The sequence below is a fragment of the Streptosporangium sp. NPDC050855 genome (assembly GCF_044456585.1).
GTDB classification, from domain to species: domain Bacteria; phylum Actinomycetota; class Actinomycetes; order Streptosporangiales; family Streptosporangiaceae; genus Streptosporangium; species Streptosporangium longisporum.
On record NZ_JBITFY010000001.1, the window covers coordinates 731,793 to 789,463 of the forward strand.

The following is a 57,671-nucleotide window of genomic DNA, read 5'->3' on the forward strand; positions in this document are numbered from 1 at the left end:
GAGCAGAGCACTTCGCGTCCTTCGTCGCCGTCGCGGCGGCTCTCATCTGTTACCACCGCCTCACCGAACCAGTCACGATCTTTAAGAGTCCCTCGGCCGGTGTCTGAAGGGCCCTTGCGCCTTCTGGTCACGTCAGAAGTCGAACTCGCCCTTCTTGGCTCCGTCGACGAACGCGTCCCAGATACCGGCGCTCACCACGAAGGGGGCCTTCTCCGGGGCCTCGGTGTCGCGCAGGCCGACCCTTCCACCGGACAGCGGAGCCACCTCAAGGCAGTCGTCTTGGTTGGACGCGCTCTTCGTGGCCTTATGCCGGACCGCGTTCTCCAGCTCCTTGGTCAGGTCCACAGTTTCTCCGCCTCTCCGACCAACTCGATGGAGACGTGCTGAGGATGTGCATGGACTCGAATCATGTCGTACCCGATTCCCTGCATCCATGAGACACGGACATGCCGACCGATCACGGGCCGGGGCGGCCCCGGCACCTTCGTCTCGACACCGGCGCCCTGCACGGCCCTGGCCTGACCATCGTCGAGGCCCTCTCCCACGGTTCCGGCGTCGTCCCGCTGCCCGACCACCCCGGCAAGACCGTCTGGGCCCGCTGGAGGCTTCCTCCTGAAGCGACGCGTACGACGTCCCGGCCGTCGGCCTGAGACGCGGGTCAGCCGGTGGGCCGCTGGACGGGCTGGGTCTCGGTCCGGTAGATGAGGGTCGTCTCGACGTGCACGATCTCCGGGCGGATCAGGAACCTCTCCAGCAGCAGCCGGTGCAGGCGGTCGGCGTCGGCGACCGCCACGTGGACCAGGAAGTCCTGCGGCCCGGCCACGTGGAACAGGGCGATGGTCTCGGGCAGGCCCAGGACGAAGGCCCGCAGCGGGTCGACGAGCTGGCTGGTGTGCGGGCGTACCCGCAGGGCGAGCAGCGCCTGCAGGGGACGGCCCAGTGTGGCCGGGTCGACCTCCGCGCGGAAGGCGCCGATCACCCCGCGCCTGCGCAGGGAGCGCACCCGCTCCAGCGCGGTGGACGGGGCGACGCCCACGCGCTCGGCCAGGTCCTTGTTGGGCAGCCGCGCATCCTTCTGCAACTCGACCAGAATCCGCCGGTCCACCGAATCCAGTTCGACGCCCATCGTCTTACGTCCTCCGCGATTCGGACAGCATGGCGAGCCACCGTGAATTCCACCAGTATCCCCGTGTGATGTGGAATGTCGAAGAATTCGTGAACGCGGCGAACGCGACCGTCGGTGAGCTGGCCGCCTACGTCGACGAGAGCCAGCGGGGCGTGCCGCCCGTCATCCGCCGCAGGCCCCCGCGCGAGCTGGCCGAACGGCTCGGCCTCGCCCGGTGGATCCGCGAGGGCGGGATGACCGCCGACGACCACGCGGAGTTCCTGCGGGTCTACCTCGCCGAGGGCACCCGGCTGCACCACCCCGCCTACCTCGGCCACCAGGTCGCCGTGCCCGACTTCCCGGCCGCGCTGGCCGACCTCGTCCACGGGGTGAGCAACAACCCGATGGCGATCTACGAGATGGGCGCCTCGGCCGCGACCGTGGAGTTCGAGGTGTTGCGCTGGATGCTCGCCACGGTGGGGTTCGGCGAGGCGGGCGGCGGGGTGCTGACCCACGGGGGGTCGCTGGCCAACCTCACCGCGCTGCTGGCCGCGCGGGCCTCGGTGGCCCCGGACGCGTGGACCGACGGCGTACCGGGCGATCTGGCCCTGCTCGCCCCGGCCTCGACGCACTACTCGCTCACCCGCGCCGCCGCGATCCTCGGCCTGGGGGAGCGGGCCGTGATGCCGCTGGACGTGGACGGGCTCGGCAGGATCGACGTCGCGCGCCTGCCCGAGGCGTTGGCGCGGGTACGCCGGGCCGGGCGGCGGCCGATGGCCCTGGTGGCGAACGCCTGCGCGACCGGGACCGGCCTGTACGACGACCTGCGCGGCGTCGGCGGGTTCTGCGCGGCCAACGGGATCTGGTTCCACGTGGACGGTGCCCACGGCGCCTCGGCGCTGCTGTCGGAGGGGCACCGCCACCTGCTGGACGGGATCGAGCTCGCCGACTCGCTGATCTGGGACGCGCACAAGATGCTCCGTACCTCCAGCCTGGCGGCGGCGGTGCTGACCCGCAGGGAGGGCGACCTGGACGCGGCCTTCCGGCAGAGGGCCAGCTACCTGTTCTACGGCGAGCAGGGCTTCGACCTCATCGGCAGGACCGTGGAGTGCAGCAAGGCAGAGCTGGGCCTGAAGATCTTCCTCAACCTGGCCTGGCGGGGCGAGCGCGGCCTGGGCGAGTACGTCGCGCAGCGGTACGCCACCGCCCACCGCCTGTGGGAGCTGGCCGCGCGCCGGCCGGGCTTCACCTGCCCCTACGAGCCGGAGAGCAACATCGTCTGCTTCCGGTACGGCAACGGCGACCAGGCGGCCGTCCGGGAACGCCTGATGGAGGACGGCTCGTTCCAGCTGACCTCGGCCGAGATCGGCGGGGTCCGGCACCTGCGGGCGGTGGTGATGGCACCGGCCACCGACGACAAGACGCTGGAGGCGCTGCTGGACCGCGTCGCCGAGCCGGACGGGCGGGCGGCGCGGTAGGAGCGGGCCGGGCCGGGTCGGGCCGGGTCGGCCAAGGGGTCAGCGGACGTCGGAGCCGGGGTTGGCGGCGTCCCAGCGGCGGCGGGAGTCGGCGATGCCGTCGCGGTGCTCGGCCGACCAGTCGGCGAGGGCCTTCACCAGGTGGGTGAGGCTGTGCCCGGTCGGCGTCAGCTCGTAGTCGACCTTCGGCGGCACGACCGGGTGGACGGTCCTGGAGACCAGGCCGTCACGCTCCAGGCGCCGTACGGTCAGGGTGAGCATCCGCTGCGAGATGCCCGGGACCGCCCGCTGGAGCTCGCGGAACCGGCGTACTCCCTGGGCGAGCTCGACGACCACCAGGACCGACCACTTGTCGCCGATCCGGTCGAGGACCTCGCGGATGCCGCAGTCCTCGGTCTCGCCGCCGCAGGAGACGACCGGATCGGCGGTTACCGCCGTGTGCCCTACCGACATTGGAATGCCTTCTTACGTCGAGTGTCCTGGTTACTGAGAATGGGGTGGTTACTACAGGGAACCACATGAGCGGGGGACTTCCATGATTCTGGTCACCGGAGCGACGGGGGCGCTGGGGCGCCTCGTCACCGAACGGCTGGCCGGGCGGCCCGATGTCGCGATCGGCACCCGCTCCCCGGAGGAGATCCCGGCCGGATCCCCGGCCCGCCGGATCGACTTCGACGACCCCGGTTCGCTGGATAAGGGCTTCGCCGGGGTGGACACGCTGTTGCTGATCTCCGCGGGTTACGGGGAGGACGACGTCGTGATCGCCCGGCACGGCGCCGCGATCGACGCGGCCGAACGGGCCGGGGTGCGGCACATCGTCTACACCAGCCTCAGCGCGGCCGGAGACCACCTGGCCTACGCGCTCGCCCACCGCTGGACCGAGCGCAGGCTCCGGGCGGGCACCGCGAGCTGGACGATCCTGCGCAACGGCCTGTACGCCGAGCTGCTGGCGACGCTCGCCCCCGTCGCGGACGGCAGGATCACGGCGCCGCTGGGGGCGGGGCGGCTGGCCGCGGTGGCCCGCGCGGACCTGGCCGAGGCGGCCGCCCTGGTCGCGGCCGACGCCCCCGCGCACGCGGGACGCGTCTACGAACTCGTCGGGGAGCAGGCGGTCGGCGGCGCCGACCTGGCCGCCGCCCTGTCGGGCGCCACCGGAAGCACCGTCTCGTACGAACCGGGCACCCTGGCCGGCGCGCGGGAGGATCTCGCCGCCCTCGGGCCGGCGCCCTTCCAGATCCCCATGCTGGTCGGCACCTACTCGTGCATCGCGCACGGGTTCATGGACGGCACCGGCGGCGACCTGCGAAACCTGCTGGGCAGGGCTCCCCGGCCCGCCCTGGAGATCGCGACCGCCGTCCTCGCCGGATAGGGCGGCTCCCGCCGCACAGGGCCGCTTCCGCCGCAGGGGGCCGCCCTCATGAGGGGCGATCGCCAGGCGTCCCCCATGACGTCGTCGAGCAGGCGCCGTCCCCGGGCCGGGCCGGTGACGCCGTCCCGGGGAGTTCCAGCCCCGCGCCCACCGCGAGGAGGCAGACCAGCCCGCCGAGCCCGAACAGGTCGGCCTCCCGGGCCTCTAAAGCACATTTTTGGTATTTACAAGTATTCAATCCGTGGCGGTCTCCTCCCCGCTCCGCCGCCCTCCCCGTACCGCCGCCAGAACGGCGAGCCCGGCGACCTGCGCCGAGGCCAGGACGATCACACCGGCGCGGAAGCCGCCGGCCCCGCCCCCGGCCAGGTGCCACGCCAGGGACGTCACGGCCGGGCCCACCGTGAAGCCGAGGGTCCGGACGGTGGCGCCGACCCCTCCGGCCGTGCCCGTCATGCCGGGGGGCGCCGCGGCCAGCAGCGCGGCGTTGTTCGGGGCGTTGAACAGCCCCTGACCGGCACCGACCAGCGCCAGCCGCCAGGCCAGGTCCGCGAGCCCCGCGGACGGGCCCAGGGTGAGCATGCTCAGCGTCCCGGCCAGGGTCACCGCGCCGCCCGCGACGGCGATCACGTTCGGCCGGTACCGGTCGGCCAGCGCCCCGCTGACCGGGGAGCACGCCGCCATCCCGCCGACGAAGAACAGCAGCGCGACCCCGGTCGTCCCGGGGGTGCCCCGCAGCACGTCGGCCACGAGATAGGGCAGCAGGAACAGCGTCAGCCCCACGACCGAGCTCATCAGCAGCAGGGCGGCCAGCGGCAGGCCGTACGCGCGGCGGCGGACGAGCGTGATCACCGGCCGGGAGGCGGGGAGCCGGCTCCACGCCACGGCCAGCGCCAGGGCGGTGACCGCGAGCGGTACGACGACGACCGCGCCGCCGCCGACCCGGTCGAACGCCAGGAGCAGGGCGGCGACCGCGCCCCCCAGGATCGCGACCTCGCCCAGCAACGACCGGTCCGGCGCGGGGAGCCCGCCCCGGCCGCCGGGAACGGTGCGGTACCCCAGCCACAGCACGACGAGCAGGATCGGGATCTTCAGCAGGAAGACCGGGCGCCACCCGTACGCCCCGGCCACGAGCCCTCCCAGCGACGCGCCGGCCATCGTGCCCAGGGGCATGATCGTGGCGATGTAGCCCAGGGCGCGGCCGCGGTGCTCGGCCCGGACGCTCGCCCGCACGACGGGCATGTAGACCGCGACGACCAGGCCCCCCGCGATCCCCTGCAGCACCCGGGCGACCAGAAGTGTCCAGAACGCCGGCGCGAACGCCGCCAGCAGGCTCGTCAGCCCCACCCCGGTCACCGCGACCATGAGCACCGACCGCAGGTCGGCGCGATCCACCCACCGGCCCGCGGGGACGGCCAGGGCCGCCGTGGGCAGGACGTAGCCCAGCAGCACCCAGGCGGTCGCGGCCGGGCCGACGCCCATCTCGGCCCCGATCACCGGCAGGGTGACCGCCGCCAGGCTCATCTCGACCGAGACGACCAGCATCGCCATGGCGAGCGCCACCACCGGTCCCCATCGCGTGCGCTCCACGGCCCCGGCCGTGGTCGGTGTCTCGTGCTCGTTCATGGTCACGACGCTAGGAAGGGACGCGCCGCCGCGCTTCTGTCGATCGACTGGCGCCGGCGGCCGGACACGCAGGTCACGCGGGGCCGGGGTCCGCGTCCGGGGACCGCGCCGGTCGCCGCGGGACACCAGTCATATGACTCATGCGGCGCCGTCCCGCCTCCTCCTACCGTCGGTGTCACCGACCGAACGAGGCATGAAGGAGATCACGGTGTCCCAGGACCGGCTGCGTCTGGCGATCATCATCGGCAGCACCAGGGAGGGCCGTTTCGCCCCGACCGTGGCCCGGTGGTTCACCGGCCGTGCCGAGCAGCACGGCGACATGGACGTCGACGTGCTGGACCTGGCCGAGGCCCGGCTGCCCGCCACGCTCACGAACGAGCCCCCGCCCGAGGTGGCCGCGCTCACCCCGCGGCTGGCCGCGGCCGACGCGTACGTCGTCGTGACCCCCGAGTACAACCACAGCTTCCCCGCGTCGCTCAAGAGCGCCATCGACTGGCACTTCACCGAATGGCAGGCCAAGCCGATCGGCTTCGTCTCCTACGGCGGCATGGCCGGAGGGCTGCGCGCGGTGGAGCACCTGCGGCAGGTGTTCGCCGAGCTGCACGCGGTGACCGTCCGCGACACGGTCAGCTTCCACGGCGCGCACAACCGGTTCGACCCCGACGGCCGGCCCCGCAGACCCGAGGAGTGCGACGCGGCGGCCACGTCCATGCTCGGCCAGCTCGCCTGGTGGGCCCGCGCGCTGCGGGAGGCCAGGTCCAGGCGGCCCTACACCGGCTGATCCGTCCCCTCACCGAACCGATTCAGGAGATCGTCATGCACGCCATCCGGCAGTACGCCTTCGGCCCCGCCGAGAACCTGCTCCACGAGGAGGTCGAGGACCCCTCGCCCGGCCCGGGACAGGTCCGCATCGCGGTACGGGCCGCCGGGGTCCACCTCATGGACACCTCGATCCGCGCCGGTTCCGCCGACGAGCTGCCCTTCCCGCTCCCGGACCTGCCGATGACCCCCGGCCGCGAGGTGGCCGGCGTCGTCGACGCGGTGGGCGAGGGCGTCGAGGAGAGCTGGCTGGGCCGCCGGGTCGTCGCCCACCTGGGCCTGGCCAGCGGCGGCTACGCCGAGTTCGCGGTCCGCGAGGCCGAGGCGGTGCACGCGCTCCCCGACGGCCTGGCGGACGACGTCGCGGTGGCGATGATCGGCACCGGCCGCACCACCATGGGCATCCTCGACGTCGGGCAGATCGTGCAGGACGACGTGGTGCTGGTGACCGCGGCCGCCGGCGGGATCGGCAACCTGCTCGTCCAGGCGGCGCGGAACATCGGCGCGACCGTCGTGGGCGTGGCCGGCGGCCCGGCCAAGACCGAGCGGGTCCGACGGCTGGGGGCGTCGATCGCCGTCGACTACGACACGCCGGACTGGGGCGGCCGGGTGCGCGACGCGCTGAACGGGCGCGAGGTGACGGTGGCCTTCGACGGGGTCGGCGGCACCCTGGGCCGTACCGCCCTGGAACTGCTCGGCGTCGGCGGCCGGTTCGTCATGTTCGGCTGGTCGGCGGGGAAGCCGACCGAGCTGTCCACCGATGACCTCTACGCCCGCTGCCTGACCGCCTCGGTCGCCCTGGGCCCGCGGATCCTGAAGGCGCCCGGGGGGCTGCGCGGCCTGGAGGAGCGCTCGCTCGCCGAGGCGGCGTCCGGCCGGCTCGTCCCCGAGGTCCAGCGGTTCGCGCTCGCCGAGGCCGCGCTGGCGCACACCGCCCTGGAGACGCGGGCCACCGTGGGCAAGGTCGTGCTGGTCCCCTGAGCCGGTCGCCTGCGGGCCGCGGACAACGGTTGAGTAGTTTTTAGTCATGTTCCACGGGCGGACCGACGAGCTGGCGGTCATCGACCGCCTCCTGGCCGACGCCCGCGGCCGCCGGAGCGGGGCCCTGGTCGTCCGCGGGGAGGCCGGGATCGGGAAGTCCGCCCTGCTCGACCACGCGGCGGCGGAGGCCGGTGACATGCGGGTGCTGCGCGGGGTCGGGATCGAGTCGGAGAGCGAGCTGCCGTTCGCCGGCCTGCACCTGCTCCTGCGGGGGGTCGCGGACCACGTCGACGCCCTCCCCGACAGGCAGGCGCGGGCCCTGCGCGGCGCGCTGGGGATGGCGCCCGTGTCCGGCGGCGACCGGTTCCTGACCGGCCTGGCGGTCCTGACCCTGCTGGCGGACCTGGCCGAGGACCGCCCGCTGCTGTGCCTGGTCGACGACGCCCACTGGCTCGACCACGCCTCCGCCGAGGTCCTGCTGTTCGCCGCCCGCCGCCTCGGCGCCGAGGGCATCGCCCTGGTCTTCGCCGCCCGCGACCTGCACGCGCCCGCCTTCCCCGCGCCCGGCCTCGCCGAGATGCGCCTGTCCGGGCTGGACGGGGCGACCGCCGCGGACCTGCTGGCCGGGCACGCCGCCGACCTGCCCCGGCACGTGCGGGAGCAGATCCTGCGCGAGGCCCGGGGCAACCCGCTGGCCCTGCTGGAGCTGTCGGCCGCGCAGCGCGAGGGCCAGCTGCCCGCCTACCCGTACAACCTGGGAACGCTGCCGACGCACAGCCGGATCCAGCAGACCTTCACCGACCGGATCGCCACCCTGCCCGAGCGCACCCGCACCCTCCTGCTGGTTGCCGCGGCCGACGACACCGGCGATCCGGCCGTCGTGCTCGGGGCCGCCGCGCGGCTCGGCGCGGACGTCGAGGACCTGGAACCGGCCGAGCACAGGCGCCTGCTGCTCTTCACCGAGGACCGGCTGGTCTTCCGGCACCCGCTGATCCGGGCCGCCGCCTACCGGGGGGCCACGCTGAGCCGGCGGATCGCGGTGCACCGGGCCCTGGCCGACACCCTGGAGGCGCACGCCGACGCCGACCGGCGCGCCTGGCACCTGGCCGCCGCCAGCACGCGTCCCGACGAGGAGGTCGCCGCCGCCCTGGAGCGCAGCGCCGAGCACGCGCGCGCACGCGGCGGGTACGCGGCGATCGCCGCGGCCTACGAACGCGCGGCCTCGCTCAGCCCCGACCGGCACGGCAGGGGCAGGCGCCTGGCCGCGGCGGCACGGGCCGCCGTCGACGCCGGGCAGCTCGACCGGGCCGTCGCCCTGGCCGACCAGGCCGTCCCGCACGCCCTGGACCCGACGACGGCGGCGGAGGTCGCCAGGGTCCGGGCCACCGTCGCCGGCGAGCGAGGGCAGCCGAAGGTGGCCCACGAGATCCTCGCCGAGGCGGTGCTCTCCACCGCCGGGCACGACCCGGACACGACGGCGGCCATGCTCTTCGACGCGGTCGAGGCCGCCTGGTTCGCCGGTGACCTCGCGGCCGTCACCGGCGTCGTGGAACGGGCCCGCGCCCTGGGCCATGCCCCCGACGACCGCGTACGGGCCCTCGTCCGGGTGGCCGCGGGGCTCACCGGCCTGGCGGCCGACGAGGTCGGGGACGGGCTGCCGGCGCTGCGCGAACTGATCGGCCTCACGGCGGGCGGGCCGCACCGGGCGGGTTTCCGGGAGCGCGCGCGGGTCACCTGGTGGCACCTGATGCTCGGTGAGCACGTCGCGGCCCACGACCTGGCCGTCGCCCTGGTGCGGGACTGCCGTACCGAGGGCGCGATCGGCGTGCTGCCGCGGGCCCTGGCGCTGCTGGCCAGGGCGCAGATGCCCCAGGGGCGGTACCGCGACGCGCTGGCGAGCGGCACCGAGGGGCTGCGCATCGCGCACGACACCGGTCAGAGCGACCACGAGGGCTACCACGCGGTCGTCCTGGCCCAGATCGCGGCCGTCGAGGGCGACCAGGAGCGCTGCGCCGACCTGGTGAAGGAGGTCCTGGCGCGGGGGACCGGGGCGAACCCGGTGTGGGCCGCGTGCGCGCTCAGCCTGCTCGACCTCGGCCTCGGCAGGCACGAGGCCGCCCTGCACCGGCTGGAGGGCGTCACGGCCGGCCCCAACCGGCTGGACACCCTCTCCAGCCTGCCCGACCTCGTCGAGGCCGCGGCCCGCCTCGGGCTGCCCGGACGCGCGGCGGAGTCCTGCCGCCGCTACCGGGGCTGGGCCGAGCAGTCCGGGCAGCCCTGGGCCGGTGCCGTCGCGCTGCGGTGCCGGGCGCTGCTCGCCGACGACGAGGAGGAGGCCGGCGCGTACTACGCGCGGGCGGTCCGGCTGCACCGCACCGGGGAACGCCCCTTCGACCGGGCCAGGACCGAGCTGCTCTACGGCGAATGGCTGCGCCGCTCCCGCCGCAGGTCGGACGCCCGCCCGCCGCTCCGCTCCGCCCTGGAGATCTTCGAACGGCTCGGCGCCGCACCGTGGGCCGCCCGTGCCCGCACCGAGCTGCGCGCCTCCGGCGAGAGCCTGGCCGCGAGGGATCGCGGCACCGGCCCGCTGAGCCGTCTCTCCCCGCAGGAGTTCCAGGTCGTACGGCTCGCCGCGGCGGGTCTGAGCAACCGCGACATCGGCGCCCAGCTCTTCCTCAGCCCCAGGACCGTGGGCCACCACCTGTACAACGCCTATCCCAAGCTGGGCGTCGCCACCCGGGGCGAGCTCGCCCGGCTCGACCTCTCGGCGGAGACGGGCTAGCGGCGCGTCCCCTGTTGTAGCGTCGCGGTCATGACCGAACTCGACGGCCGCCTTCGTGCGGTTTGCGACCTCACCGTCTCCGGCGTCAGGGAAATGGCCGGGCGGCACGAGTACGACGGCATGATCCAGGACCTGTCCCCGGAGGGGGTGCGCGCCGGGCTGGCCGCGCTGGGCCGGGGGCCGCTGCCCGCCGACCCCTACGACGCCGCCCACCTGCAGATCTTCGAGGAGGCCATGCGGGTGCAGTTCGGCGAGCTGCAGCTGCACCGGCGCAACCCCCTGGAGCACCTGGGCAACCTCGACCTGGCCACCTACGACCGCGACTACGCGCCCGAGGCCGACCGGGAGGCCGCCAAGCAGGCCCACCTCGCCCTGTGGCCCGAGGCGGTGGACCACGCGATCGCCTCCCTCGACCTGCTCAGCGCCCCCGTCGCGACCGCGCTGCTCGGAGCGGTGCGCGGCCTGGCGTCCGGGGTGCCCGGGGACGCGAAGGAGAGCGCGCGCGAGGCCGCGTTCAGGGCCCACGCCCGGCTGGTGGAGCACGTCGAGAAGGCCGCCCGTTCCGGGGACCCGGACGCCTCCCTCGGCGCCGGCGGCCTGGCCCGGCTGATGGGCGCGGGCGAGGGCCTCCCGGTCGACCTGGGACGGCTCGCCGAGCGCGCCGACGCCGAGCGCGACCGGCTGATGGCCCGGCTGGCGGAGTCCTGCGCGGCCCTGGGCTTCGCCGACCGGCAGCCGCTGGAGGTCGCGCGCGAGCTCGTCAGGGACCACCCCGGTCCCGAGGGCGTGATCGAGGCGGCCAGGATCGGCACCGAGCGGGCGATCGCGTTCACCCGGGAGAAGGACCTGGTGCCCCACCACGACGGGGAGTGCCTGGTCGGCATCGCGCCCGAGTCGCGCCGGTGGAGCATGGCCATGATGAGCTGGGCGGCGCCGGGCGAGCCCGACGGTCCCTCCTGGTACCACGTCACCCCGCCCGACCCCTCCTGGCCCGAACGCGACATCGAGGAGTGGCTGGAGGTCTTCAGCGAGACCACGCTCCCGGCGATCAACGTGCACGAGGTCGCCCCCGGGCACTTCTCGCACGGCCGCGCCCTGCGCCACGTCCGCTCCGAGGTGCGGCGCACGCTGATGTCGCTGGCCTTCGCCGAGGGCTGGGCGCACTACGCCGAGGAACTCTGCGTGGAGGAGGGCTTCGCGCCCGACGACCCGCGTTTCGAGATCGGCGTGTGCCTGGAGGCGCTGCTGCGGGTGACCCGGCTGGCCTGCGCGATCGGCGTGCACTCCGGCGCGATGACCGTCGAGGAGGGGGCCCGCCGCTTCACCGCCGACACCCACATCGCCGGTCCCGCGGCCCTGTCGGAGGCGGCGCGTGCCACCTTCGACCCCACCTACGGCCGCTACACCTGGGGCAAGCTGGAGATCCTCGGCCTGCGTGAGCGCGCCAGGGCCGAATGGGGCTCCGGGTTCGGGCTCAACCGCTTCCACACCGCCATGCTCGCCCTCGGCTCGCCGCCGCTCGGCCTGCTCGGCCACGCGCTGGGGACGGCGCCCGTTCCCGCGTGAGGATCCCGGCGGGCGGGCCCACGGGGCCCTTCTCGCGCTCGGCGACCGGTGATCGCCGCCCGTCGATCACCGATCAGCGGTCCACGGCCGTGGTCCCGCCGTCGACGACCAGGTGGGCGCCGGTGATGAAGGACGCCTCGTCGCTCAGCAGGAACCGTACGGCCGCGGCGACCTCGCCGGGGCGGCCCAGCCGGCCCAGGGGCGACCTGGTCCTGAAGGACTCCAGGTGGCCGGGGTCGCCACCGGTGGCGTGGACGAGCATCCGGGTGTCGATGTAGCCGGGGCAGACGGCGTTCACCCGGATCGGCACCAGCTCGTGGGCCATGGACCGGGTCAGGCCGAGCATCCCGGCCTTGGAGGAGCAGTACGCCGGGATGAACGCCTGCCCGACCAGGCCCTCGATGGAGGAGACGCCGACGACCGCGGCGCCCTCCTGCCCGCGCAGGTCCGGCAGCAGGGCCTTGACCAGCAGGGCGTGCGCGCGCAGGTTGACGGCGAGGACCGCGTCCCAGGCGTCCTCGGTCAGGTCGCCGAGGGCCGTGGGCGCGGCGATCCCGGCCGCGTGGACCAGCCCGCCGATCGGCCCGAGGGCGTCGCGGCCGGCGGCGATCGCGGCGGGGAAGGCCGAGGCGTCGGTGACGTCGACGGTCACGGCGACCGCGGCGGCCCCGTTCATGGCGACGAACGAGGCGGTCTCCTTGGCGCCCGGCCCGTCCAGGTCCCAGATCGCGACCGGGCGCCCGGCCTCGGCCAGCGCCAGCGCGCAGGCCCGGCCGATCCCCGACGCCCCGCCGGTGACGACGACTCCGCTGCTCGTCATGGGGCCTCCTCGACCGCCGGTGGTCTCCAACGTTAACTTGGTGGCCGATCGGTCGCCAGGTGCGCCACGGCCCGCGACGGCGCGGGACGCGCGCCACCGGCCCAAGGAGGCACGATGCGGGAACTGTCGGGCAAGGTCGCGGTCGTCACCGGCGCGGGCGGCGGCATCGGCAGGGCCCTCGCGCTCGCCCTGGCCGCGGAGGGCACGACCCTGATGCTCGCCGACGTCGACCCCGGAGGGCTCGCGGAGACCGCCTCGCTGGTGGAGGGGGTCACGGTGCTCACCGAGATCACCGACGTCTCCGACCCGGTGGCCGTGGAGCACCTGGCCGACCGGACCTTCGGCGAGCTGGGCGCCGTGCACGTGCTCTGCAACAACGCGGGCGTCTTCCAGGGCGGCCGGATCTGGACCAGGGAGCCCGAGGACTTCGCCTGGCTGCTCGGGGTGAACCTGTGGGGGGTGCTGCACGGCATCCGGGCCTTCGTCCCCCGCATGATCGAGCAGGACACCGAGGGGCACATCGTCAACACGGTCTCGGTCGCGGGGCTGTTCGCCGCCCCGCTCGCCGGGGCCTACTCGGTCTCGAAGTACGCCGCGTTCGCGGCGTCGCAGGCCCTGGCCCAGGATCTCGCGTCGGTCTCCTCCCGGCTCCGGGTGACGGCGCTCTGCCCGGGAGGGGTGCGGACCGGGATCAACCGCTCCGAGCGGGTCCGGCCGGAGCCCCTGCGGGTCGCCGGGCGGACCGAGGACGAGGCGCTCTCCGGGGAGATCATCGACGGGATCGTGGAGGGGGGCGTCGACCCGGCCGCGGTGGCGCTCGCGGCGCTGGAGGCCATCCGCGAGGAGCGCTTCCTGGCCCTGACCCACCCCGGCTACGCGCAGGGCCTGCGCGATCAGACCGACGCCCTCCTGGCCGGGGCCGTACCCCCCTTTCCCCGCCACGGATAGGCACTCCCTCGTACCCGAGCGGGCGCGCGGGCGGGCGCCGATAGACTGGCACGACCGCTCTGTTCCCTTCGGGGGTTCTTTTGGGGGTCTTGTGTCTGAGTTCGACACGGTCCTGGTCGTCGACTTCGGCGCGCAGTACGCGCAGCTGATCGCGCGACGGGTGCGTGAATGCCACGTCTACTCCGAGATCGTCCCCTCGACGATGCCGGTGGAGGAGATGATGGCCAGGAAGCCCAAGGCCGTCATCCTGTCCGGTGGCCCGTCGTCGGTGTACGCCGAGGGCGCCCCGGCCGCCCCCGCGGGCCTGTTCGGCACCGGCGTGCCCACCTTCGGCATCTGCTACGGCTTCCAGGTCATGGCCCAGGAGCTCGGCGGCGAGGTGGCCAGGACCGGCACCGCCGAGTACGGCGGCACCCACCTGGACGTGAGCGACCAGGGCGTGCTCTTCGCCGGGCTGCCCCGCAGCCAGTCGGTCTGGATGTCCCACGGCGACAGCGTCTCGGCCGCCCCCGAGGGGTTCCTCGTCACCGCCGCGACCGCCCAGACGCCCGTGGCCGCCTTCGAGCACCCCGAGCTGGGGCTGTACGGCGTCCAGTTCCACCCCGAGGTGTTGCACTCCGAGCACGGCCAGGCCGTGCTCAAGCGCTTCCTCGACGCCGCGGGCTGCCGCCCCTCCTGGACGATGCTCAACATCGTCGAGGACGCGGTCGAGGCGATCCGCGCCCAGATCGGCCCCGAGGGCCGCGCCATCTGCGGCCTGTCGGGCGGCGTCGACTCCGCGGTGGCCGCCGCCATGGTCCAGCGGGCCATCGGTGACCGCCTGACCTGCGTCTTCGTCGACCACGGGCTGCTGCGCAAGGGCGAGGCCGAGCAGGTCGAGCGCGACTTCGTGGCCGCCACCGGCGTCAAGCTCCGGGTGGCCGACGCCCAGGAGCGCTTCCTGAAGGCGCTCGACGGGGTCACCGACCCCGAGGAGAAGCGCAAGATCATCGGCCGCGAGTTCATCAGGGTCTTCGAGGACGAGCAGCGCGCCATCCTGGCCGACGGGCCCGTCGACTTCCTCGTCCAGGGCACCCTGTACCCGGACGTGGTCGAGTCCGGCGGCGGCACCGGCACCGCCAACATCAAGTCCCACCACAACGTCGGCGGCCTCCCCGACGACCTGCGGTTCTCACTGGTCGAGCCGCTGCGCGCACTGTTCAAGGACGAGGTCCGCCGGGCCGGCGAGGAGCTGGGCCTGCCCGCCGCCATGGTCTGGCGCCAGCCGTTCCCCGGCCCCGGCCTGGGCATCCGCATCGTCGGCGCGGTCAGCCGCGAGCGCCTGGAGATCCTCCGCGAGGCCGACGCCATCGCCCGGGAGGAGCTGACCCGCGCCGGTCTCGACCGGGACATCTGGCAGTGCCCGGTCGTGCTGCTCGCCGACGTCCGCTCGGTGGGCGTCCAGGGTGACGGCCGCACCTACGGCCACCCGGTCGTGCTCCGCCCGGTCTCCAGCGAGGACGCCATGACCGCCGACTGGTCCCGCGTCCCGTACGACGTGCTCGCCCGGATCTCCACCCGCATCACCAACGAGGTCCGCGAGATCAACAGGGTGGTCCTCGACGTGACCAGCAAGCCGCCGGGCACCATCGAGTGGGAGTGACCCTCCGGGGGGAGTGATCGGTCGGCTCGCCGGGACGGCTCGTCGCCGACGGCAAGGCTTCGCAAAGTGCCGGACGGTAGGTTGGGGCGGGTGTCCTCCACCTCTCCGATCGGCGCCGGCGCCCCCCCGGCCTCCGCCGCCCGCCTGGCGTGGCTCGACGCGCTGCGCGGCCTCGGCGCCGTCGCCGTCATGCTGGAACACCTGCTGCCCTGGTTCATGCCCTCCCTGAGGCCGTACTGGTTCAACCTCGGCATGTACGGCGTCCTGGTGTTCTTCCTGGTCAGCGGCTACATCATCCCGGTCTCGCTGGAGCGGCGCGGGGACGTGCGGGCCTTCTGGATCAGCCGGGTGTTCCGGCTGTACCCGATCTACCTGCTGGTCGTGGCCGGGGTGCTGGTGGCGGCGATCTGGATGCCGGTCCGCGAGCAGGTGCCCAGGGACCTGTCGTCGGTCTTCGCGCACGCCACGATGCTGCTGGACGTGGTGCACCGGGGCGGCCTGGCCGACACCATGTGGACGCTCTCGTACGAGATGGTCTTCTACCTGGTCGTGACCGCGCTGTTCGTCGGCGGGGCGCACCGGGCGAGCGGGACGATCGCGGTGGCCTTCGGGACGGTCGCGGTCGTCGCCGGGCTGGTGCTGACCGGGCCGCTGCTGCAGGGGCCCTGGCCCGCCCTGGTGTCGGGCCCGGTGTTCCTCGCGGGCCTGGCCTGCCTGGTCGGCGGCAGGTTCCGCAGGAGCGCCGCCTACGTGCTGGGCGCGATGGCCCTGGTGCTGCTGCTCTTCTCCGGCTTCGTGCCGTGGCTGGGGGCGGTGATCCTGGCGGTGATGTTCGCCGGGACCGCGATCCGCCGCTGGGAGGAGGGGGCGGGAGGGCTCGTCCCGGTCGCGGCGACGGCCGTCCTGGTGGGCGTCACCCCCGTCTGGGCGCCCCAGGCGGGCTGGTGGTGGGTGCAGCCGGGGCCGTGGCTCGCGACCATGGTGCTGGCGGGGGCGACGTTCGCCGGGGGGATGGCCCTGCGCGGGCGCGAATTGCCCCGGTTCCTCGTCTGGCTGGGGCTGGTGAGCTACTCGGTCTACCTGCTGCACCATCCGCTGCTGCGGATCTTCCACGCCGTCGTCGGGGACGTGCGGGCCGCGGGGCAGGCGGTGCAGCTCCTGCTCAGCGCGGTGTTCGTGCTGACGGTGCTGGGCCTGAGCCTGCTCACCTACCGCTACGTGGAGCTTCCCATGCAGCGGCTGGGCAGGCGGCTGGCCCGCGGAGCGGCCGCGGGGAACGCCGGTGGCGCGGGGGGTGCGGAGGGAGCGACGGCCGCCGGGAGCACGAACGGCACGAACGGCACGGACGGCACGGACGGCACGGACGGTGCGGCCGCGGCGGGGAACGCCGGTGGTGCGGGGGGTGCGGCTCCCGGGCCGCCGTCCTCGGGCGACGGGGCTCGGGAGCCGTCCTGTGAGACCGCGGGTCAGGAACCGTCCGCCGGGGACTGCGCGAAGTCGTCCGGGTCGCCGGTGGGCGAGTCCGAGGTCAGACCCTCGTCCTTCTCGGAGCCGACGGGGTAGACGTCCCCGGGTGCGGTGGCCTTGGCGCCGCGCAGCGAGGAGACCGACACCACGTGGTAGCCCTGCTTCTGCAGCGACGCCAGCAGCTTCGGCATCACCTTGACGGTCTGCTCCACCCAGTCGTGCATGAGGATGACGCCGTCACGCTTGGCGTTCTTGAGCACCTCGTCGTGGATGGCCTTCTCGTTCCTGGTCGCCCAGTCCCGCGAGCCGCCGTTCCACAGGATGATCGGCATGCCCATCTGCTTGGCGATCGCCGTGACCCGCTCGTCGAACTCGCCGTACGGGGGGCGGATCGTCGTCGGGTACTTGCCGGTGACCTTCTTGACGATGTCCTGGGTGTTGATCAGCTCGTCGCGGATCTTGTCCTCGGACACCTCCCGCAGGTGCGGGTGGGTGTAGCTGTGGTTGCCGATCTCGTGGCCCTCGGTGACCATCCGCTTGGCGAACGCGGGCCGGGACTTCACGTACTGGCCCTCAAGGAAGAACGTCGCCTTGGACTTGTACTTCTTGAAGGTGTCGAGCAGCTTGTCGGCGTACTTGCCGGGACCGTCGTCGAAGGTCAGCGCGATGCACTTGACCTTCGCGCAGTCCACGGGCACGGGCTTGGGGGCGGGCTTGGCCTTGCCCGTCTCCTTCGCCTTGGAGGTCGTTTCGGGCTTGTCCGCACTCCACGCGGTGGTCGGAACGGAAACCATGGCCAGCGCGCAGGATGCGGCCAGCAACATTCGGACAGGAGACTTCATGAGGGGAGCTCCGGGTCAAATCGACGTCGGTCGAAGGGGCATCCTATCGAGACGGCTGAGGCCTTCCGGGGCGGAAGAGTCACGATGTTCTGTGAAACCCCACCCCGCCGGAGCCGGGGGCGCTCCGGCGGGCGTGTCGCAAGCTTGGTGATTACCCAGGTCACGGCTGCGTATATCGGCGCGGGCGGCCGGGGCGGGTGGCCGATGATGGGCACCCGCCCGCTGCCGGAACCCGCTGGGAAGACCATGACGATCAGTACGGTGCGGCCGAGCGTTGCCGGGGAGAGACGGCGGGAGACCCCCGGTTCCCCGGCGGACCCCGGCCGGTGGTTCACGCTCGCCTGCTACGCGACCGGCCAGCTCGTGCTGCTCGGCTGGTGGCTCGCCTTCCATCCGGGGCTGATGAGCCCCGACTCCGTCACCTACGTCGAGCACGTCACGACGGGTCCCTGGGTGGCCGGGCAGTCGGTCGCCTACGACGCGCTGCTCGGGCTCTGCCTGTGGCTGACCGGGGACGTGTCCGGGGTCACCCTCCTGCAGACGGCCGCGATGGCCGCCGCGCTGGCCCACCTGGCGGGCGCGCTCCGGCCGCTGGGCCCGAGGCGGCGGTGGCTGCTCGTCGCGGTCGGGTGCGCCACGCTGTCGCCGCCGCTCGGCGCCTTCACCGTGACGATCTGGAAGGACGTGCCGTTCACGATCTGCGCGGTGCTGGCCGTGGGCACCGCGATCCGGCTCGCCTCCGGGCGCACCGCGCGCGGCCCGTCGGGAGGTCCGTCGGGTAGTCCGCCGGGAGGTCCGGCCGAGGACGCCGCGGGCCGTCCCGACGGTGACGCGGCACGTGGGTCCGCGGCCGGTCCCATGACCGGTCCCGCGGCCGGTCCCGCCGGGGGTGCCGCGCGGGCCGGGTCCCGGCGGCGGGGCGGATCCCGGCGGCGGCGCAGGCCCGGCAACGGGTGGGTCTGGGACCGGCGTCACGCCGCCCTGGGCGCCGAGCTGCTCGGGCTCGGCCTGTTCCGCCACAACGGCTTCCTGGTCGCGCTGATCGCCGCCGTCCTGCTGGTCCTGCTGCTGCCCGGCGCCCGCCGGTGGGTGGCGGTGACGGCGGCCGGGGCGGTGGCCGTGCCCCCGCTGCTGCTGGGGGCCGGCTATCCGGCCCTGGGCATCGCGCCGCCGTCCCGCACGTTCGCCTACCAGACGGTCTTCGGCGACCTGGCCGTGGCGTACGGGGAGCGTCCCGAGCTGTTCGGCCGCGAGGAGCGGGCGCTGCTGGAGACCATCGCTCCGCCCGACGCCTGGCGGCGGGGGGCGACCTGCCAGACCATGGCGCGGATCTTCTTCGACCCCGCGTTCGGTCACGCCGCGGCCGAGCGGCGGATCTCCGACGTCCTGCGGCTGTGGCGGAGCCTGCTGGTCCGCGCGCCCGGCCTGATGCTCGGCACCCGCATCTGCCGCGCCGCGCTCGCCTGGCAGATCGGCTCGACCGCGGGCGAACCCGGCGGCGAGCTCTACCGCTTCTCGACGCACGACCCCCGGCTCCCCGCGGCCTGGGAGGGCACCGCGACGGCCTCGGTGATGCGGCAGCGGCCGTTCGTGCCGGTCCTGCGGAGCGCCGGGCTGACCGCGCTGGACGCCGCCACGGTCAGGCAGTTCGAGTGGCTGCTGTGGCGGGGGCCCCTGTGGTGCTACCTCGCCTACGCCGCGGCCGCGCTGGCCTGGCGGCGTACCGGGAGCAGGGCGGCGACGGCCGGGGCCGCGGTGGTCGCGGGCCAGCAGCTCGGCGTGATCCTCACCAACACCGCGCCGGACTTCCGGTTCATGGTGACGCCGATCCTGGTGGGGATCCTGCTGACGCCGCTGCTGGCGCGGGAGGTACGGATCCTGGCGGCCCGCCGCTGACCCGCGGACCGGCCGTCCGGCGACCGCTCCCGCCGGGGCCGTCGCGGACCGGGCGTCCGGCCGCTCGTGCGATCGATCTCGCCGGAGGCCGGCCCGCGGACCGGCCGCTCAGCGGTCGATCTCGTCGAAGAGCGCCTCCCACCGGTCCAGGACCCGGGGCAGCCGGTACTCGCCCATCCGCTCCCTGCCCCGCGCGCCCATCGCGCGGCGCAGCTCGGCATCGGACATGAGGCGTTCCAGCGCGGCGGCGAAGCTCGCGGCGTTGCCGGGCTCGGCCAGCATCCCGTTGTCCCCGTCCCGGACCAGGGTCCGCACGCCCGCCGAGGCGTCGCTGGCCACGGCGGGCAGGCCGCAGGCGGCGCCCTCGGCCAGCACCAGCCCCCATCCCTCGAAGTCGCTGCTCAGCGTGACGATGGAGGCGTCGAGGTACTCGGACTCGACGTCGGCGACCTGCCCCCGGAAGACGATCCGGTCGCCGAACCCGGTCTGCCACGCCTGCGTCTCCAGCGTCCCCCGCAGCGGCCCGTCACCGATGATGTGCAGCTCCCACCGCTCGGCGACGGCCGGGGCCGCGGCGGCGAAGGCGTCGATCAGCAGGTCGATCCGCTTGACCCGGACCAGCCGCCCCGCCGAGACGATCCGGGGGGTGCGCAGCGGGGCCGCGCGCTCGGGGAAGATCCCGACCGGGTTCAGCATGGTCCCGCAGTTGGCGAGCCGGTGGCCGGCGAAGGAGGTGGCGTAGTCCTCGCAGAGGAAGAGGGCCTTGTCGTAGTGGGCGTAGTGCTTCTTGATCAGCCTGAGGTTCGGGGACTCCACCGCCTCGGCGTACGACTGGTGGTACTGGCCGACCTTGGCGATGTGCTCCAGGGGCAGGTCGGCGATCCAGTGGGCGGCCCAGGGGGAGGCGACGACCAGGTAGCCGCCGCGGACCGGGTCGGTCAGCCGCAGCAGCCTCGTCCTGGCGGCCTCGACCTCCCGCGGGGAGCGCCGGGGCCTGCCCCTGCGCCACGGAAGCGCGCGGGCGGCGGCCTCGGGCGCGGGAGTGTCGTACAGCGTGGCGCGCCGGTAGAGGGGGTCGGCGACGTAGGTCTGCGGCTGCCTGGACGGGTTGATGCTGATCATGGTCACCCGGTGGCCGCGTGCCCCGAGTCCCTGGGCCAGGGTGTGGATCACCCGCTGGGACCCGCCCATCGAGTCGGCGTCGGTGCTGAGGAAGAAGACGTCGCGGGCTCTCATCGGATGATCTCCTGCGGGAAACGGGTGAAACGGGGGGAACGGGGGACGCGCCGGCGTCGCGCGGCCCGCCGGGGGCTCAGGGGACGCGGGGGACGCGGGGGCTCGTCGTCGCACGGCCTGTCCTCGGCCGTGGGGGACGCGGTCATCGGACGGCCTCCCCGAAGAAGGCGTCCACGACCCTGGCGGCGGACTGCCCGTCATCGAGGCCGCACCAGCGCTCGCGGAAGCGGGCGTAGCGCTCGGCACAGGTCTGGGTGACCTCGTCGAGCCCGGCCAGCGCGCCGGCCAGCTCGCCGGTGTCGCGCAGCAGCGGCCCCGGCGCGACCTCGGCCAGGTCGAAGCAGACGCCCCGCTGGGCGGAGGCGTAGCTCTCGTGGTCGTCGACGTAGTACAGGATCGGCCGGCCGAGGCAGGCGTAGTCGAACATGATCGAGGAGTAGTCCGTCACCAGCACGTCCGAGGCCAGCATCAGGTCGTTCACCTCGGGGTACGCCGAGGCGTCCCGGACGAGGAAGCCCAGCGGGTCGGGCACCGAGAACCGGTCGTAGCGGTGGGCCCGGACCAGGATCACCCAGTCCGGGGGGAGCGCCTCGGCGAGGGCGGGCAGGTCCAGCCGGATCGAGTCGCCGCTGAAGCGCCCGCCGTCGCGGTAGGTGGGCGCGTACAGGACGACCCGTCTGCCCGCGGGGATCTCGAAGAACTCCCGTACCAGCCGCGCCCGCTCGCGCTGCGCGGGCTCGGCGTGCCGTACCAGCACGTCGTTGCGCGGGTAGCCCGCGTGCAGCGGCTCGCCGTCGAAGCCGCTGGCCCGGGCGAAGTCGCGCTGGAAGTCGCGGCTCGGCGTGAGCAGCACGTCCCAGCGCGCCACGGCCTCGGCGTACCTCCTGGCCAGGGCGGGCTGCGTGCGGTGCCGGGGTTCCTCCAGGCCCATCTTCTTGAAGACCTGGCCGTGCCAGGTCTGCAGGTAACGGGTTCCCCTGCGCTTGCGGTAGCAGTAGGGCAGGTTGTGGCTGTCCACCCAGTACCCGGCGCGGGCCAGCGTCCAGGCGTAGCGGAAGGTGTCGCGCCGGACGAGGTCGACGTCCTCGGGGAAGCGCTCGGGAACGCCCGCGTGCGACCAGACCGCCCGCAGCTCGGTGGCGCGCCGCTGCAGCTCCTCGTGGATGTAGCGCGGGTTGCCGGTGTAGTCGCTCCCCTCGGCCGACTCGAACAGCACCAGACGCCGGTTCACCGGCACGACCGCGCTGACCAGCCGGTAGAAGCGGCCCAGGTTGCGGAGGGTGGCGAGGTCGGCGAGCAGGCTCCGCCACAGCTCGGCCGGCCTAGGGAACCGCCGCCGGGGGACCGGGCCGAGCCTGCGCGCGGTGAGGCGGAACGGTGCGTCGGGCGAGGACTCCAGGACGAGCCGTCCCGGGCCGCCCGACACCCCCGAGCCCACGGACGCACCGGATGTCCCGGATGTCCCGGATGTCCCGAGCCTCCCGAACCTCCCGAACCTCCCGAACCTCCCGAGGCTCCAGGACGTGCCGGACACCCGGGAGGCCCTAGATCCTCCGGAGCCTCCGGGCACCCCGGAGCCCACCTCGCCCACGGAGGTGAACGACAGGCCGGGGGAGGCCAGCAGGGGCCTGACGTTGTGGCGCCCGCCCTCGCTCAGCACGACCATGACCGCCTGCGGCCGTACGACGCCGTCCGGCCAGACCAGGTCGGACAGGGCGATCGACACCGTCCCCTCCAGGACGACCGGCCCGTCCGGGGACCCGGTCCCTTCTGGCGACCCCGTCCCGTCCATGGATCCGGTTCCGTCCGGGCCGGTCGCCGCGGGCACCGGCGCGAACGGGATCGAGGCGATCGTCCTCCTCCTGCCGCCGAGGCGCAGCGACGCGGACGGCGCCCGGCCGTCGAGCACCCGGCCGGGGTCGTAGGTCCGTACCGTCAGGTCCACCCGGTCCCCGGACGCCTGCAGGTCGACCAGCTCGTGCCGCAGCAGCGCGCCGGTCAGCGGCTGTTCGGCCAGGTGCAGCTCGGTGACGTCCAGCTCGCTCCGCCCCCGCTCGTCCACCGGCGGCGTCGCCCCCCAGAACACCCGCCCGCCGTGCGCGACGACCTGCCGGGGCGGGATCGAGGAGGCGCCGCCCAGCTCGACGGCGGCGAGCGCCGCGTCGGCGCCGCGCCGCTCGCGGACGAGCTGGATGCAGACCCGCTCGGCCCGGCTCAGCCGCCGGATCGCCCCCGGCTCCAGGGTGTCGACGTACGGGATGACGATGCCGGCGAACTCGTCGATCCACCGCGGGTCGCGCAGCGGCAGGTCGCCCAGGTAGAGGCGGAGGTCGTGGGAGAGGAAGCGGAAGTCCTTGTCCTGCTTGAGGTCGAGGGAATGGGTCTCGGCCAGCACGCGGTCGCTCAGCTCGGCGGCCGTGACGCGCTGGCGCACGTTCTCCAGCTCGTGCCGCCGGGAGGAGATCGACCTGGTCGCCGGGGTGGCCGCGAGCAGCCAGCGGTAGACCGGCCACGGCACCAGGGCGAACAGCTTGCTCCGGCAGAACAGCTCGGTGGACCAGACGATGTCCTCGTGGTGGATGTCCTCGTGGAACCGGATGCCGGTGGCGTCCAGGAAGCTCCGCCGGTACAGCTTGTTGGTGGCCAGGCAGTTGAAGAGCAGCTCGGGCTCGGCGCGGATGCCCTCCACGGTCCGCCGCTCGGCGAACAGCTGCGGGTACCACAGGGTGACGGCGCCGGTCGCCTCGTCGACGCGCTCCACGGTGCCCATGACGAAGTCGGCGTCGGTGCGCTCGGCCTCCAGCAGCAGGCTCTTGCAGGCGTGCCGGGGCAGCTCGTCGTCGCTGTCGAGGAACATCAGGAAGGGCGCGCGGGCGGCGTCCATGCCGGTGTTGCGGGGCGCCCCGCAACCGCCGCTGTTGGCCGGCAGCCGCACGTAGCGGACCCGGTCGTCCTGTTCGGTGAGCGCCCTGGCCACCGCCGGGGTGTCGTCGCCGGAACAGTCGTCCACGATGATCACTTCGAGGTTCTTGAGCGTCTGGCCGAGAACGGACCGTACGGCCCGGGGTAACCGGGGCGCGTCGTCGTAGGTGATGACGATCACGCTGACGTCGGGGACCGTGAAACGCTGTGTCATGGTGCGCAACTCCAGACGGCTGGGAGGAAAGCCTTGATCTGCGACGGCTCCCGGGCGGCGGGAGCCGGAGGGGGCGTGACGGGACCGCAGGAGGCCCGTGCGGGCGTCCGTGCGGTGCTCACCGGACGGGGGCCGGCCGCCGGGTGGCGTACGCCGGCCCGCACCGGTCCGCAGGGGTCGACAGTGGTTCGTGACGGGTCGCGACAGGTCGTGACGGTTCGTGACGGGTCGCGATGGTTCGTATGGGCGGACGGGGACGGTACGGCCCCCGTCCGGCCGGAGGGTCACCGGGTCATCGGGCCGGGATCTCCCGCGGCACGGGGGCGTCGCGGCCGGTGCCCCCGCGCGGGCCGCGCGGGCCGCGGGCCGTGGACTCCTCGTGGTAGTCGGCGTCGACGTTGACCTTCCAGACGTCGTGCCGGGCCCTTTCGGCGATGTTCTCCACGGTCAGCATCGCGGTGAGCATGGAGTGGTCCTGGTTGTTGTACCGGTGCATGCCGTTGCGGCCGACCGGGTGGACGCGGGGCCACTCCACGTCGAGGTACTTCCTGAGCACCTCCACGTTGTGGGCGTGGCCGGCGTCGTAGACCGGGTAGGCCTTCGGCATCCGCACCACGTATCCCCGCTCGACCGCGCCGGAGGCGACCAGGCCCAGGCGCTCCAGCTCCCGGGTGCCGAACGCCACGAGGTCGTCGTCGGGCATCCGCCACAGGTCGTCGCCCTCGGTGACGAAGTACTCCAGGCCCAGGCAGGTCCGCCCGGCCCGCACCAGGTCCGCCGACCAGGAGCCGTAGTTCTGCACCCGGCCGAGGCGCACCTCGGGGGAGTGGATGTAGATCCAGTTGTCGGGGAAGGAGAACCGCTCGGGGACGACCAGCGCGACGGTGAGGAAGTCGCGGTATCTCAGCCCGGCCGCGGCCTCGGAGACCACGTCGGGCACGTCCGGCCCGAACGCGCGGATCAGGGCGCCGAGCGGCATCGAGGAGATCAGGTCGTCGCAGTGCACCTCGCGGACGACGTCCCCTGAGCCGCGGGACGCGTGCGGGCCCGGGGAGCCGTCCCGCGCGGCGGGCCCCTCCGAGCGGACGGTCACGGCCAGCCGGTCGCCGTGGCGGCGGATGCGCTCGACCCGGGCGCCGAGGTGCACGGCACAGCCCTGCTCGCGGAGCCGGTCGGCGCAGGCCTCCCACATCATCCCCGGCCCCAGCCGGGGGTAGTGGAACTCCTCGATCAGGCTGGTGATCTCCTTGCGCCTCCTGCCGGGGGTGAGCGCGTCGGCGACGGCCCTGCCCAGCGAGAGGTCCCGGATCCGCTGCGCGGCCCAGTCGGACTGGATGCTCGCGGCCGGAACGCCCCAGACCTTCTCGGTGTAGGTCTTGAAGAAGATCCCGTACAGCCGCCGGCCGAACCTGGCCGTGACCCAGCCCTCGAAGGTGGACTGGTCGGCCGGTGGCCGGATCCGGGCCCGCAGGTAGGAGCCGACGCACCGCACGGACTCGACCAGGCCGAGGTTGGCCAGGGCGTTGGACGCCTTGAGCGGGTAGTCGTAGAAACGGCCGCGGTAGTGGATGCGGCTCATCCTCGGCCGGAGCGGGAAGTCCCGCTCGTCGAGGAGCTCGTGCCAGAACTCCCTCACCCTGGGCACCTTCGTGAAGAACCGGTGCCCGCCGATGTCGAAGCGCCAGCCGTCGCGTTCCTCGGTACGGCTGATGCCGCCGACCACCAGGTCGGCCTCGAAGACCTCGCACGGGCGTCCTCGCCGGGCCAGCTCGTAGGCCGCGGTGAGCCCGGCCGGCCCCGCTCCCACGACGACTGTTGACTCCATGCGTCTCCCCCCGCGAATACCGTTCGTTGCGATCCCGCCCGTCTCGGTCACCGATCGTGTCGGACGCCGAGGGGGGAACGAGGGGTCATTACGACTTACCAGGACGTGTGCATTCCCAGCCTTGACCGCACCGTGGGGAAGGCGTTGCCGCGGCACGGGGCGACCGGCCGCGGGGTCCGCCCGGCCCGGCGGCCGGGACGGTCAAGACTCGGTCAGCGCAGTTCATGGCCGTCATGTTTCGGGCTCGCCCTTCCCTCCGCGAAGCCATGCTGCTGACGTGACGTCCACCTCGGGTCCGGGGTCGCCGGGTGGTGTCGGCGGACGGACGGGCCTTCTTCGCCGCTCCCCGGCGGCCGTCCGGTCCCCGCCCCCGCCCGGGACGTCGTCCACGAGAAGTGGATCTTCACCTGCGTGCCGTCTCCGGTGTTCGAGCCGATGGACCGGACCGTGAGCTTTCGACTACCGGAGGACCGATCGTGGCCCCAGTGAGCATCATCGTGCCCATCTACGACGTGGAACCGTACCTTGAGGCGTGTCTGGAGTCGCTGGTCGCGCAGACCTGGGCCGACATCGAGGTCGTGATGGTGGACGACGGTTCTCCCGACTCCAGCGCGGAGATCGCCGAGACCTTCGCCGCGCGCGACGCGCGGTTCCGGCTGATCCGGCAGGAGAACACCGGGCTGGGCGGCGCGCGCAACACCGGCGTCGCGCACGCCACGGGCGATTTCCTCGCGTTCGTGGACAGCGACGACATGCTCCCGCTGACGGCCGTCGAGGCGATGGTGTGCAGCCTGACCGACAGCGGGTCCGACCTGGTGACGGGCAACGTGCTCCGCTTCAGCGGCAAGGGGGTGCGCCAGTCGCCGATGCACAAGGCGATCTTCGCCGGCTCCGCCCGGCGCACCCACGTGAGCGCCGACCAGGCCCTGCTCAAGGACAGGCTGGTCACCAACAAGCTCTGGCGCCGCGCCTTCTGGGACGAGCACGGCATGAGCTTCCCCCAGGGGGTGCTGTGGGAGGACATCGCGGTCTCGCTGCCCGCCCACTTCCTGGCCGCGTCGGTGGACGTCCTGTCCGCCCCGGTCTACCTGTGGCGCGAGCGCGAGGGGGAGGACGTCTCGATCACCCAGAACCGGGGACACGTCAAGGGGATCGAGGACCGGTTCGCCGCGATCGCCTCGGTGCGGGACTTCCTGGCCGGCACCGGCAGGACCGCGCACCTGGCGGCGTGGGACCGGATGGTCCTCGACGGCGACCTGCCGACCTTCCTGCAGGTCTTCGACCAGGCCGGTGAGGCGTTCCAGAACCGCTTCCTGGACCTGGCCTGCGCCTACCTGGAGCAGGCCGGGCCGAAGGTCCTCTCGCTCGTCCCGGCGCAGCGGCGGGTGAAGTGGGCCCTGGTGCGCGAACGCCGCCTGGACGACCTCGTCCAGGTGCTGGAGTGGGACAGGACGGTCAAGCCGACCGCCCGCGTCGTCGGCGGCGGGGTGCGCGGCTACCACCTCAACACCCCCGTGCAGGTCGGGCGGTCCGTGACCCGGATGCGCGAGGAGCTGGACCTGCGCCAGCGGGTGGACACCATGGACTGGCGGGACGACGCCCTGGTCATCGAGGGCCGGGTCTCGGTCCGCTACCTGCGGGCCCGCAGGAGGATGCAGCAGCACGTGCTCGCCTGGCTGGTCCCCGAGGGGCCGGGCCGCAGGATCCGGCTCCCGGTGACGGCCAGGCGGAGCCTGTCGCTGGTGGACACCGGCCCGCGCAGGCGCAAGGACTGGTGCGGGTTCCGGCTGACCGTCGACCCGGACCGGCTTCCGGCCGGCTCGACCTGGCGGATCGAGCTGCGCGTGCTCTCCCGGGGCCTGCTGCGGCAGGGCGCGCTGGGCCGGCCGAGCCCGGCCGCGCGGCGGCTGGAGTTCTCCGGCCGCGAGTCCGGGAACGTGGTGTGGACCGAGTGGACGGCCGGCGAGGAGTTCCGGCTCCGGGTGGAGCGGCCCGGCGGCCGGGTCACCGGGCACCGGGTGGCCGAGGGCGCGCTGCGCGTCACCGGCCGGTGCGGGACCGGCCTCGGCGCCGCGCCGGTGTTGCGGCTGGTCCGGCCCCAGGGCGGCCGGGACCGGCGCTATCCGATGACCGTCACCGGCGACGCCTTCGAGGTGACGATCGACCTCGACGACGTGCTGTCGGAACGCTGGCCCGCCCTGGACCCGGCGAGCCTGGAGATGAGCGCGCTCCACCCCGGCGCCGAGTGGCACTTCGAGATCCTCCCCGAGGAGGGCCCGGCCCGGCCGCTGATCGTCGCCGACGGGGTGGAGCGCGGCCTGCACCGCCTGCGCGGGCGCGACCTGGTGCTGGACCGGTCGCAGCGGGGCGGGTTCGTGCTGCGCGAGCAGCGGCCCACCTTCTACGTGGAGCGGGTGCACTGGGACGAGCAGGGGCACCTGAGGCTGACCGGGGCGCCGATGCGGCCCATCGACGGCCCGGCCTGGCTGGTCGTCACCTCCCGCAGCCGGTTCACCGAGCGGCTGTTCCCGCTGGTCGACGGCACGGTCACGGTGACGCCCGAGGGGAGCGACACGCTCGCCGGGCGGCTGCCGCTGCCCGCGGGCACGCACGGCTTCTCGGTCCGTACCGGTCTGGGTGACATGCGGGTGGAGTTCCGCCCGTCCGCGCCGCTGGAGCACATCTCGGCCACCCGGACGTTCACCTTCGAGACCGACGTGATGGCCGAGGCCGTGTTCACCGTGGGCGACGACCTGCGCGCCTCGGGCAGGCCCAAGCAGCAGCGGCTGCTGCGCGAGGACTTCTACCCGGCGCGCCGCGCCGAGCCGCTGCGGCCCGCCGTCCTGTTCGACAGCTTCGGCGGCAGGCAGTTCTCCGACAGCCCCAGGGCGATCTACGAGGAGCTGCGAAGGCGCGGCTCCGACCTGGAGTTCATGTGGCTCGTCCGGGACGGCCAGGTGGAACTGCCCGAGGGGACGGTTCCGGTCCGGCGCTACGGGCGCGAGTTCTACGAGGCGCTGGCCCGCTGCCGGTACGTCGTCACCAACAGCGACCTGCCCGCCTGGTTCGAGCGCAGGCCCGGGCAGACGGTGCTGCAGACCTGGCGGGGCACGCCGCTCAAGCGCGTCGGCTTCGACGTGGAGAAGGTGCCGTTCGCCCGGCCCGACCACCACGAGCGGCTGGCCAGGACCGTCGCGCAGTGGAGCCACCTGATCTCGCCGGGCCCCTGGTGCAGCTCGGTCCTGGACAGCGCGCTGCGCTTCCAGGGGGAGATCCTGGAGATCGGCTCCCCCCGTGACGACCTGCTGCGCCGCGGCGGGCCCGAGGAGGTCGCGCGACGGGCGGCGCGGGTCCGCGACCGTCTCGGCCTGCCCGAGGGGAGGAAGGTCGTCCTCTACACCCCGACCTGGCGGGACGACAAGTTCTACAGCAGGGGACGCTACCGCCTGGACCTGCACCTGGACCTGCAGCGGATGGCCGACGAGCTCGGCGAGGAGTACGTGTTCCTGCTGCGCAAGCACCCGACCGTGACCGACCGGGTGCCGCGGGCCGGCGACGGCTTCGTCCGCGACGTCTCGATGTACCCGGACGTCCAGGAGCTCTACCTGGTCGCGGACATGCTGGTCACCGACTACTCGTCGGCCATGTTCGACTTCGCGGTGACCGGCAGGCCGCTGCTGTTCTACACCTACGACCTGGAGCGCTACCGCGACGAGGTGCGCGGTTTCAACTTCGACTTCGAGGCCGAGGCCCCCGGTCCGCTGCTGCGCACCACCGAGGAGCTCGTCGCGGCCGTGCGGGACGCCGATGAGACCCACGCCGGGTACCGCGGGGCGTACGAGGCGTTCACCGCGCGGTTCTGCCCGCTGGAGGACGGCGGCGCGGCGGCGCGGGCCGTGGACCGGCTGTTCGGCTAGCGGCGCGCCCCACCCGTGCGGCGGGGCGGGGCCGGTAGCGCGATCCGGAGGCCGGGGAGCTCTCTCCCCGGCCTTTCGCGCCCTCAAAGCGCCCGATCGCTTCGGCGCGGGCCGGTCAAGAAGTGGCATGGAGATCTTCTAGTAGTTACAGAGAGTAGATGACAGGAGACACGGCGTGGCCATGCTGGAACACATGAGGGCCTATTCGTTGGACGACGTTCACGCGACCCGGAAACGAAAAGACTCCTGGTGGACCGTCTTCCTGGTCGACCCGGTGGCGTGCAGGCTCACCCTGCTCGTCGCCAACCACACGTCCGTCACCCCCAACGGCCTGACCCGCCTCTCCCTGATCCTCGGGATGTGCTCCGCGATCTGCTTCGCGGGCGGACGGCTGGTCGCGGGGGCCCTGCTGTTCTACGTGAGCTTCGCGGTCGACTGCATGGACGGGAAGATCGCCCGTCTGAAGGGGACCGGTACCGCGTTCGGCCTCTGGCTCGACTACGTGGGCGACCGGATCAGGGTGGTCTGCTGCGCCTCCGGCCTGGCCTCCGGGCAGTACGCGGTCACCGGTGACGTCTCCTACATCCTGCTCGGCGCCGGGGTGGCCGTGCTCGACCTGTTCCGGTACGTGAACGCGCCGCAGATGAAGCGGGTGCGCGAGACCGTCAAGGAGAACCGGCTCGGGCACCTGGCGTCCGTCGGCCCCGTCGGTTCCGTCGAGCAGGGGGCCGCCGGCCGTTCCGGGCAGAACGGGCGCGCCGGGGACGCCGAGGTCGTCATGCTCCGCGAGCCCATCACCCCGCGCGAGCCGCTCACGCCCCGCGAGCCGATCACCCCGCGTGAGCCGCTGCGGGACGCCGGGTTCGGCGACGAGGCCGTGCCGCTGTCGGCGTCGATGTCGGCGTCGCCGCCGGCGCCGGGGGAGCCGGTGCGGCGGGCGGGGAGGCGCTCCAGGCTGCCCCGGCGGGTCGGCCGCCTGCTGGCCCGCCACCGGGTGCGGACCCACCTGATCAGCGGCATCGAGTTCCACGCCGCGGTGTTCGTGGTCGCCCCGCTGATCGGGACGGCCGCGCTGGTGCCCGTCGCGGTCGGGGCCGGGGCGCTGCTTCTGCTGAACGAGGTCTTCCTGATCTACCGAATGTGGCTCTTCGCCCGGGTGGCACCCGTCGTGCCCCTCGTGGAGAAGGCGCCGCGCGTATCTGTTTGACCAAGCGTTACGGGGGTTCGTTGTCATGCAGTCCGACCGCCCGATCTTCGTGATCGGTTGTCCGCGTTCCGGCACCACCATGCTGCAGCTCATGCTGCACTCGCACCCGCGCATCGCGGTGCCGCCGGAGACCCGGTTCGTGGTGCCCGGTTACTACCGCAGGTTCTCCTTCGGCGACCTGCGCGAGGAGCGCAACCGCCGCAGGGTCGGCCGGTGGATCGTGAACGACAAGGACACCAAGTTCAAGGAGCTCAAGCTCGACGGGGAGAAGCTGATCGAGGACATCATCGCCGGTCCGCCGACGCTGGGGTCCGCGATGGGCATCACCTTCCGCTCCTACGCCGAGCAGTACGGCAAGAGCCGCTGGGGCGACAAGCGGCCCAGCTACTACCACCACGTCGACCTGCTGATGCGGCTCTTCCCCGACGCCCAGTTCGTCCACCTGATCAGGGACGGCCGCGACTGCGTGGCGTCGCTGAAGGAGATGCCCTGGTACACCAAGGACGTCTTCCACGCGGTGGTCAACTGGAGCGAGGCGATCGACTTCGGGCGCCGGCACGCCAGGAGGCTCCCCGCCGACAGCTACTACGAGCTGCGCTACGAGGACCTGACGGCCTCCCCCGAGACCGAGCTGAGCAAGCTCTGCGGCTTCCTCGGCGAGGACTACGACCCGGCGATGGCCGAGCCGTACCACGTGGCCCGGGTGGCGATCCCGCAGCACAAGGTCTGGCACAGCAACACCCACGGCGACGTCACCACCGCCAGGGCGGGCTCGTGGAAGGCCAGGCTGGACCCGTGGGAGATCTCGGTGTGCGAGACCGTCCTGGCCGAGCGGCTGACCGCCAACGGCTACGAGCTCAGCGGCGCGCCCAGGGCGAGCAAGGCCCACATCGCGGCGTGCGAGAAGGCGGCCTCCAAGCGGCGCTGGACGCGCCGGCGCAAGGAGCTGCGCGACCGGGTCAACCGGCTGCGCGAGCCGAGCCCGGTGGCCGCCAAGCTCACCAGCCGGCAGCTGGGCGAACTGGCGAAGGTCTGACCATGAAGCCCGATCGCCCGATCTTCATCCTGGGCTGTCCCCGCTCGGGGACGACGATGCTTCAGCTGATGCTGCACGCCCATCCGCGGATCGCCATCCCGCCGGAGACCCGCTTCATGATCTCGGCCTACCAGCGGCGGCTCCGGTTCGGGGACCTGGAGGACGCCGGGCGCAGGCGCGAACTGGCCGAGTGGGTGGTCGACCGGCGCCAGACGCGCTTCCACGAGCTGAACCTGGACCGCGACGAGGTGCTCGGGCAGATCGTCACGGGGCCGCCGACGCTGGGCTCGGCGCTGGGCATCGTGCTGCGCGCCTACGCGGCCGCGCAGGGAAAGGCGCGCTGGGGCGACAAGCGGCCCTCGTACTTCCAGTACACCGACGTGCTGCTGCGGCTCTTCCCCGACGCCCAGTTCGTCCACCTGATCAGGGACGGCCGCGACTGCGTGGCGTCGCTGAAGGAGATGCCCTGGTACAACGGGAGCCTCTACAGCGCGGTCTCCGTCTGGGCCGAGGCGATCGACTTCGCCCGGCACGGCGCGCCGAGGCTGCCCGGCGGCAGCTACCACGAGCTGCGCTACGAGGACCTGACCGCCGACCCCGAGTCCCACCTGCGCAGGCTGTGCGAGTTCCTCGGCGAGGACTACGACCCCGCCATGTGCGACCCGGCCGCGGTGGCCGGCGTGGCCGTGCCCGCGCGCAAGACCTGGCACGCGCTCACCCACGGCGAGGTGACCACGGCGCGGGCCGGCTCGTGGCGCGAGCGGCTCGACCGCGCCGAGATCTCGCTCTGCGAGAGCGTGCTCGCCGACCGCCTGAAGACCTACGGGTACGAGCTCAGCGGCGCGCCGAAGGCGGACACCTCGCGGATCGTCGGCTACGAGCGGACCGTGGCCAAGCGCAGGCTGGCCCGGGTCAAGCGGCTCACGTTCGACCGGCTGATCCGGTTGCGCGAGCCGAACCCGCTGGGCGCGCGGCTCACCGCGGCCCAGATCGTGCTGGCCGGGGTGCCGATGCCGCGCACCGAGCCGGTGCGGGTCACCGGGTGATCTCCTCGAACAGCGTCTCCCACCGGTCCAGGACCAGGTCCGGCCGGAACGTCTCGACGTGCGCCCGGGCGGCGGCGCCCAGCCGTCGCCGTTCGGCGGCCGAGGCCATCAGCCCGGCCAGCGCGGTGGCGAGCGCGCTCACGTCGGACGGGGGCACCAGCAGCCCGGTCCGCCCGTCCAGGACGAGCGACCTGAGCCCGCACGACACGTCGAACGCCACCGCCGGGATCCCGTAGGACGCGGCCTCGCCGACCACCAGCGGCAGCCCTTCGTGCTCGCTGGACAGGGCCAGCACCGAACCGCCCAGGTACTCCCGGCCCATCAGGGCCGCCGGCACCGGGCCGCGGAACACCACCCGGTCGCTCACCTCGCACGCCGCGGCGTGCGAGCGGAGCCGGTCCAGCTCCGGGCCCTCACCGATCAGGTGCAGCTCCCAGCCCTCACCCGCCCGCTCGCGCTCCCCGCGGTCTGCGCGGTCCCCGGGGCCTTCGGGCCGCCCGTCCGCCGGCAGGTTCGCGCCGGGGAACGTCCCGCCCCCCGTTCCGCCGCACGCCTCGGCGAAGGCGGAGATCAGCCGGTCGAACCGCTTCACACCCCCCAGCCTGCCGATCCCCAGAACCCGCCGGGCGCTCAGTTCCGCGGTCCGCGACGGCCAGACCGGCAGCGGGTTCGGGATGGACCAGGTGTTGGGCAGCAGCGCGTGCTCGGAGAAGAGCCAGGCGTCCTCCTCGCTGAGGAAGACCGCCTTCTCCAGGGAGCCGTAGTGGCCGCGGACCGAGCGCAGGTGCCACGACCCCCGGGCGTGCTCGTAGGAGCCGTGGTACTGCCCGATCGGCAGCAGCCGCTCGGGCAGCAGCCGCCGGATCCGGGTGACCACGCTGGGCGAGGCGAGCACCGCGAACCCCGGCCCCACGTCGCGCAGCAGCCGCTCCAGCGTCCTGCGCTCGCGCCTCCGGCCCGGCCGCGAGAGCCTGCCCACCGGCGTCCGGTGGATCACGTGGGTGGTGTAGCGCGGGTGTTCCACGTACCGGAACGGGCTCTCGGCCCGGTGCAGCCCGATCACGTGCACCTCGCGGCCCCGCTCGGCCAGCCCCTGCGCCACGGTGTGGGTGACCCGCTGCACGCCGCCCAGGGTGTCGGCGTCCAGGCAGGCGAACACCACCGCCTCCCGGCCGCGGCGGCTCACCGGAACCACCCCGGGATCGGGAGCCGGATCGGCGACCGCCACCCGGCCCGGCGCGCCCGGCCCGCCGCCCGGCCGTCCGCACCCGCGCGGTCCCGCGCGCGCCCGTCCGGTACGCCCGGCACGAGGACCGGCTCACCGGCGCGCTCCGGCACGGACCGGACGGCCGGTCCGGGGACGCGCTCCGGGGAGGGGCCGAAGAAGTCGTCCACCACCCTCGCCGAGGCGTGCCCCCTCTCCTCGGCGCACCACAGCTCGCGGAACGCCCGGTACCTGGGGGCGAACGACGCGGTCACGCCCTCCAGGTCCCGCAGCGCCTCGATCAGCTCCCCGGTCGTGGTCAGGCAGGGGCCGGGGGCGATGGCCGGCAGGTCGTGGTAGACGCCGCGCTCCAGGTGGCGGTACTCGTCCCAGTCGTCGATCAGGAACAGCATCGGCCGCCCGGTGACCGCGTAGTCGCACATCAGCGACGAGTAGTCGGTCAGCAACGCGTCCGAGAGCAGCATCAGGTCGTTGACCTCCGGGTACGACCCGGCCGGGCGGACGAAGTGGCGCAGGTGCTCGGGCACCCGGAACCGCTCGACCGGGTGGGTCCGCAGGACCATCGTCCACTCGCCGGCCAGGGCCTCGGCCATCGCCGTCAGGTCCGCCCTGACGGACCGGCCCGACCCCCTGGCCCGGTCGCGGTAGGTGGGGGCGTACAGCAGCACCCGGGAGCCGGGCGGGATCTCCAGCCGTTCCCGCGCCCGCTCGGCCGCCTCCGGGTCGCCGCGCACGAGCACGTCGCACCGGGGCGAGCCGTGCCGCAGCAGCGGCCCCCGGTAGCCGTTGGAGGGCACGAAGACCCGCTCGAACTCGGCGCTGGGCGAGACCAGCGCGTCCCAGCGCTCCACCGCCGCCCGCCAGGCCGCCCTGGGCGCGTCGAAGTCGGCGCGCAGGTCGGGCGCGTCGAAGCCGACCGACTTGATGCCCTGCCCGTGCCAGGTCTGCAGGTATCGGGTGCCGGACGGTTTGGGGTAGGCCAGCGGCATGCCGTGGCTGTCCACCCAGTAGCCGGCCCTGGCCATGGTCCAGACGTGGCGCCAGCTCATCCGGCGCACCAGCCGGGTGCCGGGCGGGAAGTTCCGCCGGTTCCGGGACACCGACCAGACCGTCCTCAGCGGCGTGCCCCGCCGCCTGAGCTCCTCGTACACGTAGCGGGGGTTGCCGGTGTAGCCGGCGCCGACGTCGGACTCGAACAGGACCAGGTCCCTGCGGGGCGGCAGCACCGAGATCAGCCCCTTGTAGACCCGGAGCTTCACCTCGGGCGCGCCGATCCTGCGCAGCAGCCGGACGCCGGCCCGCCGCAGCTTCGGGAGCCTCCGCAGCGGGCCACGGCGGCGCCAGACCACCCGCAGGAACGCCGCGGAGCCCTCGGCCCTGACGGTCACGTCGTGGTGGGGGACCGCGGCCGTGAACGGCGCGGCGGCGGGGTCGACGAGCAGCCGGTCGCAGGTGGTCCTCCCGTCGGGGCGGACGACCTCGACCACCGGGTCGTAACGGCCGTCGAACCCCAGGCGGCCGTGCCTGATCCCGGCGAGGTCGACCGTCGCCTCGCCCAGGTACTCGCCGCCGGGCTGCGCGCGCGGCCTCAGCGGCACCCGGTGGTCCCGGAACCGCAGGAACGCGGTCCAGCCGGGGGTGGCCTCCAGGACGCCGAACGGGTCGTAGGTCCTGATGGACAGCCTGAGCGTCGTGCCCTCGCCGGTGACGACCGCCTCGTGACGCAGCCGGGAGGCGGTGTAGGGCAGCTCGGCCATCCGCAGTGGGGTGATCTCCCGCCTGGGATCCGCCTCCGTGCCCCAGTAGGTGTGCCCGTCCTGCCGCAGGGCGGCGCGCGGCGGGGCCTTGGGCCCGTTCAGCGACCGGGTGGCGATCAGCAGCTCGTCGGGCCGGCCGTCGGTGATGAAGCTGCAGCAGACCCGCATGAGCGGGTCCACGGTCTCGAACACCACCGGGTCGAGCTCGGCCAGGTAGGGGCGGACCACCGAGACGAACTCGGCGATCCACGCCAGGTCGCGGGCGGGCAGCGGGTTGAGGTAGACCCGCAGGTCCTGGCGGACGAAGCGGCGCTGGCGCTCGTGCACCAGGTGGCCGAGGCCGTTCTCGCGCAGGATGTCGTCGCTCATCCTGGCCGCCTGGATCCGGGAGCGGACGTTGGCCATCTCGGTCAGGCTGAGCGAGATCGACGGCCGCGTCTCGCCACCGGCCGCGGCCCGGTGCCAGAGGTAGACCACCCAGGGGACCACGGCGAACCGCCGCGCCGCGCAGTACAGGGCGGTGCTGAAGACGTGGTCCTCGTAGTGGATGTCCTCCGGGAACGGCACCTGTCGCAGCAGCTCGGCCCGGTAGAGCTTGTTGGTGCTGAAGGAGTCCAGGAACATCTCCGGCTCCTGGGCGATCCCCTCGACGGTCCTGCGCCGCGCGAACAGGGCCGGGTAGTAGCGGGCGGTCTTGCCGGTCCGCTCGTACAGCCGGGAGATCTGCCCGGTGACGAAGTCGGCGCCGGTCCGCTCGATCTCCAGCAGCAGGCTCTTGCAGGCGTGCCTGGTCAGCTCGTCGTCGCTGTCGAGGAACATCACGTACGGTGCCCGCGCGGAGGCCACGCCCCTGTTGCGCGGGGTGCCGCAGCCCCCGCTGTTGACCTCGGTGCGCAGGTAGCGGACCCGGGGGTCCTCGCGCTGCAGCGCGCGGGCGACGGGTTCGGTGCCGTCGGTGCTCGCGTCGTCGACGATGATCACCTCGACGCCGCGCAGCGACTGCCGGAGCACGGATCGTACGGCCCTGGGCAGCCGGGTGGCGTCGTTGTAGGTGATGACCACAACGCTGCATTCAGGGATATTGATCACATTCTGAGGTATTCCCGAGAAAAGTGGTCAGTTGTCCCTCTTGTGCAGTAATGACGCTGTTTTTGGCGTTGTGTGAATTTACAAGGGTGAGACGGTCGCCCGTTCCCCTTCCCCCGGCCGCGCGGGTCCGGCCTCAGCCGTACGGGCCGTTCCCCGTGAGCGGGACGCCGTCCTGGAGGTACGCGGTCCGTCCCGTACGGCGCGCCGACAGGCAGGCCCGCAACCGGTGCGCCCGCGCCGGGGGCAGGAAGGCGTCCGCGTCCGCCGCGTCCACCATCCGCCACTCGCTGAGCTCCTCCGGCGGCAGCCGGATCGCGGCCCGCCCCCGCTCGTCCAGGACCCCGCCGTCGAAGAGCACCCGGAACCCCCCGGGCCGCCCGGCGTGAGGACGCATCCAGTCCGCGCACAACAGCACCGGGACGGGGAGCGGGAGCGTCAGCCCGAGTTCCTCGACGGCCTCCCTCGTGGCCGCCTCCCACGGCGTCTCCCCGTCCTCGACCGTCCCGCCGGGGAACTCCCACCCCTCCTTGTACGTCGGCCGGACGAGAAGGACCCGGTCGGCCTCGTCCGTGATGAACAACGCGGCCGCCGAGGGATGGCGGGCGAGGCCGCGGAAGTAGTCTTCGACGCTCATGGGGCGACCGTAACGGAGGGCGCCGGAGCGGGGGGCGTCCCCGTCGGCGGCGGGCCTCGCGAGATTTCGGGCGGGGTTCCGGGCCGGGCGCTACGGAGCGGTGGGACCCGCCTCCGCCCGTCCGGGACGGGTGGCGCGTGGCGGGTGGCGGATGAGAAATCACGGAAGGGTGGGACGGCCACCGGGCAACAAGGGGTGTCCTGTCCTTCCGGCAAGGGAGTCCCTTGCATGATCGTTGTTTCTGACGTGGCCTCGGTCGTCGACGCGGAGCGGTTCGGTGCCGTCTTCGACGCCCACTACGAGGAGATCCGCCGCTACATCGGGCGGCGGCTCGACCTGGACGTCGCCGAGGACCTGGCCGCCGAGACCTTCCTGGTCGCCTTCCGGGGGCGCGACCGGTTCGACGCCGCCCGGGGCGCGGTCCGTCCCTGGCTGTACGGCATCGCGACCAACCTGATCGGCCGCCATCGCCGGGCGGAGGTCCGCCGCTACCGGGCGATGGCCAGGGCCGGACCCGCGCCCGACGACGAGGGGCACGACCAGCGGGTCGTCGACAGTGTCGCGGCGGAGGTGACGGTCGGCCGGTTGTCGAAGGCGCTGGCGCGGTTGTCGAAGGGCGAGCGGGACGTGGTGCTCCTCGTCGCCTACGGCGAGCTGACCTACGACGAGGTCGCCGAGGCCCTCGGGATCGCCTACGGCACCGTGGCCTCCCGGCTCAGCCGGGCCAGGACCAAACTGCACAGATCGCTGGGAGCGGATGTCCGGTGAACGAATTCAAGATCATCAGCGATGTGATGCCGGACGTTCCCCCGTCGGATCCGAGGGAGGTGGCCGGCATCAGGACGATGGCGCTGGAGGGCGGGTCCCGCCCCCGGACGGTGCCCGCACGACCGGTCGCGGGGCGCCTCGGAGGGCGCTTCGGGTGGGCGGTCGCGGCCGTGGCCACGGCGGCGGTCGTCGCGGTGGTGACGGTGGTGCCACGGTTGCAGGCGGCCGCGCCCTCCCCGGCCGTGGAGCCGCCGGCCGCCCTGGAGGTCGTGGCCGGCCTGATGGCGGAACGGAAGGGGCCAGGGAGCGGCCGCTACTGGCGGACGACGAGGGAGACGACCACCCGCACGAAGACCGTCAAGGGCTACTTCGTCAACGATCGCGCCCGTGTGACCACGTGGCGGAGCGCCACCGGCCGGTCCAAGGTCGAGGAGTACAGGCTCGTCGGAGTCGAGCCGGCCGGACCGGCCGATCTGGCCGCCTGGCGGCGAGCGGGTTCGCCGGCGCTGTGCGAGGGCGGGAAGAGCTGTGCGGGCGGCTCCCTGAGACCGGGGCGGACGAGGTACGTCTCGGATTCGAGGGAGAAGGCGAGATACCTCTACGGCGGCCTGCTCGGGACCGGCCTGGACATGGTGAAGATCACCAAGTTGCCGGACGATCCGGTGGCGCTCAGGTCCGCGCTGCTCAGGTCGTGGCCCGCGTTCCTGTCCAGGATGGAACAGGCCGGCGTCGAGCCGGTCATGAGCAGGGACGAATGGCTCTGGTGGACGGGGGTCGGCCTCCTGCAGGACGCGCCGACCTCCCCGCCCGTCCGCGCCGCCCTCTACCGCGTGCTGGCGGACGTACCCGGTGCCCGCGTCCTCGACGACGCCCGGACGGTGACCGTGGCCAGGCGGAACCAGGACGGGCTCACCGACCATCACGTGGTGATCGACCGTACGACGGGGGAGGTGTCGGCCGTCCGGCAGGTCTCACCGGGGCCGGACCCGCGGCAGAAGGCCGGGAAGGGCCTGCCGAAGGGATCGGTCACCTTCGAGTCCACGCTCCTGTCGGCGGGCTGGACCGACGAGGCGCCCGCGCTTCCCGACGGGTGCGAGCGGGGCACGTGCGTCCGCTAGGGGCGTGCCGCCGGCCCGGGCTGTCCCGACTCCGATCGGCGCCCACCCGGCCGAAGGGGTGACGGGCACGCCTCCGGCCGCCCCGGCCCGGGCGGCCGTCCCCCGGTGCGTTCGCCGTCGTGCGCTCAGTGCCGGTTCAGTGCCGGTTCAGGGCGCGGCGGATCAACCAGGTGATCAGGATGAGGAACGCGAGGGCGGCGACCACCGGGGCGGCACGCTTGAGCAGCGGCAGGCCCGCCACCTCCAGGAGGTTCAGGGCCTCCTCGTCGGGGCTGAGCGAGGTGCGCGAGGTACCGGCCGGGTGGCTCCGGCGTGTGTCGGCCTCCTCGCCGAGGACCACGTCGGGAGGGGTCGGCACCGCGCTGAGGTGCCTTCCGGTCCCACCCGGCCCGGAAGCGGCGGGGGCGGCCGCCGGAGGGCTCATCCCCTCCGGGCCGTCCGGGCCGCCCAACCCGGAGGCGGCGGCACCCGCACCCGCCGTGCCCGCAGCCGTGCCCGCAGCCGTGCCCGCAGCCGTGCCCGCAGCCGTGCCCGCACCGGTCGTGCCCGTCTCGGACGGGTTCTGACCGTCCGTGCCGCCACCACGCGTGCTCGTACCACTCGTACCGGGGCCGTCCAGACCACCCGTGCCGGAGCCCGGCGTGCCGGAATCCGCGGTGCCGGTGTCGTCCGGGGCGGGGGGCGTGGCACCCGCGGTTCCTGCGGTACCGGGGCCGGTGGTGCTCCCCTCGGCGGGAGCCGCGGGGGCGGTGGCGCCCGCGGGGCCGGGGAAGCCCGTGGGCGGGTCCTGTCGGCCGGAGGTCTCCGTGGCGAGCGTCTCCGCGGCAAGTGCCTCCGCGGCGGGGGACCCGGGGGTGGGGGAGGCGGGGGCCGGGGCCGTCGCGCCCGCCGGGCCGGGGGCCGCCGTCCTCGCGTCCGCGCCGTCCGAACCCTTGGGGCGCTTCGGGCCCTTGGAGCCCTTGGAGCCCTTCGCACCGCCCGGGGTCGCCGGCGTCTCACCGGACTGCTCGGCGGACTGCTCGCCGGACTGCTCGGCGGGCACCGGTTCCGGTGCCGAGGGAGCGCTCCAGCCGCCCACGCCGCCCGTGTCGGGCGTGGTCTCGGCGGCGGTCTCCACGCCGGGACTCTCGCCCAGCAGCCGGGAGAGGTTGGCCGCGAACCTGTCGATCAGCTTCCCGCCGACCTCGGTCATCACGCCCCGGCCGAACTGGGCGGGGCGGCCGGTCACGGTGAAGGAGGTCTCGACGGTGACGCGGGTGGTGCGGCCCTCGGGGTGCAGCCGGGCGACGACCGTGGCACCGGCGGTGCCCGAACCCCTGGCCTCCTTGCCGGAGGCCTCCAGGGTCATGGAGCGGGCGTCCTCGTCCACCTTCTCGTAGGAGGCGCGTCCCTGGTAGGTGACCGTGATCGGCCCCACCTTCACCTTCAGCTTGCCGGTGAAGGAGTCTCCCTCGACCTTGTCGACGGTGGCGCCGGGCAGGCAGGGCGCGACGCGCTCGACGTCGAGCAGCACCGGCCAGGCCTGCTCGACCGGCACCGGGACCGTGAACTCGTGCTCGAATCGCATCGCCATCGATCCGCTCCTTGTCGATCGGTCGCTGCTGCGACATTACGACTACACGGGGTCGTATTCCAGTACACCGCTGCGGAAGCGGTCGAAGGACCCAACGCAACCCATAGTTGTCTTTATGCCTCTATATCGGACCACAATGGCTCGTAACGGTCCGAGCCGGTCGGTGTCCGTATCTCTGGTACTGCCCATCTGGGCGTGGACGATGCCTCGGCACCCGGTGATCCCGGCCGGATCGGGAGGCCGTCCCCGATCCGGCTCGGGACCCGATCGCCCCGGTCCCGAGCCGGGCAGGGCTCAGCCGATCGCGCTCCTGACCGCCCGCCGGGTCAGCACCCGGGCCAGATGGCGGCGGTAGTCGGGCCTGGCGTGCAGGTCGGACGAGGGCGAGGTGCCCTCGTCGGCTCGCGCGCACGCCTGCGCGATCGGGTCGGCCGTGCCGTCGGAGCCGGGGGAGGAGAGGTCCACCCCGCGCAGCGCCTCCTCCACGGCCCCGGCCCGTACCGGGACGGAGCCCATGTTGGTCAGCCCGATCCTGGCCTCCTCGACGATCCCGTCACCCCGCCGCACGGCCGCGGCGACGCCGACGATCGCCCACGCCTGGGCGGTCCGGTGGAACTTCTCGTAGTGGAACCCCCACCCCGGGCCCAGGACGGGCACCTTGACGCCGGTCAGCACCTCGCCGGGACCGAGCGCGGTCTCCAGGTAGTCGACGAAGAAGTCGGCCGCGGGGATCTCCCGCTCGCCGTCGCCGGAGCGGGCGACGAGGACGCAGCCGAGCGCCAGCGCCACCGCGGGCAGGTCCCCGGCGGGGTCGGCGTGGGCCAGGGAGCCGCCGAGCGTGCCGCGGTGCCGTACGGCGGGATCGGCGACCGTGGCCGTGGCCAGGGCGAGCAGCGGGGCGCGGTCCCTGATTACGGCGGAGCGCAGCACCTCGTCGTGGGTGGTGAGCGCGCCGACGAACACGTGGTCGCCGCGGTCGTCGATGCCGCGCAGCCCGGGCAGGCGCCCGAGGTCCACCAGCGTGGACGGGTAGGCCAGCCGGAGCCGCAGCAGCGGCAGCAGCGACTGCCCCCCGGCCAGCACCTTGACGTCGTCGCCGGAGTCCGCGGCCTCGCCGAGCACCCGGCAGGCCTCCTCCAGCGACTCGGGCCTGACGTAGTCGAACGACGCGGGGATCATCGGTCGCCTCCCTCGGAGTCCGGTCCTGCCGGACGGGCGGTCCCGGCTTCGGTCGCCGGTTCGGCCCCGGCTTCGGTCCCCGGTCCGGCTTCGGGCCCGGCCGCCGGAGCGCCTGCCTCGGTGACGGCGCGCCAGACGCGCTCGGGGGTGCAGGGCATCCGCACGTCGTTCACCCCGAAGGGGCGCAGCGCGTCGACGACCGCGTTGACGACCGCGGGCGTGGAGGCGATCGTCCCGGCCTCGCCGACGCCCTTGACGCCCAGCGGGTTGGTCGTCGACGGGGTCTCCGTACGGTCGGTGACGAAGGCCGGGAGGTCGGACGCGGACGGGATGAGGTAGTCGGCCATGGTCGCGGTGAGCAGGTTGCCCTCGGCGTCGTGGACGGCCTCCTCGAACAACGCCTGGGCGACGCCCTGGGCGATGCCGCCGTGCACCTGTCCCTCGACGATCAGCGGGTTCACCACCGATCCCACGTCGTCGACGGCCACGTAGGCGCGGATCCGCACCGCGCCCGTCTCGGTGTCCACCTCGGCCGCGCACAGGTGGGTGCCGTGCGGGAAGGAGAAGTTGTCCGGGTCGAAGGTCGCGTCGGCGTCCAGCGCGGGCTCGAACCCCTCGGGCAGGTCGTGCGCGGCGAAGGTCGCCAGCGCCAGCTCCTGGATGGTCTTCCCCACCCCGGTGCCGCGGACCGTGAACGTGCCGTCGGCGAACTCGACGTCGTCGGCGGACGCCTCCAGCATGTGCGCGGCGAGGATCCTGGCCCGCTCCTTGACCTTCTCGCAGGCGGCCAGCACGGCGACGCCGCCCACGACCAGGGAACGGGAGCCGTAGGTGTCCATGCCCTTGTGGGAGACGGCCGTGTCGCCGTGCAGCACCGAGACGTCCTCGAACGGCACGCCCAGCGCGTCGGCGACGATCTGGCTCCACGCGGTCTCGTGCCCCTGCCCGTGCGGCGAGGAGCCGGTGACGACCTCGACCTTGCCGGTGGGGAGCATCCTGACCGAGGCGTGCTCCCAGCCGCCCGCGCCGTAGCTGAGGCTGCCCAGCACCCGGGAGGGGGCCAGCCCGCACATCTCGGTGAACGTGGAGACGCCGATGCCGAGCTGCACCGGATCACGCCGGTCGCGGCGGTCGGCCTGCTCGGCCCTGAGCTTGTCGTACCCGAGCAGGGCCAGGGCCCGCTCGGTCGCGGCCTCGTAGTTGCCCGAGTCGTAGGTGAGCCCGCAGATTGTGGTGTACGGGAACTCCTCGTGGGTGATCCAGTTGCGGCGGCGCAGCTCGACGGGGTCCATGCCCAGCTCGTGGGCGAGCTCCTCCATCGCACGCTCGATCGCGAACGTCGCCTCAGGCCGCCCCGCACCCCGGTAGGCGTCGGTCGGCACCTTGGTGGTGAAGACGCCGGTGCAGGTGAAGTCGTAGGCGTCCATCTTGTAGATGCCGTTGTACATGAACGCGCCGAGCAGCGGCACGCCCGGTGTGATCAGCATCAGGTAGGCGCCCATGTCGGCCAGCAGGTTCACCTGGACGCCCCGCACCCGCCCGTCCCGGTCGGCGGCGAGGCGGATCCGCTGGAGCTGGTCGCGGCCGTGGTGCGCGGTCAGGTTGCCCTCGGAACGGGACTCGGTCCACTTCACCGGCCTGCCCAGCCGCCGGGTCAGCAGCAGGGCGAGCACCTCCTCGGCGGTGACCTGGAGCTTGGAGCCGAAGCCGCCGCCCACGTCCGGGGCGACCACCCGCAGCTTGTGCTCGGGGATGCCGGTGGTCAGCGCGAGCATGACGCGGAGCACGTGCGGGATCTGGGTGGCCGAGTACAGCGTGAACGAGTCGCCGTCGGTGGTGGCCACCACCGCGCGGGGCTCCATGGCCGTGGGGATGAGCCGCTGCTGCACGTAGGTGCGCTCGATCACCACCGGGGCGTCGCGGAACGCCTCCTCGATGTCACCCCCGGAGAACCTCCAGGTGAACGCCCGGTTCCCGGCGGACGCGCCCTCGTGGACCCTGGGGCCGTCCTCGGTGAGCGCCTCGGTCATGTCGAGCACCGCGTCCAGCGGCTCGTAGTCGATCTCGATCGCCTCCAGGGCGTCGGCCGCCCGGTAGCGGTCGGTGGCGACCACGCAGGCCACCGCCTCGCCGACGTAGCGGACCTCGTCGACCGCCATGGGCGGGTGCTCGGGGATCAGGACGTCCTCGCTGACCGGCCAGGCGCACGGGAGGCTGCCCTGCTCGTCGGCGAGATCCCGGCCGCCGTAGACGGCGACCACGCCCGGCCGGTCGCGCGCGGCCGAGGTGTCCACCCGGGTGATCCTGGCGTGGGCCATCGGGCTGCGCAGGAAGGCCACGTACATCATGCCGGGGAGCTGGATGTTGTCGGTCCAGGTGGTGCGGCCGGTGACCAGCCGGGCGTCCTCCTTGCGCCTGCGCGCCCTGCCGACCTCGTGGGCGGCGGACGGGGTGCCGAGCGCGTCGCTCTCGGCGATCCGCTCGGCGACCAGGCCCGCGTCGAGCTGCTCGGTCACGGCGTCCGCACCTGCCCTTCGGCCTCCTGCCGGGCCGCCCCGGGCCCCGGCGTGCCGGCCGTCTCCCGCTCCCCGTCCGGCCGCGCCATCTCCCGGGCGCCGCGCCGTACCGCCCGGACGATGTTGGTGTAGCCCGTGCACCGGCACAGGTTGCCCTCCAGGCCCGCGCGGACCGCCTCCTCCGACGGGTTCGGGTCGTCCCTGAGCAGGTCGATCGCGGCCATGATCATGCCGGGGGTGCAGTACCCGCACTGCAGGGCGTGCTCCTCGTGGAAGGCGCGCTGCATGGGGTGCCAGTCGGTGCCCTCCGCCAGGCCCTCGACGGTGACGACGTCGCTCCCGTCGGCCTGTACGGCCAGCACGGAGCAGCTCTTCACGCTCACCCCGTCGAGCAGCACGGTGCAGGCGCCGCAGTTGCTCGTGTCGCAGCCGACGGGCGTACCGGTCCTGCCCAGCCGGTCTCTCAGCAGGTGGACGAGGAGGAGACGCGGTTCGACCTCCTCCTCGTAGCGGACTCCGTCGACGGTGAGGGATGTTCGAGGCATACGTCCTCCCGGTGCACCCGGTGGGCATGGAGCTGTGGAAGCCGACAAAAGTGAACGTACGCCCCTGCTGTTGTCGGTCAACCCCTCCGCGCCACGCCACGCCGATGCCGGGCCCCACGGCCGGTACAGAGCCCGTCGGCCGGTACAGAGCCCGTCGGCCGGCGCCGGGCCCTCCCGGTCAGCGCCGGATCACCCTGGCCAGGATGGCGACCAGGCCCGCCAGGCCCAAGCCGCCGACCAGGATCGTGAGCATGATCAGCGGTTCGACGGACGGCCGGCTCACGAACACGACCCCGGCCGAGACGAACAGCATGCCGCTGAGCAGCGCCATCCAGTCCGTACGGTGCACGCGCCGGCGCTCGTGGAGCTCGCGGGACCCGGGACGCTCGGGATCATGCGGCACGGCGCACCTCCACGTCCCCGATGCCCGCCTTGATGTTCAGCACGATGGTCGCCACGTCCTCCTCCGGGTCCACCTCCGGCTCCAGGACCCTGCTGTGCCGGATGTCGGCACCGCCCTCCACGGTGTGGTCGATCTTGACGTCGCCGAACCTGGTGTAGCCGTTCACCTCGGCCCTGACCGTCGCGGGCAGGACCACGCTGATCTCCCCGACCGTGACCGACGCGTCCAGGACGGTCCGCGAGCCCGGTGGCAGCACCAGCTCGCTCAGGTCCAGGGTGCCCTCGCCCACGCCCACCTCGTAGCCGCGGGCCACCTCCGACAGGGCGACGGGCTCCCAGCGGTAGTTGCCGAACTTCTTGGGCATGCCGGCGAGCAGGGACCCGCCGACCAGGGCGATCGACAGCACGGTGCCGATCACGACCAGCCCCGCTCCCCGGCCGACCCAGGCGGCGACCAGCAGGCCGGCGCCGATGACGGCGAGCGCGGCGCCTCCGGCGACGGTCATGTCGACCGATCCCGAGGTGGACTGGATCGCCACGGTGATCCCTCCAACGATCATGGCCAGGATGATGGTGACGACCCCCACGAACGACCTCGGCCGGCGGGGCCTGGGCGGTGCCTGGACCGCCTGGCCGTACCCGGACAGGTCGTAGGGGTCGTGCGGCTGTGCCCGCCTGCGGGGGTCGAGGGGCTGGTAGGGCCCGTACGGCGAGAAGGGCTCGCCCGAGGAGTCGAACGACGAGCCCGCGGTGCGGTACGGGGCCGACGCGGCGCGGAAGGGGGCCGAGGGGAACCCCCCGGACGGGCCGGCGGGACCCGGACCCGGGGCGTACCCGCCCGGGGAGCCGGGGCCGGGCGGCTCCGAGGCCGGCTCACCACCCGGCCCGGCGACGGCGCGGGCCGGGGGGTGAGCGGCGTTCCCGGAGGCGTGCGCCGGACCGGGAGCGTGGGCGGAGCCTGGGGCGTCCGCGAAGCCGGGAGTGTCAGGGCCGGGGGCGTCCGCGGGGCCGGAGGCGCGCGCCGGGCCCGGGGCGTCCGCGGGGCCGGGGGCGTTCACGGTCGAGGTGACGGACTCCGCTGCATGGGCGGAGGTGAACGCGGAGGTCCGCGCGGCGTTCCCGGGGGAGGTCCCGGTGTCCCGGAGGTCCCCGCCGCCCCCGGCGTCCCTGGCGTTCCCGGGCACGGGAGGTCCCGCGTGCCCGTCGGCCCAGGCGGCGCGGGCGGCGTGGTCGTGCTCCCCGACCGGCCGGGGGCCGTCGGAGGCTCCCGGCCAGGAGTCGCCGGGACGCGTCCTCCCGCGGCGGCGCAGCCGGTCGGGCAGCGACCGGGCCACGGCCAGCAGGTCGACCCCCCGGGCGTGGGCGGCGAGCAGGGCGATGGCGAAGACGGTGCCGACCACGATCGTCCCGGTGCCGACGCCGTCCGAGGAGATGTTGATCACCAGGCCGAGGACGAAGACGCCGGTCAGCAGGGTCAGGACCGTCTCGCCGTCGAAGTCGCGCCGGGTCCACTGCTCCAGGTGGCCGGGACCGCCGTCGGTCTCGCGCATCAGCAGGAAGGCCGCGATGTAGAGGATGATGCCGATCCCCGAGCCGAGGACCAGCACCGCGAAGCCGACGCGGAACAGCACCGGGTCGATACCGGCGTACCGCCCCAGGCCGGCGCAGACGCCGGTGAGCATGCGCCCCTGATCGCTGCGCCCCAGGTTCCGCTCCCCCTCGGGGAGGGCGGACGCGGAGCCGGGCACGCCGATCCTGTGCTCCTGGGCCCGGCCGGTGTCTTTCATGCTCTCATCGTGGCCTTTCCGGCTCCCCGCCGCATCCGGGAGACCCCTGAGTGACCCCGGAGAGCAGGCCCTTTCCTCAGGGTCGCTTCAGGGGAACGCCTGATGCGGTGGCACGCTGGTTCGTGTGACGATGCTGACGATATGGCTGACCGACAGACACTTCTCGACACGGCGCCCGTGACGTCCAAGGACGCGCCCCTTCCCCGCCTCGTGAGGCCGGTGCAGGGGCGGCTGGTGGCCGGGGTGGCCCAGGGGGCCGCCGCCCAGCTCCGGCTCGACCCGGTCGTGCTGCGGCTGGCCTTCGTGCTGCTCACCGTGGTGGACGGCTTCGGTGCCGTGGCCTACGCCGCCCTGTGGATGTTCACCTCGCGCGAACCGCACGAGGGCAGGGAGCCCGCCAGGGACTGGAGCCAGATCGCCGCGTACGGCGCGATCGGGCTGGCGCTCGTCGCGCTGAGCTGGCTCACCGGGACCTCGGGGGCCGGGCTCGGCGCCTGGCCGCTCGCCGTGGGCGGCATCGGCTCGCTGATCCTGTGGCAGCAGGCCGACCCCGACCGGCGGCAGCGCTGGATGAGCCACACGGTGGGGCAGGTCCGCCAGAACCGGGTCCGCACCTTCCTCGGGCTGGTGCTCGTGGTGGTCGGCGCGATCGGCTTCCTGGTGGCCAACGACGAGCTCGGCAAGGCGCGTCCCGGCATCGTGTTCACGCTGGTGGTGGTGGGCGGCGTCGCGCTGATCGCGACCCCCTGGCTGGCCGCCCTGTGGAAGGAGCTGCAGCGCGAGCGCCGCGAGCGCATCCGCCAGGAGGAGCGCGCCGAGGTCGCCGCGCACGTGCACGACTCGGTGCTGCACACGCTGACGCTGATCCAGCGCAGGGCCCAGGACCCCCGCGAGGTGATGCGGCTGGCCCGCGCCCAGGAGCGGGAGCTGCGCAACTGGCTGTACCAGCCCCAGCAGGACGCCGACGCCTCGGTGGCGGCGGCCGTGCGGCGGGTCGCGGCCGAGGAGGAGGACGCCCACGGGGTGCCGATCGAGGTCGTCTGCGTCGGCGACGGCCCGCTGACCCCCGAGCTGTCCGCGATGATGCAGGCCGCCAGGCAGGCCATGGTGAACGCCGCCAAGTACTCCGGGGCCGAGGTCGTCTCCGTCTACGCCGAGACCGAGCCGGACGAGGTCACCGTCTTCGTCAGGGACCGCGGGGCCGGGTTCGACATGGACGAGGTACCCGAGGATCGTATGGGTATCCGCCAGTCGATCATCGGCAGGATGGAACGCCACGGGGGCAGCGCCCGGGTGCGTACCGAACCCGGCGAGGGTACGGAAGTGATGCTGACCATGAAACTGGAGAAGGCGTGAACGAGCGGCGAGTCATGACACGGCTGCGGGGGACGCGATGAGCACGGTGAAGGTACTGATCGTCGACGACCACCGGCTGTTCCGCTCCGGCGTCCGCGCCGAGCTGGGCGACTCCATCGAGGTGATCGGCGAGGCCGAGGACGTGGAGTCCGCGGTCAAGGCGATCGCCGAGCTCGGCCCGGACGTGGTCCTGCTCGACGTGCACATGCCCGGGGGCGGCGGGCAGGAGGTGCTGCGCAAGGTCCTGGGCTCCGGCTCCACGGTCCGTTTCCTCGCCCTGTCGGTCTCCGACGCGGCCGAGGACGTCATCGGCGTGATCCGCGGCGGCGCCCGGGGGTACGTGACCAAGAACATCAGCGGGCGCGAGCTCACCGACGCCATCCGCCGGGTGGCCGAGGGGGACGCGGTCTTCTCGCCCAGGCTGGCCGGGTTCGTGCTGGACGCGTTCTCCTCCAGCGAGGCCCCGCCGATCGACCCCGAGCTCGACTCGCTGACCCAGCGCGAGCGCGAGGTGCTGCGCCTGATCGCCAGGGGGTACGCCTACAAGGAGATCGCCAAGGAGCTCTTCATCTCGGTCAAGACCGTGGAGACCCACGTCTCGTCCGTGCTGCGCAAGCTCCAGCTCTCCAACCGCCACGAGCTGTCCCGCTGGGCCACGGCACGGCGCCTGGTCTGACCCGGGCCGGATGCCAGGGAGGACCGCGGGGGCCGTCCCGGCCGACCCCGCGCCCTCCGGGGACGCGGCTCCGGCTCCGAAGGGACCGCCCGGAGCCGTACCGGATTCTTGTCCTCGAATCGGTCGCGATCTCCTGTACGAGCAGTGACTTATGTGCGACTCTGCGAAGTATGGGACGTGATGTACCAGCGATGGTGTTCAGCCGCGAGGACAGGCGGCGCTACCGGGACAAGGTGCGCCGGTGCCTCGACGTCTTCGCGCAGATGCTCCGCGAGTCCAGGTTCGAGTTCGACGAGCCCAAGGCGGGGCTGGAGATCGAGCTCAACCTGGTGGACGACCGCGGCGAGGCCGCCATGCGCAACACCGAGGTGCTCCGGGCCATCGCGGAGCCCGACTGGGCCACCGAGCTGGGCCAGTTCAACGTGGAGATCAACGTGCTGCCCGAGTCCCTGGAGGGCGACGGGGCGGCCCGGCTGGAACAGGTGATCAGGGATCGCCTCAACCACGCCGAGGAGCGGGCCAACACCGTCGGCGGGCACATGGTCATGGTCGGCATCCTGCCCACCCTGCGCGAGGGGGACGTCCACGAGGGCACGCTCTCGGCCAACCCCCGCTACAAGCTGCTCAACGAGCAGATCTTCGCCGCCAGGGGCGAGGACCTGCACCTGTCGATCGAGGGCGACGAGTTCCTGGAGACCTACGCCGACAGCATCACCCCCGAGGCGGCCTGCACCAGCCTCCAGCTGCACCTCCAGGTCAGCCCCGAGGCGTTCGCCGCCAACTGGAACGCCGCCCAGGCCATCGCGGGACCCCAGGTGGCGATGGCGGCCAACTCCCCGTTCCTGTTCGGCCGCAGGCTCTGGCAGGAGACCCGCATCCCGCTGTTCGAGCAGGCCACCGACACCCGGCCGGTGGAGCTGAAGGCCCAGGGCGTACGGCCCAGGGTGTGGTTCGGCGAGCGGTGGATCACCTCGGTCTTCGACCTGTTCGAGGAGAACGCCCGCTACTTTCCCGCGCTGCTGCCGCTCTGCGACGAGGAGGACCCGCGCGAGGAGCTGTCCCGGGGGAACATCCCCGCGCTCGGCGAGCTGACCCTGCACAACGGCACCGTCTACCGGTGGAACCGGCCGGTCTACGCGGTCGTGGACGGCACCCCGCACCTGCGGGTGGAGAACCGGGTGCTGCCGGCCGGTCCCTCGGTGGCGGACGTCGCCGCCAACGCCGCGTTCTACTACGGGCTCATGCGCGTCCTGCCGTACGCCGAACGCCCGATCTGGACGCGCATGTCGTTCGCCGCGGCCGAGGACAACCTGCACGCCGCCGCCCGGCACGGCCTGGACGCCCGGCTCTACTGGCCCGGCCTCGGCGAGGTGGCCGCCTCCGAGCTGATCCTGCGCCGCCTGCTGCCGCTCGCCTACGAGGGGCTCGACCTGTGGGGCGTGAACCCCGAGGCCAGGGACCGGCTGCTGGGGATCGTCGAGCAGCGCTGCCTGACCGGCACGACCGGGGCGAGCTGGCAGATCGCGGCCGTGGACGCGCTCGGCGACATCGACAGGCACGAGGCGCTGCGCCGGATGACGCTGCGCTACATCGAGAACATGCACACCAACGAGCCCGTCCACACCTGGCCGTCCCCCTGAGACGTCGTGCCCCTGAGACCCGTACCTCTGAGGCCCCGTACCTCTGAGACGCGCCGTGCCCTCGGAGCGCCGCGCGGGTGGGGGGTCCCCTTCGCGCGGGGAGACGGCTTCGGTCACGATGGGGGTATGAGAAGAGCGCTCCTCCTTGTTCTGGTGCTCGTGACGGCGGCCCTCACCGCCTGCGGGGTCGTGGTCGGGGGCGGGAGCGGGCAGGGTGATCCGGTCGAGGGCGACGGGGGCGCCGGGAGCGCCGGGAGCAGGGCCACGGCCGAGGCGCGAGGCCAGACGTTCGCCTCGGACGTCGAGCTGGCCAGGGAGCTCACCGAGGCATACTGGAAGCAGACGTTCGCCGCGTCCGGCCTGACCTACCGGCCGGTCACCGACTTCATCGCCTACCAGGGGGACAACGGCCCCGCCTGCGGCGACCAGCAGGCCGTGCCGAACAACGCCTTCTACTGCCCGGCCGGGCACTTCATCGCCTACGACGAGAACTGGATGCGCGAGCTCTACCGTCAGATGGGCGACGGCTCGGTGTACGTGATCATCCCGCACGAGTTCGGGCACGCCGTGCAGCTCCAGCTGAACACCGCCTTCCGGCTGAACGTCGAGCGGGAGCTCCAGGCCGACTGCTTCGCCGGGGGGACGCTGGGGGCCCTGGTCAAGGGCGGTTCGCTGCAGACCGAGCCCGGGGACGAGGACGAGCTCCTGGTCAACCTGGCCGCCGCGGGCGACCCCACCGACGACTGGCTGCGCCCGGACGCCCACGGCACGGCCCAGCAGCGCCAGACGATGTTCGCCAAGGGCTACGACCAGGGGACGTCGGCCTGCTGAACCCCTTCGGCCCGGCCCCCGGGGATTCGGGGACGGCCTGCCGCACGCGGACGCCGGGAACCGCCGTCACCCGCTCCTGAGTGTCGACGAGGAACCCCGAGGGGACGGCCCTGCCGCACGCGGACGCCGGGGACCGCGCTTCCTCGGGACCGGTGCCGGGCCACCGCGGTCCGGCCGTCGATCACGTAGCCTCGAGTCGGATTCGAGGGACCCGGGGTACGGGCGGGGCGGAGGGCGCCCTTCCGGGCCGCGCGGCTCCCGGCGCGCCCCGGCACGCGGGACGCGGGACGTCCGAGGGGGGCGTGACCATGGAACACAGGCCGGCACGGAACGGATCATGGCGGGCCGATGCGGGGTCGGCCGATCCGGCACGGACCGCCGGGGAGCGGACCGATGCGGAGCGGGCCGGATCCCGGTCCGTGGCCCCGGCGCGGGGTTCCTCCGGGCTCGCCGTCCAGGCCGGGGCGGTGGCCGTGCTGGTGGCGGCCAACGTGCTCAACAACCGGGTGGCCCCCAGGCTGGCACCGCTGACCTCGGCCACGGCCGTCGGCGCGCTGCTCGTGATGGCTCGCCGTTCCGGGATCTCCTGGGCCGAGCTGGGGTTCCACGAGCGGGCGCGCGGCCTGAGGATCGGCGGGGCGCTCGCCTCCGCGGTGGCCGGCTCCTACGCCGTGGGCATCGCGATCCCGGCCACCCGCCGTTTCTTCCGCGACGAGCGGGCCCTGTCGCTCTCCCGCGCCCGCGCGCTGGAGGAGGCCCTGCTCCAGGTGCCGATCGGCACGGTCCTGCTGGAGGAGGTGGGCTTCCGCGGGGTGATGCACGCCCTCGTCGCCCGCTCCCACGGCCACGGTACGGCGACCGCGGTCTCCTCGGCCCTGTTCGGCCTCTGGCACGTCCTGCCCGCCATCGACATGATGGCCGCCAACCCCGCCCTGAGCGGCCTGGCCTCCGGCGCCCCCGACGAGGCCGCCGCGTCCGGGCCCCTCTCCGGGGCCGTTCCTGGGCCCGTCTCCGGAGTCGTTTCTGGGCCCGTCTCCGGGCCGGGGCTCGCGCCGGTCCCGGTGGGGGCGGCTCCCGGGAGCGCGACGGCACCCGTCTTGCCGGGGGCGGTCCCCGCCGGGACCGGCGCCGGGCAGGCGTCCGTCCGGCAGGTGGTGCGCGTCGTGGCCGGTTCGGTGGTCGCGACCGGGCTCGCCGGGGTGCTCTTCACCGAGCTGCGCAGGCGGGGCGGTCTGGCCGCGCCCGCGATGCTCCATGTGGCGACCAACTCCCTGGGCTACCTCTTCGCCCGCCTGGCCCCGCCGGAGGCGGACCCCGCCCCATGAAGCGGGCTCCTGCCGCGACGCGGCTCCCCTCCGCACAGGAGGGGGCCCGCCCCGCGCGGGAGGATCAGGCGATCGAGAACGCGCTGAAAGGAGAGGGTCAGGCGGTGGAGACGCGCTGGAAGGACTCGATGTAGCGGCCCTCGCCGAACCCCGCCTCGACGGCGATCCGGGAGAAGTGGCCCCGCAGGGACGCCTCGAAGTCGCTCTGGTGGCCGACCTGGCTGACGTGCGAGCGCAGCGCGGCGAGCTTGCGGTCGAAGGTGTCGGTGACGTCCACGTGGTGGTCGGGCGTCGGGCCGCCGTTCAGCCAGACCTCGCGGACGGTCCACGCCTGGAGCCCCTCGTCGCGCAGCAACTCGGGGAAGGCGTAGGGGTTGCGCGCGTCGGGGTAGACGGCGTCCAGCGTGCAGCCGCCGACCGCGCGGTGGTCGGGATGGCTGGGGGCGATGAACCGGTGGTTGCGTTCCGGGCTGTGGGTGATCACCAGGTCCGGCCTGACCTGGCGGATGACCCGGGTGATGTCGCGCCGCAGGTCCAGGCTCTGCACCACGGTCCCGTCGCGGTAGCCGAGGAAGCGGAGGTCGGTCACGCCGACCACCTTGGCGGCGTCCGTCTGCTCGGTACGGCGCAGCTCGGCCATGCCGCCGTTGTCCAGCTCGCGGTCGAAACCGCCCGCGTCACCGTCGGTGACCACGCAGTACGTCACCTCGACGCCCCGGTCGGTGAACTGCGCGATCGCGCCCGCGGCGGCGAAGTCGACGTCGTCCGGGTGCGCGGTGACCACCAGCACGCGGTCGATCTGGTCCTCGGACACGATGGGAACGCCTTTCCGTCGCTTTCGCGTACCACTCGATCAGCACAACCGCCGGGGAGTCCGTCCGCATTCCTTGCGGTCGGCGGACCCGGTTGTCGGCCGGTCGCTCTAACCTAGGTGGCGTGTCGATCCCAGCCTCTTCCCTGACCCACCCGTTGCTCGACGGGCTCAACCCCCAGCAGCGCGAGGCCGTCGTGCACCACGGCAGCCCCCTGCTCATCGTCGCGGGCGCGGGGTCGGGCAAGACCCGGGTGCTGACCCACCGCATCGCCTACCTGCTGGGCGAGCGCGGCGTGCACCCGCAGGAGATCCTGGCGATCACCTTCACCAACAAGGCCGCGCGGGAGATGAAGGACCGGGTCGACCGGCTCATCGGCCCGCGCTCGGCGGCGATGTGGGTGATGACCTTCCACAGCGCCTGCGTGCGGATCCTGCGCCGCGAGGCCAAGCGCCTGGGCTTCCCCAGCGGCTTCTCCATCTACGACCAGGCCGACTCCCAGCGCCTGATGGCGATGGTCTGCCGGGAGATGGACCTCGACCCCAAGCGCTACCCGCCCAGGTCGTTCTCCGCCCAGGTCAGCAACTTCAAGAACGAGCTGATCGACTACGAGACGGCGTCCGAGCAGGCGTCCACCCACCTGGAGCGCAAGCTCGCCGAGGCGTACCGGAACTACCAGCAGCGGCTCACCGAGGCCGGGGCGATGGACTTCGACGACCTCATCATGCTGACCGTGACGCTGTTCCAGATCTTCCCCGACGTGGCCGAGCACTACCGGCGCCGCTGGCGTCACATCATGGTCGACGAGTACCAGGACACCAACCACGCGCAGTACACGCTGATCCGGGAGCTCACCGGCCGGGCCGAGCCGCTCACCGCGGACGGGGAGCCGGTCAGGGAGGGCGACGGCGGCCTTCCCCCGGCCGAGCTGTGCGTGGTGGGGGACGCCGACCAGTCGATCTACGCCTTCCGGGGCGCGACGATCCGCAACATCCTGGAGTTCGAGCGCGACTACCCCGAGGCCAGGACGATCCTGCTGGAGCAGAACTACCGCTCCACCCAGACGATCCTGTCCGCGGCCAACGCGGTGATCTCGCGCAACCAGAGCCGCAAGCCCAAGAACCTCTGGTCCGACCAGGGTGCCGGGCCGAAGATCATCGGGTACGTGGCCGACAACGAGCACGACGAGGCCATGTTCGTCGCCCAGGAGGTCGACCGGCTCACCGACGAGGAGGACGTGGTGCCGGGCCAGGTCGCGGTGTTCTACCGGACCAACGCCGCCTCCCGGGTGTTCGAGGAGATCTTCATCCGGACCGGCCTGCCGTACAAGGTCGTGGGCGGGGTGCGCTTCTACGAGCGCAAGGAGGTCCGTGACCTGCTGGCCTACCTGCGGTTCCTGTCCAACCCGAACGACGTGGTCTCGCTGCGCCGCATCCTCAACGTGCCCAAGCGCGGCATCGGCGAGCGCGCCGAGGCGATGGTCGAGGCGTTCGCGACCAGGGAGCGCATCCCCTACTGGGAGGGGCTGCGCCGGGCGGACGAGGCGCCGGGCATGGCCACCCGCTCGCTCAAGGCGATCAAGGACTTCGTCGCGCTGATGGACGAGCTCATGGTGAAGGCCGACGCCCTGTCGCCCTCGGAGCTGGCCCAGGAGGTGCTGGTGAGCACCGGTTACCGCCTGGAGCTCGCCGCCTCCACCGACCCGCAGGACGAGAGCCGCCTGGAGAACCTGGACGAGATGATCTCGGTCGCCTCGGAGTTCGAGGAGGCCAACCCCGAGGGCACGCTGGTGGAGTTCCTGGAGCAGGTCTCCCTGGTGGCCGACGCCGACCAGATCCCGGCGGCCGACGGGGGCCAGGGGGTGGTGACGCTGATGACGCTGCACACCGCCAAGGGCCTGGAGTTCCCGGTGGTGTTCCTCACCGGCATGGAGGACGGCGTCTTCCCGCACACCCGCTCGCTCGGCGAGCCCAAGGAACTGGAGGAGGAGCGCCGCCTGGCCTACGTCGGCATCACCCGGGCCGAGCGGCGCCTCTACCTCTCCCGGGCGGCCGTCCGCAGCTCCTGGGGCTCGCCCGCGTTCAACCCGGCCTCCCGGTTCGTCTCGGAGATCCCGGCCGAGCTGGTCGACTGGCGCAGCGACCCGGAGAAGAACGCCTGGGGCGCCGCCACCCGCCGCGAGTCCCGCCCCGCCCCGGCCCGCAGGCCCGGCGGCAGGACGATCCCGAACCTCACCCCGGGGGACCGGGTCACCCACGACGCGTTCGGCCTGGGCACGGTCGTGTCCGTGGACGGCGTCGCCGAGAAGACCAAGGTCAAGATCGACTTCGGTGGTGGCGGGGAGAAGACCCTGCTGCTGGCGTACGCGCCGCTGGAGAAGCTCTGAGTCCTGCCGTGAGCGGGGCCGGGAAGGGGCCATCCGGGTCGCCCCGGGACGTCCGAGAGGCGGGTCGCCCCGGGACGTCCGAGAAGCGGATCACAGCGGGGACGTCCGAGAAGCGGGTCCCGTCGCCGGACGTCCGGGGAGCGGCCGGTGCCGCTCCCCGGAGGCGTGGCGCGGGCCGGACCGGCCCGGTCAGTTCTCGAAGAACCCCCGGACCGGGTCCTGGGCCCCCCGGGCCTCGTCGGCGCCGACGGTGAGCTCGTCGAAGTCGGCCACCTGGTCGGCGGGCGGCGCCTTGATCGTGACCTTGGTGCCCCATCCGGTGTAGCGGGTGTCGTTGACGTAGGTCAGCTCGGTGCTGTTCAGGCCCCTGGTCGACTCCGTGTACGACGACACGACCCGGCGGACCAGCAGGTCGGAGCCGAGGTAGATCTTCCAGCTCACCGGGAGCGTGGCGGACCTGCCGGTGGGCTTCGTGCCGAGCATCGCGCGCACCGCGGGGGAGACCCCGAAGAGCTCGCCCAGCGTGATCGTGCCCGAGTGGACCGTGGTCCGGGTGCCGTCCCAGGTGCCTCCCGGACGCCTGGCGGCGGTGCGGGCCAGGGTCGCCCGCAGCGTGCCCGGCTCGACGGTGCTGATGATCTGCTGAACGGCGCTGACCAGGGAACCCGTGTCGCCGGGCGTGCGCAGCCACTTCTTGCCCTCGGGCATCGAGTCGGCGTAGATGCCGCCCGAGGTGTACGCGGTGCCCTTCACCGAGATGGTCCGCGAGGGGGCGAACACGCCCGCGAGCCCGTCCTCGCCCTTGCTGGGAACGGTGAACCGGGTGGTCAGGTCCGAGGCGACCAGGCCCTTCCCGCCGAACTCCAGCACGCCGGACCGCCGGGTGAAGATCGTCCGGTACTTCTTCCCCTCACCGATGATCTTCGTGTTCTCGGCGAGTCTCACGCCCCGCTGGGCCTTGAACCGGCGGGTGAGCGCCGAGACCGGGTCGGCCGCCGAGGCCGACCGACCGGCCGCCGGGGTCAGGGCGGCAGGTCCGCTCGCGGCTTCGGCCGGAGCGGGCAGGGCGGGCAGCGGGGCGATCAGGGCTGCCAGGGTCGCGCCGGTCAGGGCGGCGAGCGTTCGCCTCATCGAGGGGGTCCTCCCGTAGGTGTCCGCGCGTCGTCGCGGAGGAGGAAAAGATTCTTGCCTATACGGCGAAACAACGGATCAAGAATCGGTGAAGGCGCCGGCCCGGACGCCCGGACGGCCCCGTCCCCGTCCCCGGCAGGTGGCACCTGCCGGGGACGAGGGGAGATCACTTGCCGCTGA

General features: G+C 73.4%; 44 protein-coding genes and 1 pseudogene (2 of these 45 cut by a window edge). 24 read left to right on the forward strand and 21 right to left on the reverse strand.

Annotated elements, in window-relative coordinates; genetic code table 11:
• A pseudogene (locus ACIBCT_RS03495) lies at window positions 1-107 on the forward strand (hypothetical protein) (its annotated part extends 103 nt beyond the left edge of the window); the annotation flags it as partial.
• A gap of 25 nt (window positions 108-132) precedes the next feature.
• On the opposite strand, the gene ACIBCT_RS03500 reads toward ACIBCT_RS03495, so the two are convergent.
• Complete coding sequence (locus ACIBCT_RS03500; RefSeq protein WP_399185795.1) at window positions 133-345, reverse strand: DUF397 domain-containing protein; 213 nt, start codon at window positions 343-345, stop codon at window positions 133-135.
• A 101-nt stretch (window positions 346-446) separates the two neighbouring features.
• Here ACIBCT_RS03500 and ACIBCT_RS03505 point away from each other — a divergent pair, with 101 nt between their 5' ends.
• Entirely contained in the window at window positions 447-650 is a 204-nt protein-coding gene (locus tag ACIBCT_RS03505) for a hypothetical protein (RefSeq protein WP_399185796.1), read from the forward strand.
• A gap of 8 nt (window positions 651-658) precedes the next feature.
• Here ACIBCT_RS03505 and ACIBCT_RS03510 read toward each other — a convergent pair whose 3' ends face one another.
• Window positions 659-1,126 (reverse strand): Lrp/AsnC family transcriptional regulator, encoded by a 468-nt coding sequence (locus tag ACIBCT_RS03510; RefSeq protein WP_399185797.1) that lies wholly within the window; start codon window positions 1,124-1,126, stop codon window positions 659-661.
• 68 nt (window positions 1,127-1,194) lie between these two features.
• Here ACIBCT_RS03510 and ACIBCT_RS03515 point away from each other — a divergent pair, with 68 nt between their 5' ends.
• Window positions 1,195-2,583 (forward strand): pyridoxal phosphate-dependent decarboxylase family protein, encoded by a 1,389-nt coding sequence (locus ACIBCT_RS03515; RefSeq protein ID WP_399185798.1) that lies wholly within the window; start codon window positions 1,195-1,197, stop codon window positions 2,581-2,583.
• Between the two features lie 39 nt (window positions 2,584-2,622).
• On the opposite strand, the gene ACIBCT_RS03520 is transcribed toward ACIBCT_RS03515, so the two are convergent.
• Window positions 2,623-3,036: a winged helix-turn-helix transcriptional regulator gene (locus ACIBCT_RS03520; RefSeq protein WP_399185799.1), complete on the reverse strand. Its 414-nt coding sequence runs from the start codon at window positions 3,034-3,036 to the stop codon at window positions 2,623-2,625.
• Window positions 3,037-3,118: 82 nt separating this feature from the next.
• Here ACIBCT_RS03520 and ACIBCT_RS03525 point away from each other — a divergent pair, with 82 nt between their 5' ends.
• A complete protein-coding gene (locus ACIBCT_RS03525; protein ID WP_399185800.1) occupies window positions 3,119-3,952 on the forward strand; it encodes an NAD(P)H-binding protein in 834 nt (277 codons plus the stop codon).
• A 234-nt stretch (window positions 3,953-4,186) separates the two neighbouring features.
• Here the strand turns inward: ACIBCT_RS03525 and ACIBCT_RS03530 are convergent, their stop codons facing one another.
• Window positions 4,187-5,575 (reverse strand): MFS transporter, encoded by a 1,389-nt coding sequence (locus tag ACIBCT_RS03530; protein WP_399185801.1) that lies wholly within the window; start codon window positions 5,573-5,575, stop codon window positions 4,187-4,189.
• A gap of 193 nt (window positions 5,576-5,768) precedes the next feature.
• On the opposite strand from ACIBCT_RS03530, the gene ACIBCT_RS03535 reads away from it, so the two are divergent.
• From ACIBCT_RS03535 to ACIBCT_RS03550, 4 genes are read left to right on the forward strand one after another with little or no spacing between them, the layout of a single operon-like run.
• Window positions 5,769-6,356 carry an NADPH-dependent FMN reductase gene (locus ACIBCT_RS03535; RefSeq protein WP_399185802.1) on the forward strand — a complete coding sequence of 196 codons (588 nt, stop codon included), beginning with the start codon at window positions 5,769-5,771 and terminating at the stop codon, window positions 6,354-6,356.
• Between the two features lie 35 nt (window positions 6,357-6,391).
• Window positions 6,392-7,375, forward strand: coding sequence for a zinc-binding dehydrogenase (locus ACIBCT_RS03540; protein ID WP_399185803.1), 984 nt, complete (start codon window positions 6,392-6,394; stop codon window positions 7,373-7,375).
• A gap of 46 nt (window positions 7,376-7,421) precedes the next feature.
• Window positions 7,422-10,157 (forward strand): AAA family ATPase, encoded by a 2,736-nt coding sequence (locus tag ACIBCT_RS03545; protein WP_399185804.1) that lies wholly within the window; start codon window positions 7,422-7,424, stop codon window positions 10,155-10,157.
• Between the two features lie 30 nt (window positions 10,158-10,187).
• A complete protein-coding gene (locus ACIBCT_RS03550) occupies window positions 10,188-11,723 on the forward strand; it encodes a DUF885 family protein (RefSeq protein ID WP_399185805.1) in 1,536 nt (511 codons plus the stop codon).
• A gap of 73 nt (window positions 11,724-11,796) precedes the next feature.
• On the opposite strand, the gene ACIBCT_RS03555 is transcribed toward ACIBCT_RS03550, so the two are convergent.
• Window positions 11,797-12,543 (reverse strand): SDR family NAD(P)-dependent oxidoreductase, encoded by a 747-nt coding sequence (locus ACIBCT_RS03555; protein WP_399185806.1) that lies wholly within the window; start codon window positions 12,541-12,543, stop codon window positions 11,797-11,799.
• A 114-nt stretch (window positions 12,544-12,657) separates the two neighbouring features.
• Here ACIBCT_RS03555 and ACIBCT_RS03560 point away from each other — a divergent pair, with 114 nt between their 5' ends.
• The 3 genes from ACIBCT_RS03560 to ACIBCT_RS03570 all read left to right on the forward strand — a co-directional run bounded on the left by ACIBCT_RS03560 (window position 12,658) and on the right by ACIBCT_RS03570 (window position 16,696).
• Entirely contained in the window at window positions 12,658-13,491 is an 834-nt protein-coding gene (locus ACIBCT_RS03560) for an SDR family NAD(P)-dependent oxidoreductase (RefSeq protein WP_399185807.1), read from the forward strand.
• A 40-nt stretch (window positions 13,492-13,531) separates the two neighbouring features.
• Window positions 13,532-15,133 carry a glutamine-hydrolyzing GMP synthase gene (guaA, locus tag ACIBCT_RS03565; protein ID WP_399186090.1) on the forward strand — a complete coding sequence of 534 codons (1,602 nt, stop codon included), beginning with the start codon at window positions 13,532-13,534 and terminating at the stop codon, window positions 15,131-15,133.
• Window positions 15,134-15,223: 90 nt separating this feature from the next.
• Window positions 15,224-16,696: an acyltransferase family protein gene (locus ACIBCT_RS03570; RefSeq protein ID WP_399185808.1), complete on the forward strand. Its 1,473-nt coding sequence runs from the start codon at window positions 15,224-15,226 to the stop codon at window positions 16,694-16,696.
• Here the strand turns inward: ACIBCT_RS03570 and ACIBCT_RS03575 are convergent.
• On the reverse strand, window positions 16,600-17,424 hold the full coding sequence (locus tag ACIBCT_RS03575; protein ID WP_399185809.1) for a polysaccharide deacetylase family protein: 825 nt from the start codon (window positions 17,422-17,424) through the stop codon (window positions 16,600-16,602). The two genes, ACIBCT_RS03570 and ACIBCT_RS03575, sit on opposite strands and share 97 nt — an antisense overlap.
• A gap of 264 nt (window positions 17,425-17,688) precedes the next feature.
• Between ACIBCT_RS03575 and ACIBCT_RS03580 the strand changes: the two genes are divergently transcribed.
• Entirely contained in the window at window positions 17,689-19,338 is a 1,650-nt protein-coding gene (locus ACIBCT_RS03580; RefSeq protein ID WP_399185810.1) for a hypothetical protein, read from the forward strand.
• A 108-nt stretch (window positions 19,339-19,446) separates the two neighbouring features.
• Here the strand turns inward: ACIBCT_RS03580 and ACIBCT_RS03585 are convergent, their stop codons facing one another.
• The 3 genes from ACIBCT_RS03585 to ACIBCT_RS03595 form a co-directional block, all read right to left on the reverse strand.
• The gene (locus ACIBCT_RS03585) at window positions 19,447-20,574 is read right to left on the reverse strand and encodes a glycosyltransferase (protein ID WP_399185811.1); all 1,128 of its coding nucleotides are present in this window, start codon (window positions 20,572-20,574) and stop codon (window positions 19,447-19,449) included.
• Between the two features lie 142 nt (window positions 20,575-20,716).
• A complete protein-coding gene (locus ACIBCT_RS03590; RefSeq protein ID WP_399185812.1) occupies window positions 20,717-23,710 on the reverse strand; it encodes a CDP-glycerol:glycerophosphate glycerophosphotransferase in 2,994 nt (997 codons plus the stop codon).
• Between the two features lie 292 nt (window positions 23,711-24,002).
• Window positions 24,003-25,535, reverse strand: a complete 1,533-nt coding sequence (locus ACIBCT_RS03595; RefSeq protein WP_399185813.1) for an NAD(P)/FAD-dependent oxidoreductase — start codon at window positions 25,533-25,535, stop codon at window positions 24,003-24,005.
• Window positions 25,536-26,020: 485 nt separating this feature from the next.
• Here ACIBCT_RS03595 and ACIBCT_RS03600 point away from each other — a divergent pair, with 485 nt between their 5' ends.
• From ACIBCT_RS03600 to ACIBCT_RS03615, 4 genes are all read left to right on the forward strand, one after another.
• On the forward strand, window positions 26,021-29,452 hold the full coding sequence (locus ACIBCT_RS03600; protein WP_399185814.1) for a CDP-glycerol glycerophosphotransferase family protein: 3,432 nt from the start codon (window positions 26,021-26,023) through the stop codon (window positions 29,450-29,452).
• Between the two features lie 193 nt (window positions 29,453-29,645).
• Window positions 29,646-30,659 carry a CDP-alcohol phosphatidyltransferase family protein gene (locus ACIBCT_RS03605; protein ID WP_399185815.1) on the forward strand — a complete coding sequence of 338 codons (1,014 nt, stop codon included), beginning with the start codon at window positions 29,646-29,648 and terminating at the stop codon, window positions 30,657-30,659.
• A 25-nt stretch (window positions 30,660-30,684) separates the two neighbouring features.
• Window positions 30,685-31,695, forward strand: coding sequence for a sulfotransferase family protein (locus ACIBCT_RS03610; RefSeq protein ID WP_399185816.1), 1,011 nt, complete (start codon window positions 30,685-30,687; stop codon window positions 31,693-31,695).
• 2 nt (window positions 31,696-31,697) lie between these two features.
• Complete coding sequence (locus ACIBCT_RS03615) at window positions 31,698-32,741, forward strand: sulfotransferase family protein (RefSeq protein WP_399185817.1); 1,044 nt, start codon at window positions 31,698-31,700, stop codon at window positions 32,739-32,741.
• Here the strand turns inward: ACIBCT_RS03615 and ACIBCT_RS03620 are convergent.
• From ACIBCT_RS03620 to ACIBCT_RS03630, 3 genes are all read right to left on the reverse strand, one after another.
• A complete protein-coding gene (locus tag ACIBCT_RS03620) occupies window positions 32,731-33,927 on the reverse strand; it encodes a glycosyltransferase (protein ID WP_399185818.1) in 1,197 nt (398 codons plus the stop codon). The genes ACIBCT_RS03615 and ACIBCT_RS03620 overlap by 11 nt on opposite strands.
• Complete coding sequence (locus ACIBCT_RS03625) at window positions 33,924-36,812, reverse strand: CDP-glycerol glycerophosphotransferase family protein (RefSeq protein WP_399185819.1); 2,889 nt, start codon at window positions 36,810-36,812, stop codon at window positions 33,924-33,926. Before ACIBCT_RS03625 ends, ACIBCT_RS03620 begins: the two co-directional genes overlap by 4 nt.
• A 133-nt stretch (window positions 36,813-36,945) precedes the next feature.
• Complete coding sequence (locus ACIBCT_RS03630) at window positions 36,946-37,446, reverse strand: NUDIX domain-containing protein (RefSeq protein WP_399185820.1); 501 nt, start codon at window positions 37,444-37,446, stop codon at window positions 36,946-36,948.
• Between the two features lie 228 nt (window positions 37,447-37,674).
• Here ACIBCT_RS03630 and ACIBCT_RS03635 point away from each other — a divergent pair, with 228 nt between their 5' ends.
• Both ACIBCT_RS03635 and ACIBCT_RS03640 read left to right on the forward strand, forming a co-directional pair.
• Window positions 37,675-38,214 (forward strand): RNA polymerase sigma factor, encoded by a 540-nt coding sequence (locus ACIBCT_RS03635; protein WP_399185821.1) that lies wholly within the window; start codon window positions 37,675-37,677, stop codon window positions 38,212-38,214.
• On the forward strand, window positions 38,211-39,332 hold the full coding sequence (locus ACIBCT_RS03640) for a hypothetical protein (protein WP_399185822.1): 1,122 nt from the start codon (window positions 38,211-38,213) through the stop codon (window positions 39,330-39,332). Before ACIBCT_RS03635 ends, ACIBCT_RS03640 begins: the two co-directional genes overlap by 4 nt.
• A gap of 136 nt (window positions 39,333-39,468) precedes the next feature.
• Here ACIBCT_RS03640 and ACIBCT_RS03645 read toward each other — a convergent pair whose 3' ends face one another.
• The 6 genes from ACIBCT_RS03645 to ACIBCT_RS03670 all read right to left on the reverse strand — a co-directional run bounded on the left by ACIBCT_RS03645 (window position 39,469) and on the right by ACIBCT_RS03670 (window position 47,334).
• Window positions 39,469-40,905: an SRPBCC family protein gene (locus ACIBCT_RS03645; RefSeq protein ID WP_399185823.1), complete on the reverse strand. Its 1,437-nt coding sequence runs from the start codon at window positions 40,903-40,905 to the stop codon at window positions 39,469-39,471.
• A gap of 294 nt (window positions 40,906-41,199) precedes the next feature.
• Window positions 41,200-42,084, reverse strand: coding sequence for an FAD binding domain-containing protein (locus ACIBCT_RS03650; protein ID WP_399185824.1), 885 nt, complete (start codon window positions 42,082-42,084; stop codon window positions 41,200-41,202).
• Window positions 42,081-44,600, reverse strand: a complete 2,520-nt coding sequence (locus ACIBCT_RS03655; RefSeq protein WP_399185825.1) for a xanthine dehydrogenase family protein molybdopterin-binding subunit — start codon at window positions 44,598-44,600, stop codon at window positions 42,081-42,083. The genes ACIBCT_RS03650 and ACIBCT_RS03655 overlap by 4 nt, the downstream gene beginning before the upstream one ends.
• The gene (locus tag ACIBCT_RS03660) at window positions 44,597-45,145 is read right to left on the reverse strand and encodes a (2Fe-2S)-binding protein (RefSeq protein WP_399185826.1); all 549 of its coding nucleotides are present in this window, start codon (window positions 45,143-45,145) and stop codon (window positions 44,597-44,599) included. Before ACIBCT_RS03660 ends, ACIBCT_RS03655 begins: the two co-directional genes overlap by 4 nt.
• Window positions 45,146-45,323: 178 nt before the next feature.
• A complete protein-coding gene (locus ACIBCT_RS03665) occupies window positions 45,324-45,548 on the reverse strand; it encodes a hypothetical protein (protein WP_399185827.1) in 225 nt (74 codons plus the stop codon).
• Complete coding sequence (locus ACIBCT_RS03670; RefSeq protein WP_399185828.1) at window positions 45,538-47,334, reverse strand: PspC domain-containing protein; 1,797 nt, start codon at window positions 47,332-47,334, stop codon at window positions 45,538-45,540. The genes ACIBCT_RS03665 and ACIBCT_RS03670 overlap by 11 nt, the downstream gene beginning before the upstream one ends.
• A gap of 141 nt (window positions 47,335-47,475) precedes the next feature.
• Between ACIBCT_RS03670 and ACIBCT_RS03675 the strand changes: the two genes are divergently transcribed.
• From ACIBCT_RS03675 to ACIBCT_RS03695, 5 genes are all read left to right on the forward strand, one after another.
• Window positions 47,476-48,690 carry a PspC domain-containing protein gene (locus ACIBCT_RS03675; protein ID WP_344889770.1) on the forward strand — a complete coding sequence of 405 codons (1,215 nt, stop codon included), beginning with the start codon at window positions 47,476-47,478 and terminating at the stop codon, window positions 48,688-48,690.
• Between the two features lie 37 nt (window positions 48,691-48,727).
• A complete protein-coding gene (locus ACIBCT_RS03680; RefSeq protein WP_344889767.1) occupies window positions 48,728-49,366 on the forward strand; it encodes a response regulator transcription factor in 639 nt (212 codons plus the stop codon).
• A gap of 170 nt (window positions 49,367-49,536) precedes the next feature.
• Window positions 49,537-51,006 carry a glutamate--cysteine ligase gene (locus tag ACIBCT_RS03685; protein ID WP_399185829.1) on the forward strand — a complete coding sequence of 490 codons (1,470 nt, stop codon included), beginning with the start codon at window positions 49,537-49,539 and terminating at the stop codon, window positions 51,004-51,006.
• Window positions 51,007-51,012: 6 nt separating this feature from the next.
• Window positions 51,013-51,837, forward strand: a complete 825-nt coding sequence (locus tag ACIBCT_RS03690) for a neutral zinc metallopeptidase (protein ID WP_399185830.1) — start codon at window positions 51,013-51,015, stop codon at window positions 51,835-51,837.
• A 419-nt stretch (window positions 51,838-52,256) separates the two neighbouring features.
• On the forward strand, window positions 52,257-53,162 hold the full coding sequence (locus tag ACIBCT_RS03695) for a CPBP family intramembrane glutamic endopeptidase (protein ID WP_399185831.1): 906 nt from the start codon (window positions 52,257-52,259) through the stop codon (window positions 53,160-53,162).
• A 97-nt stretch (window positions 53,163-53,259) separates the two neighbouring features.
• Here ACIBCT_RS03695 and ACIBCT_RS03700 read toward each other — a convergent pair whose 3' ends face one another.
• Window positions 53,260-53,979: a PIG-L deacetylase family protein gene (locus ACIBCT_RS03700; protein WP_399186091.1), complete on the reverse strand. Its 720-nt coding sequence runs from the start codon at window positions 53,977-53,979 to the stop codon at window positions 53,260-53,262.
• A gap of 119 nt (window positions 53,980-54,098) precedes the next feature.
• Between ACIBCT_RS03700 and pcrA the strand changes: the two genes are divergently transcribed.
• Window positions 54,099-56,360: a DNA helicase PcrA gene (gene pcrA / locus ACIBCT_RS03705; protein WP_399185832.1), complete on the forward strand. Its 2,262-nt coding sequence runs from the start codon at window positions 54,099-54,101 to the stop codon at window positions 56,358-56,360.
• Between the two features lie 189 nt (window positions 56,361-56,549).
• Here the strand turns inward: pcrA and ACIBCT_RS03710 are convergent, their stop codons facing one another.
• Together ACIBCT_RS03710 and ACIBCT_RS03715 are read right to left on the reverse strand one after the other, a co-directional pair.
• Window positions 56,550-57,491, reverse strand: a complete 942-nt coding sequence (locus tag ACIBCT_RS03710; protein ID WP_399185833.1) for a hypothetical protein — start codon at window positions 57,489-57,491, stop codon at window positions 56,550-56,552.
• 166 nt (window positions 57,492-57,657) lie between these two features.
• Window positions 57,658-57,671, reverse strand: the 3' portion of a protein-coding gene (locus tag ACIBCT_RS03715) for a hypothetical protein (RefSeq protein ID WP_399185834.1). Its footprint extends 856 nt past the window's final position; 14 of the gene's 870 nt are visible here — the last part of the coding sequence; the start codon falls outside the window, past its right edge; its stop codon occupies window positions 57,658-57,660.

Coding starts and splice junctions, on each gene's coding strand:
- ACIBCT_RS03505 (WP_399185796.1), top strand. CDS start 447: ATGCCGACCGATCACGGGCCGGGGCGGCCCCGGCACCTTCGTCTCGAC.
- ACIBCT_RS03510 (WP_399185797.1), bottom strand. CDS start 1,126: ATGGGCGTCGAACTGGATTCGGTGGACCGGCGGATTCTGGTCGAGTTG.
- ACIBCT_RS03515 (WP_399185798.1), top strand. CDS start 1,195: ATGTGGAATGTCGAAGAATTCGTGAACGCGGCGAACGCGACCGTCGGT.
- ACIBCT_RS03520 (WP_399185799.1), bottom strand. CDS start 3,036: ATGTCGGTAGGGCACACGGCGGTAACCGCCGATCCGGTCGTCTCCTGC.
- ACIBCT_RS03525 (WP_399185800.1), top strand. CDS start 3,119: ATGATTCTGGTCACCGGAGCGACGGGGGCGCTGGGGCGCCTCGTCACC.
- ACIBCT_RS03530 (WP_399185801.1), bottom strand. CDS start 5,575: ATGAACGAGCACGAGACACCGACCACGGCCGGGGCCGTGGAGCGCACG.
- ACIBCT_RS03535 (WP_399185802.1), top strand. CDS start 5,769: ATGAAGGAGATCACGGTGTCCCAGGACCGGCTGCGTCTGGCGATCATC.
- ACIBCT_RS03540 (WP_399185803.1), top strand. CDS start 6,392: ATGCACGCCATCCGGCAGTACGCCTTCGGCCCCGCCGAGAACCTGCTC.
- ACIBCT_RS03545 (WP_399185804.1), top strand. CDS start 7,422: ATGTTCCACGGGCGGACCGACGAGCTGGCGGTCATCGACCGCCTCCTG.
- ACIBCT_RS03550 (WP_399185805.1), top strand. CDS start 10,188: ATGACCGAACTCGACGGCCGCCTTCGTGCGGTTTGCGACCTCACCGTC.
- ACIBCT_RS03555 (WP_399185806.1), bottom strand. CDS start 12,543: ATGACGAGCAGCGGAGTCGTCGTCACCGGCGGGGCGTCGGGGATCGGC.
- ACIBCT_RS03560 (WP_399185807.1), top strand. CDS start 12,658: ATGCGGGAACTGTCGGGCAAGGTCGCGGTCGTCACCGGCGCGGGCGGC.
- ACIBCT_RS03575 (WP_399185809.1), bottom strand. CDS start 17,424: ATGTTGCTGGCCGCATCCTGCGCGCTGGCCATGGTTTCCGTTCCGACC.
- ACIBCT_RS03580 (WP_399185810.1), top strand. CDS start 17,689: ATGACGATCAGTACGGTGCGGCCGAGCGTTGCCGGGGAGAGACGGCGG.
- ACIBCT_RS03585 (WP_399185811.1), bottom strand. CDS start 20,574: ATGAGAGCCCGCGACGTCTTCTTCCTCAGCACCGACGCCGACTCGATG.
- ACIBCT_RS03590 (WP_399185812.1), bottom strand. CDS start 23,710: ATGACACAGCGTTTCACGGTCCCCGACGTCAGCGTGATCGTCATCACC.
- ACIBCT_RS03595 (WP_399185813.1), bottom strand. CDS start 25,535: ATGGAGTCAACAGTCGTCGTGGGAGCGGGGCCGGCCGGGCTCACCGCG.
- ACIBCT_RS03605 (WP_399185815.1), top strand. CDS start 29,646: ATGAGGGCCTATTCGTTGGACGACGTTCACGCGACCCGGAAACGAAAA.
- ACIBCT_RS03610 (WP_399185816.1), top strand. CDS start 30,685: ATGCAGTCCGACCGCCCGATCTTCGTGATCGGTTGTCCGCGTTCCGGC.
- ACIBCT_RS03615 (WP_399185817.1), top strand. CDS start 31,698: ATGAAGCCCGATCGCCCGATCTTCATCCTGGGCTGTCCCCGCTCGGGG.
- ACIBCT_RS03630 (WP_399185820.1), bottom strand. CDS start 37,446: ATGAGCGTCGAAGACTACTTCCGCGGCCTCGCCCGCCATCCCTCGGCG.
- ACIBCT_RS03635 (WP_399185821.1), top strand. CDS start 37,675: ATGATCGTTGTTTCTGACGTGGCCTCGGTCGTCGACGCGGAGCGGTTC.
- ACIBCT_RS03645 (WP_399185823.1), bottom strand. CDS start 40,905: ATGGCGATGCGATTCGAGCACGAGTTCACGGTCCCGGTGCCGGTCGAG.
- ACIBCT_RS03650 (WP_399185824.1), bottom strand. CDS start 42,084: ATGATCCCCGCGTCGTTCGACTACGTCAGGCCCGAGTCGCTGGAGGAG.
- ACIBCT_RS03660 (WP_399185826.1), bottom strand. CDS start 45,145: ATGCCTCGAACATCCCTCACCGTCGACGGAGTCCGCTACGAGGAGGAG.
- ACIBCT_RS03670 (WP_399185828.1), bottom strand. CDS start 47,334: ATGAAAGACACCGGCCGGGCCCAGGAGCACAGGATCGGCGTGCCCGGC.
- ACIBCT_RS03675 (WP_344889770.1), top strand. CDS start 47,476: ATGGCTGACCGACAGACACTTCTCGACACGGCGCCCGTGACGTCCAAG.
- ACIBCT_RS03680 (WP_344889767.1), top strand. CDS start 48,728: ATGAGCACGGTGAAGGTACTGATCGTCGACGACCACCGGCTGTTCCGC.
- ACIBCT_RS03685 (WP_399185829.1), top strand. CDS start 49,537: ATGGGACGTGATGTACCAGCGATGGTGTTCAGCCGCGAGGACAGGCGG.
- ACIBCT_RS03710 (WP_399185833.1), bottom strand. CDS start 57,491: ATGAGGCGAACGCTCGCCGCCCTGACCGGCGCGACCCTGGCAGCCCTG.